Raw genomic sequence first — 57,671 nt, forward strand, 5'->3', positions numbered from 1 at the left:
GTTCAATATGTAGATTTTTATGTGGATGGAAAAACATTGTTTCCTCAGTAGGCTCGGATGGTATTGAAATTATTCTATCTACAGTTAAAGGTAGTGAGAATTCTCTGATTCTTTTCATAAAGAGTTCTGAGTCAACATATGGAGATGTATGAAATACATTTCTTAAAGTATAGCAAGAATAGATATCTCTTTTGTCGGAAGTGAGATTTAACATATGGATGTAGCTAATAGATAAAGAGGCCAATGTTTGAATAAACATCGAATAATCGACAATTTTCATATCCTTAAATCCGACTTCATGAGCTAGCTTGCAAAAATCAAATGCATATTTATTTCTCTCTTGAGTCGCAATAAAACCTTTAAAATCAAATTGATTCAATGGAATGTCAAATCTTACTCTTCCTCCATGCCACCATCTTATAGTTAGTGATGCTAAGCTTGGATCATTATTCTCAATTTGACGTGCGATAAATCCATTCGCGGTGGTGTTTATAGCTTGCATTGGAGCGTGTACACCCAAAATATCGTTATTTGTATTCCTGACTATTTTTGAGAATTCATCAAAACTTAGGCTTTTTTCTGGTGCTAACTGTCCATCTGCAGGCTTAAAATAAATATGCACCCAAGGATTATCTGACTGGCTTTCTGGTAACTCTGGTATATTTTTTAAAAAATCTTTGATTTTATCTTGATGGTTTTTACCTCTTCGCCAAAGCTCATCAAGAATGTAACGATCAGTCTCCTCCTTTGGCTTAGATTGATCAGCCAGTCTTCTATAGATCCTTCCCGAAGCATGAATATGGGGTGTATTGTGACTCATCGGAATTCCGATAACCAGTATAGATTTTCCTTCCGCTAGGCCAATATCTTCAAGCGGTCCTTTGATTACCTTTTCTTCATACAAAACCTCTGGATTTACATGAGCTGCAGAAGCTTCTCGTATATCTCGTGATAATTTCTCTAGTTGTTCATTGGGAATACCTAAAAATTCTGAAGCAGTTCGGCTTCCATCAGGGGCCTCACTGATGCCAATAATTAACCATCCCCCATATTGATTAGCAAATGCTGAAAGATGTTTCGCGAAGTCTGTAATTTTCAACCCCTGGACTTTGTAATCAATGTACCATCCCTCAGAAACCTCTCTCAAAATAAGCAAATCATTAAAATCAATTTCTTCAATTTTATTTTTGAAAGGATAGTACGAATAATTAAGCAAGATTGACCTCTTGGTATGTTAGCAATTATCAATTGAGTTGTTTATAAGGAATAAATAGCACATTGTGACTTCGTCACTACTTTATCTATATTACTAGCGTATTTCATGCTATATGAATTTATTCTTTTGGGGTAGCTATTTTTCATACAGAAAGTAAGGACTCCCATACCTTTCATGGCCGCTATTTCACATATAATTCATATGCATATAGACAATTTCATTATGATGTAGGGAACATAATTGACCATGTGATCGCAGTATTTGTTCTTTCATGTGCTACAGATTACGCAGAAATTTGCCACGGCGAATTCTGATGCGGACGTGACCTTCGATGACATGGATGTCATCGTAGAGCCGCCATGGATGGCTTCACGGCGAGTCACGGGAACAGTTGAATTCGGCGTATCTGCGATTAGATCAATGTGCTTGGGCAATTCTTCTATTTTTGACCTAACCTTCCGTCATTTCAGCTCTACAAACAAAAACAGCCGCAAAAAATTTGCGGCTGTTTGCGATTAACACACTGTATTTGAACTGGGATTGAAAGCTTACATCAAACCACTCGCTAATCAGCAAGCATCGCCATGAGTGCGGGTAAAAACTCGTTATCTAGTGCGGCGATTTCGCTTTGTTCGATTAGTACTTGATTGAGAATGTCATGGCTGGTGAGGGGATTTGCGAGTACTACGCGAAACACCACGGTCGCTTGTCTAAAATAGCGGGCAGGGGAGATGCGGGTGCGGGAGACGAAGGATTTACCCTGTTCGCGCTGGTGCTTTTGAATAAACTGAGTGAGGCCATCGAGCAGCTCGTTAAAGCGGGCGAGTTTTACTGTGTCTGCTTGCTCACAGGCAAGCTGCATGGCGGCTTGGACACTGGCGGGGACGTAACGATAAGTCAGTAGACACAGTTCTGGTTCAGTGACCAGCTCAAAATCCTCATGGGCTTTGATTTGTTCGGCAAAATAGCGCGCTTTTTCAAGGCTGTTGTTGATTAAGATTTCATAACCATCGCGGCCGATGATCTGTAAGCAAGCGTGCACTAACATCGCCATGCCGGGGCGTGAACCTTCCAGCGTTTGGCTGCCTAAGTCCTTTGAACCTCGGCGCAGAATATATTCGGCGTGATGGGCAATGGCGTGGGCGAACTCTGGGTCTTTAAATAACACCATACCTGCGCCCATGGGCACATACATTTGTTTGTGGGCATCGATGGTAACTGAATCGGCAAGTTCGATACCTGCGAGTAAGTGGCGGTATTTATTGGATAATAAACTCGCACCGCCCCACGCTGCATCCACATGGAAATGACAATTTAACTCTTTTGCCAGCGCCGCTAACTCTGTCAGTGGGTCAACATTACCGGTTTCTGTGGTGCCTGCCACGCCAACAATCGCCAACACTTTGATGTTTTTACGGGCAAGTTCAAGGGCGGCTTGGCGCATTTTCGCGACATCGACCTTGTTATCGCTGCCCGTGGGAATGCTGATGATATTGTCTCGGCCGATACCAAGCAGATCGACGGCTTTGCCCAGCGAATAGTGACCGCGCTCCGAGACTAAAATCGCTAAATCGTCATAGCCATAGTGGCGCAGTGCCTTGAGTAAGCCTTCGCGGCTGACGCCTTTAAACTCGCCATCGGCCTTCAATAATTGGTTGCGGGCAATCCACAGGGCGGTGATGTTGGCAACCGTGCCGCCGGAGCAAAATGCCCCGAGGGAATGATTGGCGCTGTGCATCCAGCTTTGATAAAAATCCGCATCTTGGTCGTAAATCAAATGGTGCATCATGCCGAGCACTTGGCGCTCAAGCGGCGTAAAAGCCTTCGAGGTTTCGATTTTGACCAGATTTTGATTGAGCCCCACCATCATTTTCGACAGCGGCAACACAAAGTAGGGCAGTGCCGATGTCATGTGACCGATAAAACTTGGTGCCGCTGTGTGTACCGAATGCGCCACCAGATTTTGCATAATTTCGTCGGTGTAATCGGAAACAAAACGCGGCTGAGTTGGGATCTCAAAGGCTTGAAAATCGGTTTCAATTTCCGACAAAGGTTTTTCGAGCGCGGCGATACTGTCACCCAAAAAGCCTGCTAAATCCTCGGAGAGCTTTTGCTCGATAATACTCAGCGTTGATCCTGCATCTTCCGGTGCAGTAAAAATGCGCAGCAGACTTGCTTCGGATGCTGTGGCTTGGCGAGGGAGTTTCTGGGTCATGGGGCTTGCCGTCTATTAATTTTTATAGTGAAACCGCAAATTTGCTAGAAGAGTATAACGGACCAGTGACTTTCGACCAGTGACTCTCAAAATGTTCAATCAGCGGAATACCAAAAAGGGAGCTCACTTTACTGCAAGGCCTTTTAGGCATCAAGCACTAAAATTTTGTATTACCAAAGCGTTGCGGCCTAAATAAGCAAAGGCGCCGTTATGGCGCCTTTATGTTTAACTCGACGAGCCGCTCATTAAGCCTGAGCATGAGTCCTAAAATTCATGTTAGCCCTAAAAATTAGCGCTGGCCTAACATGAGTACCGCGCCGATATTTCGGGCGGTATTACTAAGGTTTAGCTTGGCATTGGCCAGCACATCATCGAGCGGACTTAAGTGCGGGATAATAGGGAAGATAGCCGCCATACCGTGATCCAATATGGCATTGGCGTTGTCACCTAAGCAGCCCGCGATACCGATAGTAGGAATACCCTGCAGTTTGGCTTGCTTTAACACGCCCATTGGGGTTTTACCAAACACGGTTTGACCATCGATGCGGCCTTCACCTGTGATCACTAAATCGGCGCCACGAATTTTGTCCGCAAGGCCAACGGTTTGCATCACAATCTCGACACCGGGTTTAAGCTCAGCATTTAAAAATGCCATCACGCCAAGGCCCATACCGCCCGCCGCGCCTGCACCCGCATGTTCACGCTGATCACTCATGCCACTTTGGGCAATCACATCGGCATAATGGGCGAGCGCGGTATCGAGCTGCTTAACCATCGCAGGCGTTGCGCCTTTTTGTGGACCAAAAATCGCCGAGGCACCACGCTCGCCGCACAGCGGATTATCAACATCACAGGCGACTTCGAAGGTGCATTGGCTCAGTAGTGGATGGGCGTTGGTCATATCGATTTGGGCAAGGTTCGCTAGCGCTGCGCCGCCAGAAGGCAAGGTTTTACCTTGGTTATCGAGCAATAAAATGTCCAGCGCTTGGGCCATACCCGCGCCGCCATCGTTGGTGGCACTGCCACCTAAGCCTAAAATGATGTGTTTTATCCCTCGATTAAGCGCATCACAAATCAGCTCGCCCGTGCCATAACTTGTGGTGAGTAGCGGATTACGTAGCTCCCTCGGCACATGGTGCAGACCTGAGGCCGAGGCCATTTCAATCACGGCAATCGCGCCAGTATTTGGAACCGTTGCCGAGCCATGGTTAGAGCGACTATCCGAGTCATTATCCGAGTCATTATTCGAGCCACTATTTGATAGATCACCAAGAATGCCATAGTGGGCTTGCACCCTATGCCCGAGTGGCCCCATGACCTCTAAGCTGACAATACTGCCGCCCGTGGTATCGACCATAGATTGCACTGTGCCTTCGCCGCCATCGGCAACGGGAATTTTGACTATGTCGCAGTCGGGTATCACTTGCCTTAAGCCTTGCTCGATGGCGTTGGCCACGTCGAGTGCGCTTAAGCTTTCTTTAAATGAGTCGGGGGCGATAACTATTTTCATTAAAAATCCTACAACTAAATGGGCGCGGTTTGCGCCCAATGGACATGCTTGAATCAAGGTTTAATCAAGGTTTAATCACTGTTCACTATCAGAGTAAGACTAAGCTGAGCACATACACAGTCAACATGGCGGTGACACCTTGAATAAGGGTTGCCATGGTTTGTGCTTTGTAAGCTTGTTTCACACTCATGCGGCTAAATTGGGTGACGACCCAGAAGAAGCTGTCATTGGCGTGGGAAACCGTCATCGCACCGGCACCAATCGCCATTACGGTTAACACGCGGCCCATATCACTGCCAAGACCAATATCGCCCAGCATAGGCGCGACTAAGGCCGAGGTTGCCACTAGGGCGACGGTGGACGAACCTTGCGCCGATTTAAGCGCCGCGGCGACGATAAAGGGCATAAAGATACCGATACCGAGTGCCGACAATGATGTGCCTAAAAAGTCACCGATAGGCGTGGCTTTTAAGACAGCACCAAAGGCACCGCCCGCACCTGTGATTAAAATAATCGGCGCGGCAGTGACTAACCCTTGGCTGATGCGCTCGCTAAATTCACTGATCTTATTCTCACCCTTTAATAACGACAGGGATAAGAATAGGCCAATCATCAGAGCGTTAACGGGCTGACCGAGGAACACTAGCGCGTCAAATAACCCTGCTTTACCTAAAGGCGCTGAAGGGAAGTTAGCGATAGAACCTAAACAAATTAATACGATAGGCACAAAAATCGGTGCGAAGGCTTTTAATGGGCTGGGCAGGGTGCCATAGCTTTTTTTCAGGGTTTCATAGTCGCTCGCTTCCGCTTTAAGCTCCTGTGCAACTTCACCATCTGGCTCAACATCGGCAAAACGGTTCGCCCATAACATGCCCGCTAATGCGGCAACGGCGGCCACAAAGAGACCCACGCCAATCACTAAGCCCAAGTTCGACTCTAAGCCTAAGTTACCCGCGGCGGCGATAGGCCCCGGTGTTGGCGGTACAAAGGTGTGAGTGGCATACAGACCCGTGGCTAAGGCAACGCTCATGGAGACGCTAGAGACCTTCATGCGGTTCGCCATCGATTGTTTTAGCGAGTTCAAGATCACAAAGCCCGAATCACAAAAGACTGGAATAGACACTAGGTAGCCGATGACCGACATAGTTAATGTCGGGAAGCGTTTACCTAATAGCTTGATCACCACATCCGCCATGGTAATGGCGGCGCCGCTTTTTTCTAGGATGATACCTATGATAGTCCCTAAGACGATCACAAGGCCGATATAACCTAAGATGCCGCCAAAACCTGTGGTGATGGTTTTAGCGATTTCTCCGCTCGGTAAGCCATAGGCGAACGCCGCGATAAAGGCGGCTAGAATTAAGGTTAAAAAGGGGTGGAGTTTAAATTTTGAGGTCGCGATAACAATAAATGCAATCACGCCGATAAGAATAAGCACTAAGTTCATATTATGTCCCGTTCAGTTCTTGGCTGAAGTTTTTGAGTAAGTTTTTTGACTTATATTGTAGGGCGCAGTGCTTATTTGGGCCTGAGTCCAAATGAGGGCTGCTTTAAGGTTATCCTATTTTAAGATCATCCTATTATTGTGCAGGCATGCTTGAATAGCTTTGGTTAAATCCACGGAATTACCGCGTTATGTTTCGCCATTTTTGTGCTCATGCACAAAAATGCTTAGGTGAATTCGAATGTAAGAGGGGGCATTTTGTCGATAAGGGGGGCTTGTCGGTAAGAGTTGGCAAATAGGGCTATTTGCCAACCTTAAATAGGAGGAACTTGGCTTAACTCGTCGTTTTATTGGCGACGAATAAAAGATTCGACATAGGCAGCGGTGCGAGCATTGAGTATCGGATCTGCAGACGCGGCAATGCCCTTAGGTAATAACAGCGGGTTGAAAATGCCTTTATCGCACTGTTGCACTTGGGGATCGCTATCTCGTTCACCGTTAATCACCACTTGGCCTACTAGTAAGCGCTGGCGAGTTTCAGGCCAAATCACGGTAGGGTCATTGATTTCATCGCCCGTTTCAGCCAATTGAATATAGAGATTCCATTGTGCTGGCTGGGTTTTAATGCGCTCGAGTAATTCCGCCTTTAAAAAATCGTCACCCAGATTAGCAAGTTCGCTGGCTGACAGTGCTGCCGTACCTGCGACGGGTTCAAAAATCCACTTTCCCGCAACCGTTTCACCTTGCTGAGCGCCACCTTTTTGGGTGCTAAACAGGAAGCTATTCACGCCGTAGTAGCGGCTGTTGGCAAAACTTGGGCTAGGAGGCAGCTGTTTGACATAGTCGAAAAAGGCTTTAGCGCTGGGTTGATTGTCGATAAGCCACTGTTTACCTGCTGCGCCTTGTTTCACTTTGGTCTGAAAGGTAAAAAAGTCTTCTAGATTACTGGCGAAGAAAACGGGGACGTTAGTGGTAACAAAGTTAAGGTTTTCTTTATCGCCATCTATTTTGAGTGACATAAAGCGCCCAGCGGTTTTATCGGAGATCTGTGGATTTGTGCCGCCGAGGGAGAAACGGGCAGTGACCTTAATGGCATCTTGATTAAAAAACGGAATCGCCAGTGTTTGTTGTAATTGCGGATCCGGTTTAAAACTGCCTGAGGTGCAAAATCCCTTAGTGTGATTACGCAGTTTCACTTTTTTACCCGCCTCGCGACTTGCCGCATCGGGCGTGCCATTAACGGCATCAACCAGCTCGGGAATGGTTTTCTCGGCCGCGACTAATGTGGGTGAAGTTAGTACTACGCCTGTGATGATGCAGGCTTTGGCGAGTAAAGTCAGTTTGAATGGTGTCATTGCAATTCCTTTCAATGGACAGGGTCGAGCGTTCGATATGTCGACGCAAAACTGTTATCAGAAACTATAGGAAAGGCAATACGGTATAAATCTTTCAATCGATCTGTTAATACATGCTTTATTGACTCAATTGCATAGGAAATAACATCCTTTACCTTGGGGGGGACGAAGTATCAAGCAGTTGCCCAAGATATAAACTCAATAATCCATGTAGGGATTGAATATCGGCATGGGTGATTTGCTGAATTTTATCGAGGCGATATCTCAGTGTGTTGCGATGTATAAACAGCGCATTCGCGCATTGCTGTGCATCGCCAAAGTGGGTGATATAGGCGGCTAAGGTTTTGCGTAACTGGCCGTTTTTATCGGCATTGGCGAGTTGCTGATAGGGGGTTGCGAGTGCCTGACCGCGCCAGTCATGTTTAAGTCCTGCAAGAAGTACTTGTAGAGAATAATCTTCGAACAGGTATTTATTACTCTCAGCATTGCGTTGTTTACCTAGTGCTAAGGTTTCCTGCGCGGTTTGATAGGAGCGCGCGATACCGCCTTTTTCGGGGAAGAAGTGGCCTAAGGCAATTTTAAAGTTTAAATCCATTTGGGCGGGTAAACGTTGTAACAGCTTATCGATACGCTGATTTTCAAGTTCAGGATCCCATTGTTTTCCATCTAAAAAAGCGGGCTTTAGGATCACCAATTGCGACATTGAGGTCATGGCAATCAAGTTACCACGATCCGGATTTTGCAATAGATGCAGCACTTGCTTGAGGGTTTCGCTGACTCTGGGGCTGCGTTCATCTACGGACTGACTGGATGCCTCTGCTAAGGACAAGGCCGATGAAATGGTGTCAGTCTTTAAATGTTGTTTCTGGGTGTGTTTCTCGCTGATCTCAATGATGGCCGCGACTCTTGGCAGGCTGATATCAATGTCGAGCTGTTTTGCCCAGCGGTGCAACTGTGCATCATCGGTTTCAGCTTTGATCAGTTGCAGAATAAATTCTTCCCGCTGGCGATTTTCCCACTGCAATTTATCCTGCAGGTTGGCTTGTTCGACAATCATTTCGGCGGTCATTTTAAGTAATTCGCCGTAATGGGTAAGCTGACTCGGATCGCCAGTAATGCCGACAACACCTATGATTTGTCCTTGATAATGCAAGGGTAAATTGATGCCAGGTTTAACGCCATGTAATCCAGAGGCCACTTCTTGGCTTATCTCCACATTGCGATTTTGGGCAATGGCCAGCAGCGCACCTTCGTGGGTCGAGCCAATACGTTTGGGATCGCCGGAGCCTAAAATTACTCCTTGGCCGTTCATCACATTGATATTGTGGCCGATAATTTTCATCGTGCGACTCACAATCTGTTTAGCGATGGCAGAATCAAGCAGATACATATAAGTGCCTAGTGGGGTTGAAGGTTTAACAGGGATGCAATACGCATTCTTAATCTGGGTAGCATATCGCGTTCAAACTCAGGATGCAGCTTAAGCCAAAGATTATTACGCGGGCTTGGGTGCGGCAAGACAAGATACTTAGGCCAATATTGCTGCCACTGCGCGCACGCTTGGGTCACTGTGATGGGCTTCAGTTTGGGGATGGTTTTTGCTTTGGCGCTGGACGATACATTTATGTGGGTTGTTTGAGGCTTAGTGAGCGGCGAAGTGAGGTTTATGGCCACGGACGATTCACGCGGTAGATGATAATCGATGGCATATTGGCCGAGGATCACGATTAACTCTATTTGGGGCATTAACGCAAGTAAGGCTTGATGCCAAGTGGCGGCGCATTCGGGGCGCGGTGGTTTATCACCCTGCTTTTTAGCGTTTTTTTCTATACTGCCCGGAAAACAAAATCCCATAGGGACAATGGCAAAAAGGGCTGGGTCGTAAAATTGCTCCCGCGTGACATTCAACCAAGTGCGCAGCCGTTCACCGCTGGCATCGTCAAATGGTATGCCTTTATGGTGGGTTTTCACGCCCGGAGCTTGGCCCGCAATCAAAATCCGCGCTTGGCTACTGGCCTGTAATATCGGCTTGGGCGCTAAGGGTAAATCGGCCTGACATAAAGTACAGGCGTTAATTTTCGTCAGCAGCGCTGCCATTGATGCAGAATTGGGCGGCGATACTGTTTCGCTTAGCGGTGATGACGCCGGCGCGTTAGTGCAATGTGTTTTAGTCAAAATTTGTCTTAGTCAGTGGTCAGTGGTTAGTGCCCGTGGTTAATGTCATCGCTGATTTATTTTCAATCAGGATTGGAACATCATCGCCGTTTGATATAGCCAGTAGCCAAAAAGACCGTACCCCAACAATAAGCCCAAGTAGCTTAATAACTTAGGCACTCTACTTGGGCTTGAAGCCAAACAGATGTGGGTTAGCACAATGGTAAAAAAGGCTAAGGGCGCAATGACATAACTCAAGGCTAGGATGAATAATGCCCCTAGGCTGATGATCCAATCGGCATTACGATTGGCGGGTTTATCGATTTGGCACAGTTGTAGTGGCAATAATATCAAACCAATCCCCACACAAATAATGCCTAAGTTCAAGGCGAAATCACTCCAACCTCTGTGATCATAGATGGCTAAGGCGACGGCAATCAGCGGTACGATTAAGGCGCTTAATACATGACCTTTGGCAAAGGCGGTACTACGATACTGACCCGCAAAAAAGAATAAACCCTGTAAAAATAAATTGATCAAGGTAAAGCCGCCGAGGCCGAGAATGATAAACAGGCTGGCGGTGCCGCCCGAGGGGTCGAACGCCAAGGCGGGTAAGGGCAATAGACTCAGCCCCAGTAGGGCGGGAAGAGACGACAAGCACTTAGATTGGCAGAGGGAAGAATAAATACGCATGGACTCAGAGGATTAACCAAAAGATTGAATTAAGATCCGCTAAAGTGAGCTAAAACTCAAGGAATAAGGTTTTTATGGGCAGACTTTTGCGCCAGAGTCTGATCTTATTCAAGATTTTTACTCATATCTGGGCTGATGTAATGATTTTACATCTGACTTTACATGTGACTGCTGCGGTTAAACAAAAGCCCGCAAGATGCGGGCTTTTGGATTGTCTATCATTGAGGATTAGAGCTTGTAGCTCATGCTTAACATGATCATCTGCGCTGTATAGTCATGGCTATTGCTGCCAAAGCCTACGACGTTCCAAATGCCATCAACGGCGATATCATTGGCAGCGTCATTGTCCTTATAGTTCTCAATTTTATAATCCAAGCGCAGCGCCATTTTCTCGGTGGCTTGATATTGAGCGTATAAGTTAATGTTGTGCACTTTGGCAAAATAATCACCATAGTCGCCTGTGATACCTTGTCTCACTTGGGTGTTACTGTTGGAGTCTGAATAGGTGTAATCCAGTCCCATGCGTAACTTGTTCTCAAGTAAGTTGTTGTAGCTAATGCCTGCGCCGACAACATCGACTTTATCTTCAATGAAGCCCATCCAGGTTGGGGTGCTGTAGTTGCTGCTTCCCGCCTGTTCAGATTCAATGATTTGATAGTTATAGAAGGCGGTTGCCAGTAAATCATCGGTGATCATATAGCTGATGTTGGCATCATAACTGGTGTCTTTTGACTCAGTTAAACCGATGACAGTATCTGTGTAGTCATCGAATGCGTAACGGGCACCGAAATCTAGAGTCAGGCTTTCGATAGGCGAGTGAGTGACTCGAGCTTCCACTTGGGTTCTGTCACGGTTCGCCAGATTGTACTTACGCAACAGGCTATTGGTTTCAGAGGATGTCCATTCAGAGGCTTGATATTGCGAGCCATCACGTTGACCGTAACTGCCCTTAACCCACATATCCCAAGTTTCGAAGCTGTTGACTCTAAAACGCACCCAAACCGTGTTCTCATCCGTGGTTTCACGGTCTTGATAATTACGTTCATCACGTTTGAAGTCATAGCCACCATCGAGTTTCATGCCGTTGGTAATACGATAATCTGCGGCCACTTTGAAGCGTTGGCTGGTGTTATCGTAAGGGGTATTGTAGGCCACCTTACCGTTGACATTGTTGATGCTGACTTGGGTCCACTCTTCAATCTGTGTATTGTTATCGCGGTCGTTATAGTCGTAGCTACCACTTAAGCGCAGTGAGTTGGTGACTTTGCTGACCACTTTTAAGTTTAAGCCGATAAGATCGACCTTGGCATCTAGGGCTTCAGTTGGCACTTGATAACCATAACCTGAAGTCACTAACGCTTGGTCTTGACTCATTTGTCCTGCAAGCACGCGAGCCGATAGCACATTGGTACTGTCGTTGTATTGGCCCATTAACGAGACAGTGTGTGACTGATTGTCTGGATCAAGGGCGATAGAGCCCGTGGTTTGCGCGCCAAAGGTTGGATTAAATGCACTGTCGAAATTTAACTGGTTGTACTCGTTCTTAAAAATCGAGCCATTGTAGTTAAGTGCAGTGAACCAGTTGTCGCCTTTAAGCTTGATACCCGCTTCAATGGAGTCAGTGGTGTAATCAACAGGCTCGGCTAACATCATAGATTGGTTGAAGAATCCACCTGATGCTTTTTTCAAGCCGGTTTTTTCTTCACGCAGGTAGCTCACATGTGTGCTCCACAGCGACTCGCCTTGATAATCAAAACCAAGCCCTGTGCGCTCACGTTTAAGCGACAGTTCTAAGGCGTTCAGGCTGTCCATCAGTAATGGCATTTGGCTGCTTGAACCCGCCGTCACCCAGTTGTCTGGCAGCGTTAAATTATCGCTGCCCACACCCGAGTAGGGCGTTAAGGCACTGTTGCTGTTGTAAGTGGCAATCTGGCGATAGTTCACATTGACATTGTACTGGCCTTGTTTGCCGGCATTGACCTCTAAACGGCCGCCATCCATGCCCAGTTGATAGGCTTCAACGCTGGCGCGATAGCCTTTTTCACCGCGAAAGGTGACATCAGCATCCAATTTCCCTGCGACTTCGTTTGACGTCCCAAAGGCATTCGCCGAGCGAATGTCCTCTTCACTGTTATAACCTACGCCGACACCCACAGTGCCCGATGTGCCCGTTTCAACAACGCAGCCTTTACAGCTCCATGCGGACATTTTGACTTTTTCGGTATTGGCATTGGCTAAGCCATACCCATCGGCCGCTATCGCAAAACCTGTGTTTGCCAGTAACGCCAGAGTGATCAAATTGAGTTTAAATTTCATTTTCTCGTCTCCTTAGCGCTGTAATAGCTTGCCAGATGGATGGTTTGAACCATGGACCTGACTGTGGCAATTTAAACAGCTTCTTCCACCCGTGAAGGCATTGTCGCCGACGTTTGAACCTAAACCAGTGTTACCTAAGTAAGCATTGCTGGCATGGCCATCGCTGGCGTGACATTGCTGACACAGCTGCGGTGCGCGGGTTTTCAACATGGCATCATTCACACTGCCGTGAGGATTGTGGCAAGTCACACAGTTCTCAGTAACGGGTGCATGTTCCCACAGTTTGGGGCCGCGTTTTTCGGCGTGGCAGGAGTAACAGGTTTCGTTAATGCTCGGCTTGTTTAGATCGGAATCTGTCATGCTGCCATGGGGATTATGGCAATCGCTACAGGTCATTTGAGCCCATTTTAGTGGGTGACTCGAGCGTTTGTTCATGTCTGCTTTTTGCTTAGTGTGGCAGCTAGTACAGACTTCCATTTCAGTGTTTTTTGATAACACAGGATCTTTTGCCACATGCACTTGGTGGCAAGAGGCACAAGCGACATCGGCATTGTCATGGTGACTGCCGTTCCAAGACACACGTTTGTCATCTTGGTGACAGCTCATACAGACACTGTTTTGTTTTTCAGCACTTAAGGTCGATTGCTTACCGAAAGTGATCATCGGCTCGTTGCCGCCTTTATTGTGTTGACCTAAAGGACCATGACAGGCTTCACATTGCAGGCCCGCCATTGGGCTTTTTGATGAATCAATGGCGCCGTGGACACCTTTGAACAGGTCCATCACTTTTTCAGATTTTTTATGGCACATCAAACAAGAATCGGCGCCTTTAGGGGAGTAGTTGCCTTCGGCAAACTTCTTATCTAAGGTGGCTTCGACTTGCTCTGGCGTCATTTTTTCATCCCATTTTGACGCATAAGCGTTTGGTGCGATGCATAAAGACATGACTGCTGACATTGCCATGGTGATGACAAGTGCCGGCAGTAGGTTTTTCATTTTTAGGCTGTTCTTCATAATAGGCTTCCCAATTTGTCCCAACAAATTTCAAGAAAGGGGGAGCGAACTCCCCCTGCTTGGGCAAATTACATTTTCACCTGAGTGTGATCTGTTGGTGTGGGTTTGTGACAGTAGAAACAGGTTTCTGACTGCGCCGCTTGGTTAGCTTGAACATAATCACCATTCACAATTGCGCCCATATTTTCTAAGCCGTGGCCAATGGATTCTGGCGCGTGGCATGAAGTACAAGTGGCTGTGATTGGCGTGGTGTATTTACCTGCAGAAGTGGCCAGTGCACCCTTCACTTTGAACGCGTCTAAGTTGAAGTCGTTGTGGCACTGAGTACATTCTTTGATAACGCCTTGCTCACCGTGAACTACGTGCAGTTTCATTTCGAAACCACCTTTGTTTGCACCAGATGCATAGGTACCATCTGGGGTATGACAGGCCACACAGGCATCCACACCGACAATTGGCTTACCGTTCGCATCTTTAGCATGTGAAACTTGTTCAGACATTACAAAGCCTGCATGGTGTCCTTTGTGGATTTCGAAGGTATCGCTGTGACAGCCTTGACAGGTACTGAAGTTAACAGAGTTAACATGGCGCATGCTTGGGGCGTTGCCTGATTTTGTGCCAAAGGCGAGCTCAGCTTTCATACTGGTTGTCACGCTATCAGCGGTACATGCGGTTAAGCTAGTACCAGTGCTACACATTTCCAGACCGATAAAGGTAAAGGCCGTATCTGTATCGCCAGCACCGAAAGGCAGGGCAGGTGTAGTGAATACCAGTTTACCGTCAACTAAGGTTACGTCAGCTTGCAGTGCGCCATCTTTGACTAAGTCTTTCGCAATTTTCGCCGCACCACTACCAGGGCTCTTGTTGTAACCCATAATTGGGAAGTTAGGGCCAACGTTAGTGACAGTTTCTAAACGTTTAATCTTGTCTTGAACCGTTGCCGCATCAATCGCGTTACCGTCTTTGTCTAAGATAGAGACAGTTAATACCGCAGTATCATCAGCTTGACCCACGAGAGTCGCTTGCATACCTAACTGAGCGATAACGGCTTTCTTGTCTGCAGTCTTGCTTGTGTGTAGCTCGGCAGTCCAGTCGCTGTTATGACAGGCGATACAGTTTGAGTTATCTAGCTGTTGTGAATGACCTTTGCCTGCGGCAAAATCCACTGTGCTATGACAGCTTCCACAGGTAGCGGCAGTTGGAATACGTGACCAATTACCCCAATCTGGCGTGGCATCGTTTGCAGCATGACAGCTTTGGCAGCTTTCCAATGAACCTAAAGTCAGGTCTTTGTGTTTAGCGTGAACGAGAACATTGAACTCTTTACCTACGCCAACTTTGCCTGCTGTGTGGCAAGTTGCACAGTAGTTAACATCTGAGTACGCGCCGCCGTGTTTCACATTAGCTAAATCTTGGTGACAGGTATTACAGCTTTCAGTGGCAACAATCTTGCGGCTGTATGTCGCTGCAGCACCGGTATCGGCCGTAAAGTCGACAAAGGCGTTACTGTTAGGGACTTGAGTACCATCGGGTAACGGCGTGTTATAAGCGCGGATTAATACCCGTTGAGCTAACTGATCGTTGTAGGTGATTTTAGCGTTAGCGGTCAAGTTCATGTTGAAGGTATAGCTGTAGTGACCGTTTTTCTTGTCAACAAAGGTCCCTGGGCATGTTGCTGCCACATCACAGGTTTCATCACCAAAGTATTGCCATTGTGAGGCATTACCGGCACCTGTCGCCCCTTGCGGGATCAACTGTGCTGCGGCGAAGCGCATCTTTTGGAGACCAACGACGGGTAAGTCATCTTCGTTAGTCACAGTAAACTCAACACTCGGTACACCGTTAGTGATAACAGATTTATCAAACGTGAAATTAAGGGTTTGAATCGCTGGAGCAGGTTCGCCACCAGGTTCACCGGGATTACCATCATTACCATCGCTGCCACCACAGCCAGTTAAGGCCATAGTGACTGCACTTGCTGCTAACAGCAGTGCGATTTTAGTTGTTTGTGCGTTCATCATTTTTTCCCTGCATAGGTTTGGCATTGCTTAAACGCTATGTTCTAGAGCCAACAGATTCTATGTCTGTGTTTTTGGTCACTAGAAGCGACTTAAGTGGATGCTGGAAATAGAATTCCCCAAGGAAAGGCTAACCTAACATGACCTTAAAATCTCCAAGGCCTTTGCTAATGTGTGACTTGGATCTTTCTATTTCTAAAGAGGTATTTAAAGCGAGAGGTAAAAACGATTTCAGATCAAAAAAACAGCGGATTTTTAAATGGCAAGAATATAAAGAGAGAGGTAAAAACCTCTCTCTTTAGTAACGATAAAACATTGCTCTGAATGAGAGCGTTATATCTGCTTAATTACCGTGAACTTTACTTAATTGAGCTGGGGTATGACAAGTTGCACAGCTTTCTGATGCACGAGTTTGCACATCGGCTGCACTGCTGCCATTTAAAATACCACCGTTAGTCTCAATGTGAGATTTTGTCGCATCAGTCAGATATTTTTGGTGACAGCTTAAACATGCGCCTGCATCTGAAGATACCCAAATATCGGCACCGTTATTATTGATATCACCGTAGCGCCATGTGCGATCAGGCTGACGTCCTAAGGTAATACCTGTAATGACGTTTGCTTTATCAACTGTATGGCATGTCGCACAATCGGTTTTTAGCACAGTGCCTGATTGTACACCCGCATATTTCAGGTAATGGCCTTCACGTTCGTGAGCTTTCCACGCAAAGCTAGTTGGGATCTTACCGCCAGGATAGTTGGCATCATTTTTCAAGGTTTTATCCGAAGTATGACAAGTTTGGCAATTTACACCGTTGTCATAGTGGTGGATTTCTTGATTGTGACAACCTTGACACTTAGTTGCATCAATAATGTCGCGACGTGTCGCTGCCTTGGCAGTGCTGTCCACTCCCGTATCTTTCCAAACGAAATGATATGGTGCTTGTTTAACCGCGACTTTACTTACACTGTCAGCAGTGCAATCTGTCATAGCTACGTCAGCAACGCCATAACCGCCATTGTTGAAGCACACTTCTAATGTTGACCACAGCTCGAATGTTTTACCATTTGCATCAGCGGGTAAACTGAACTTAGTGCCTGTTAATGAGTAGGTTTTATTCGCTTCATTATAGGTACCTTCACTTAAAGCGATACGACGATTGCTATAAGAGGCATCAGCATAGCTTGGGTAATCTTTATCAGAATCCCATGCTACGACAACGCGTGAGCTTTGATTTACGAAGGCTTTATCAATGGCATTGCCCTCTTTGTCAACAACTTGGACATCAAAAGTGATTTTGCCCGTGTCATTCACGCCGACATTAGTGAACTTAATGCCCATGGCTTTAGTTTCTGTGTAAGCTTTCAGCACATCACCATGACGTTTAGCTGCACTACCTGTGCCGTTGTATGGTTCAGTTGCATTATGACAAGCGACACAATCACTGCTGCTGTGGTGAGCTGATGGTTTTTCTGTGTGGCAACCAATACAGGCTTGATTGCTTAAGTCGGCTTTAAATAGATCGGCATTCGCTGGTGCACCCGCTCCTTCAACGTGACAGGCTGCGCAATCCGCTGCAGGTTTTAATGGGAAACCGACCTTGCCGTAGTCAATCACTTTGCCACCATAACCAACAATCTTATAAGGGGCAGGTACTTCAGCGCCTGTCTCATCGAAGGTATGACGCTCGCCACCTTTGTGGATAGCATGGATCATGTAAGTGAATTCAATGCTATTACCTGACTCAGGATCGCCAGAGGTTGCCGTATGACAAGAAGCACAGTTTTCAATATCAACTCTACGGCCACCGTGTAACGCTAAACTTTCTGGCTGGTGACAGGTATAACAGGCTGTTATTGAAACAACGTTGCGGGTTTGAATACCTTCAGTTTTGCCTGTAGAAGGTTGCCAATCAAAATGGGCGTTGGCAGCAAGCTGTGGTAATTCAAGTTCTAATGTTGCCCGTTGAGTCGCTTCAGCACTGTAAGTAATCGCTAAGGGTTCAGTGACATTGGCGATATTGGCTTGATAGGTATAGCTATAGTTACCATCGCCATGATCCACTAAACAGGTATCACACTTGGCAGCGGCTTCAACGTTGGCTTGAAATTGAGCTGATGGATTGAGGTTATCCACGCCAGAAGGCGCTGTGCCAGGTTCTTTTTTGGCATTAATGTAGGCTTGCCATTGGTAACCGCGGTCGGCGGGTTTGGCTGGATCATCCGTTGCTTCAGTCACATGTGTGAGCTGTGCAATACCAAAACGTATGTCGTGAGTTTTATTTAAGCCTAGTACTGCAACGCCATTCGCATTTTCTAATGTGAAATCGACCGTAACCTTACCTGCATCGATAGTGGCATTAGTAAAACTTGCTTTCAGTGTAGGCGTTGTATCGATATTGACACCAACAACACCCGGTTTACCGTCTTCACCATCTTTACCGTCACTACCACCGCAACCGGCGAGTAGTAGAGAGAGTAAACCGGCACCCAACATCGCTTTTGTTGCGGCATTGAAATTGAACCGTTTCATCATGATATTTCCCTGCAATAGTTGTAATCATCATCAAATGCTTGGTAGATAAGAATAAATCTCATTACCCGCATAGGATGTGTGGAATTAGTTTTCCATCTGTAAGGCTAACTAAGTCACTGGTATTAATCAGTCACTTTAGGTGGGTAATGTGACTGAGATCTGACTATTTCTTTAGGAGTAGATGACTGCATAGTATGAGTTCCTTTTATATCTGCAGTTGCTGGCCTTTTTAGGTCAGCATCATAGGTTTAGTTTATGGGATGCACTTTTAACACGTCCGCGACGCCGCCTTGTCCATGACAGAAAGCACAGGTTTCAGTTCCTGCAGTTGCATCGGCTTTTGTGCCTGCAAAAACAGCACCTTGCTGAGCCATGTGGTTATGAGTGCTGGTAGCTGAATGGCAGTTGCTACACACAGCGGCAATCGGGCTGGTAAAAGTGCCGTTATCGAGGGCAAGGGGTTGTACCGCTGAATTTAAAGGAAGGGCGACGGTAGATATGCCCGCAGAATCGTTAACATGGCATTGGGTGCAGTTACCGATTTTTCCTGGGTAGTTTAGGTTTTCAAAACCAGTGAATTGGCTGGTGTGAATACCGTGGATCAGCTGCTTAAAGTCAAACGATGTGGTGGAAGGATTGGCTGCCGTCGCATCGGCCAGCATATTGGCGTTATGACATAGCTGACATTGACCACCGAGATCGTTGCGTGAGCCGTGGATATTAAGCTTTTGATCGCCATGGCAATTGCCGCAGCTTGTATTACTAACAACAGTGCGACGACCCGTACTGCTTAATGCTGCCGTATCAAAATAACTGTGGCTGGCTTTAATCACTAACACTTCCGCCAGTTCTGTCGTGCAATCAACGAGTACCTTGTCTTTGGCGTAGACTCGGCCTTGGATCGCGAGTCCGCCATGATCCGCTTCAGTGCCCGCAGGCACGGTAAGGCCCGCTATTGTATAGGTATAAATGCCATTTGAGCCTGACTCGGGGGTGGATTCCGGCAGCTTGATTGAGCGGGCAGAGCGGGTCGCGTAATCAAAACTGGTTCCCCAGTTGGCATATACCCTTAAATCATTGATGAATTTTAACTTATCGGCACTGTCGCTGTAGACGCTACCAGTAGCTGGGTTCATCAAGTTAACCGCGACTGTGACTGTACCATTGGCATCCATACTGGCGCTGGTAATGCTTGGGCTAAATTGCATCAGTGCCGCAGTTTTGTCTTCATCACTGTGAACGCTTGCGGTCCAGTCGGCATTATGGCACGCCACGCAGTTACTGTTGTCGGCCTGCGCTGGGTGTCCTTCGCCTGCGGGAAAATTAATTTGTGTATGACAGGCGCCACAGGCTTGCATGGTTGGGACTCTGTGCCAATTTTGCTGCTCAGCTAACTCAGCCTTATCGACATGACAGGTTTGGCAGTCACTGATGGGTTGCGGGAAACCGGTTAGATGTTTGCTGTGGACCATTTGCGGGAAAATATCCGCAGGGTTACTGACTTTTTTGCTGTTATGGCAAGTGACGCAGGTTTCGATTTGATTATATTTACTGCCATGGAAAGCAAGATCGCTGTGGCAACTATTACAGGTTTCTATTGTGACTAAGTTACGGGTGTAAGCGACATTATCCCCAGAAGATTGCCAGTCATAATGTTGATTGGTAATAGGCAAGGGCGTGTTATCGGCAAGTTTATCGCCGCCGATTTTGACCACCATTCTTTGGGTCGCTTCGGGCATAAACGTCACCCCATTCATGCCATTAAACGGTGCGCTGAAGATGTAGCTGTAGTGACCGTTTTTATGATCTGTGAGACTGCCAGGGCAAGTTGCCGCGCAGGTTTCGGCGGTAAAATGCTGCCATTCACTGCTATTACCCGCACCTGTATAACCTTGCGGCAGAAGCTGCGCCGCAATAAACGTCGCCGATGGGACACCAATCACGGCTTCATCATCTTGATTGCTCACTTGAAAATCCACTTGAGCAATACCATCTATCATTTGAACTTTATCGACCGTGACCTTTAGGCTAGTGATGGTTAACGCGGGCGGTTTTGCGGGTTCACCGGGATTGCCATCTTGGCCGTTATCACCGCCACAGGCGCTTAATAGCGAGACTAAGGCCAGCATCAGACTGAATTTCGAGCTCATTTTTGCAAACTTGTTCATATTTCTATCCTTGGAATGCGCTGTCAGTGTCTAAGTTACATTTGGTAGCTTAAGGTCAAGCCTAAATAGTGAGCGTTGTAGTCGTGGCTCATATCCCCAAAGCTGAGTACGTTGGGAAGCGTGTCCCAATTTGTGCCTTGGTTTTGCCAGTTAGCATCTTGATACTTCTCGAATAACCAATCGACGCGTAGCGACATACTGTCGGCAAACTTATATTTGGCGTAGGCATTAATATTGTGTTTGCGGGCATAAAAATCGCCATAGGGACTGGTGATGCCGTAGACGACCTCGGTATCACTCTGTCCATCGGAATAGCTGTAGTCCAAGCCAATGTCGAGGTGATTATCGAACAGGTTTTGATAACTAAAACCTGCCCCAATTAAAGTCGATTTTTCCTCGGCAGTGCTGTACCAATCGGGCGTTGAAAAGTGGTTGCTGCCTGCTTGATCTGAGTCGCGCCAATCTTGGTTAACAAAGGCACTGAAATGAAGATCGTCACTCAGCGCATATTGGGCCGATACGTCATAACCTAGGTAGGACACTTGAGTAAGACCCACTTGGGTGTGGTGAAAATCGTCATCGACACTGTGCAAGCTGGCGCCCAGCGAGAGGCCGATATCAGTTTGATAATCAGTGTGTAAGGTGACTTTTTGCCTTTTTCTGTCGGCAAGGTAGGATTTACGTAGCCAAGGATTGCTTTGGCTTTGAGTGGTCGTGACGGGATCGTATTCACTGCCATCGCGCTCTAGTGCTTCTCCTTTTAACCATGCTGACCAAGCAGGGGAATAGCGATAGCTCAGTTTGGCAAACACGCCTGACTCATCGACGGATTGGCGATCGAGTTCAGTGTAATCGTTTTCGTTACGGCTGTAGCCTGCTTCGGCATAGGCGGCTGAAGTAAAACGGTATTTGCCTTTAAGTTCGAGTTTTTTGGTTCGCTTATCATAAAGGCTATTTTGAGCAGAGCCTTGGTTAATACTGTCGGTGATGATTTGTGGGAAGTCTAATTTGGCCGTTTTGTTATCTCTGTCTTGATAGTTGTAGCTTGCCTGTACACTTAAATCTTGGGTGATCCGGCCCGAATATTTAAGGATCATTTCAATAATATCCACTTGGCCATCTAAGGTATCCGCAGGCAGGACAGGTGACGGGCCATTGATGGTGGCTGGAATAAAAGTGTCATCTTGGGTCATACGGCTAAAGCCTGCGTGCATTAGCACATTCTGACCATTCGCTCCCCCAGAGGCTTCTGCGGCAACGCGATAGGCTTTACTGTCGGGGTCGACTGCATTTTGACCTAAGTATGCCGCGCCAAAGGTGGGCGTGTAGGCGGATTGCCATTGCATGGCTTGGTGATCATTTTTATATTGGCTGACTTGGCTATTGATGCCAGCCTGCCAGCCCGTGCCATTAAAATAGACTCTGGCATCGATTTCATCGGTACTGTCATCAATCGGTTGGGCGAGCATAACGCTATTGGTGAGTATATTGGCGCTGGTCTTTTTGGCGCCGCTGCGGTCTTCATGCTGATAGTTTAGCGAGGCTTTGTAGTGACTGTTATTGTCACCTTCAGGTGATATTTTGCCCGCGTAGTAACCACCGATCATAAAGCGATCACGTTGAATACTTAAATCTTGGCCAACAAGGCTGCTCTGTAGCATAGGCATAGATTGTGTTGTGCCACCTGTTATCCAGTTATCGGGCAACAACATCTTATCTTGCGATGAGGTATAAGGGCTTTTGAGTTGATTATGGTTATAGTTAGCTAAGCCTCTATAACCTAAGTTGATTTGATAGTTCCCTGGCCTTCCTGTTGTGAGCTTGGCTGAGCCCGCATCAAAACCTAACTTATCCGCGATCAATTGAGTTTGATAACCCGACTGTGTTTTGTACACCATATCCGCACCGACTGCGCCAACGAACCCATCGTTATCTGTCCCAGTGCGGTTACCGAAACGGCTGTCCTCGCCATCGTTGTAAGCGAGGGTGGCACTGACATCACCACTATGCCCTGACTTAGATTGGCATTGTTTGCAGCTCCATGCTTCTGTTTTTATGCCACTTCGATTCGCCTGTTGTAGCTCATAACCTTCGGCATGTGCCTGAGATAAAACACCGCTTATCACCCATGCGAGTAACGTGAGTGAGAAGCAAGCACTAGGGTGAGATAGTTTAGCTGTTGGCATGATCGTTCCCTTGTTATCTCTGTAGCAATTTGCCAGAAGGATGGTTAGAACCATGCACTTGTCCGTGGCAATTCATACAGGAATTACCTGAAGTGAAGGCATTGGTTTGATTGCCAAAGTAGGCATTGCTGCTATGGCCATCCGAGGCGTGGCATTGTTGACAAAGCTGCGGCGGCTTACTGATCAGCATGGCGTCGTTTACGCTGCCATGGGGGTTGTGACAATTCGCGCAGTTGTCGGTGACGGGGGCATGTTCCCATAATTTAGGACCACGTTTTTCGGCGTGGCAGCTATAGCAATTTTCGTTGACGCTCATTTGTTTCAAGCTTGAATCGTTCAAACTGCCGTGGGGATTATGGCAGTCACTGCACACCATCTGTTGCCACTGTAATGGATGGGCCGAGCGTTTGTGCATATCGGCTTTTTGCTGGGTATGGCATTGGGTACAAATGGCGACTTCATTGGCTTTATCGCTGATAGGATCTTTGGCAACATGAACTTGATGGCAACTTGCGCAAGCCACATCGGCGTTATCGTGGTGATTGCCTTTCCACGCGATACGTTGGCTGTCATTGTGGCAGCTCATACAAACACTGTTTTGCTTTTGCGCGGGAACAGGAGAATTTGCACCAAAGGTGATCATTGGCTCTTTGCCACCTTTGTTATGATTCCCTAACGGGCCGTGGCAGGCTTCACACTGCAAATCGGCCATGGGCGAAGCTTTCACATTGGGATTACCATGAACCCCATCAAAAATGGCCATGACCACGGCACTTTTTTTGTGGCACATCAGGCAAGTGTCAGCCCCTTTGGCAGAATACTTACCTTCGGCGAATTTTTTGTCTAATGTCGCGACAACGTCCTCTGGTTTTTTGTCATCCCAAGGCGTCGCCGAGACAGAAATACTCACGATTGATAACAAAACACATAGCATTAGCTATGCTTTTGAACTTTAGCCTTATTTCCATGTTCATCTTTTCCCGAGTGCATTTATATTTGTTATTTTTACGCTTTCGACATTGCTAATTTAGCTTATTAAAGCTGATTAATATTAGAACAAATATGTGACACTCGCTTAACATCTGAGGGTCTTTTCACTGTAAAGAGGGATGATTTTACTGGTGATATAGAGGAAGCGTGACCTTGATCACGTTTGCTTTGGTAAGGGTTTTGTTCACAGCTTTTTGACTTCTGTCGATCGCATCATTCTCTTGTGCGCTTAGGTATGGATTTTTATTTTCAGTTGGCCGTTTATTCATTGGTATTTTTGTCACATAATACCCAACACAATTGAAAACTATTATCGTTACCAGTCAAAAATCTTGATCTAGGTAAAGTTATTAGGGTCATAGCTCAGTTACAATGGGCGCAGTTTTTCGAGCTGAACCTGTTGCAAGGTGGAATACGTAATGAAGTTAAGCGAACTCAGGCCCGGTGATCGCGGTATTATTTCTGAAGTGGGGCGTTTAGTGTTACCACAAACCGTGAAGCGTAAGTTGTTATCCATGGGGATCACGCCGAATACGCGTTTTTCATTGATCCGATACGCACCTATGGGCTCTGGTCTCGAACTGGATATTCGTGGTAGTAAACTTTGTATGCGCAGAGATTTGGCAGACATCATTGAGGTGGAAAAGGCGAATGACTAAGCAGTTTCATTGCGTCACAGTCGGTAACCCGAATGCGGGTAAATCGACGCTCTTTAACGCGCTAACCGGCGCGAATCAACAAGTCGGTAACTGGTCTGGTGTGACGGTCGAGAAAAAGACTGGTCATTTCACCTTAAACGGTGCCGATGTCTATCTGACCGATTTACCGGGTATTTACGATCTTCTGCCTGCGGGCAATAGTTGCGATTGTTCACTCGATGAGCAAATTGCGCAGCAATATCTCGCCGAGCAACGTGTCGACGGCATTATCAATTTAGTCGATGCCACTAACATCGAACGTCATTTATATCTCACCGCCCAATTGCGTGAACTCGCGATCCCTATGGTGGTCGTGCTGAATAAAATTGATTCTGCAGTTAAACGCGGTATCAAAGTCGATTTAAAGAAAATGAGCAAAGAGCTGGGCTGCCCTGTGATTGGTGTGTGCTCACGCGATCCTGCCGATGTAGAAAAAGTGCAAGCGCAGGTACTCGATTTACTGCAAGGCCGAGTCTCTGAAGCACCATTAGTACTGCATTACGATGAACAAATTGAAGCGGGCGTGCAGTTGCTTTGTAGCAAAGACACGCAATTAAGCCGTGGCCGTGCTTTGGCTATGCTTGGCAATGGTTCAGGTTGTGGCAGTTGCCAAAATGCTGAGTTGCAGGATGAAGTAAATACCTGTACCCAGATTATCTCTTCGCAGGGCCATGATATTGAAGTGATGGTGGCTACCACGCGCTTTAATTTCGTTGAGAAAGTGTTTCAAGGTTCAGTGAAAGAGTCGGGATTCCTCACTCTCAGTGATAAATTAGATAAACTCGTATTGCATCCCGTGCTTGGCATTCCTGTGTTCTTGTTCGTGATGTATTTGATGTTTATGTTCAGCATCAATATTGGCAGCGCTTTTATCGATTTCTTCGATGTGTTTGCGGGTGCGTTGTTTGTCGACCACTTTGGCGCATTCTTGACGAACATGGGCTCTCCGGCTTGGTTGGTCACTATTCTCGCTGGTGGTGTTGGCCAAGGTATTCAAACCGTGACCACGTTTATTCCGGTGATCGCTGCTTTATTCCTCGGTTTGTCAGTCCTTGAAAGCTCTGGCTACATGGCCCGCGCTGCATTTGTAGTTGATGGGTTAATGCGCCGTATCGGTCTGCCCGGTAAAGCTTTCGTGCCTATGATTGTCGGTTTTGGTTGTTCTGTGCCAGCGATTATGGCGACGCGGACCTTAGGCAGTGAACGTGAGCGTATTGTCACGGGTATGATGGCGCCATTTATGTCTTGCGGTGCACGTTTGCCAGTGTATGCGTTATTTGCCGCGGCTTTCTTTCCCGATTCTGGACAGAATTTAGTCTTCTTGCTTTACGTTATTGGTATCTTTGCCGCTATCGGTACGGGTTTATTACTCAGAAGCACCCTGTTGCCCGGCACCAGCAGTGCTGTGGTGATGGAACTGCCAAGCTATGAGATGCCCAAATTTAAAGCTGTTATGGTCCGCACTGGCAAACGCACTAAGAGCTTTATTTTAGGTGCGGGGAAAACGATTGTGCTGGTGGTAACCTTATTGAACTTTATCAATGCTATAGGTGTTGATGGCACCTTCGGCCATGAAGATAGCCAAGCATCTTTGCTGAGTGTTGCGAGCCAAAAAATCACGCCAGTCTTCTCACCTATGGGTATAGAGCAGGATAACTGGCCAGCAACTGTGGGTATTATCACGGGTATTTTTGCCAAAGAAGCGGTTGTTGGTACCTTAAACAGTTTGTACAGCACTGCCGCGCCCGCTGATGAAGAGCTTACGCCATTGAGTGAAAGCTTTAATGCGGCTCTGGCGACGATTCCTGCAAACTTGTTTGGAATTGATCTGGAAGATCCGCTAAAACTGTCGGTTGGTGATTTGACTAATAAAGAAGCGATAGCGGAAGAGCAAGGCGTGGCAACATCGACCTTCGGTGCCCTGCAAGCTGGTTTCAGTGGCAAAATTGCGGCGTTCTCTTACTTGCTGTTTATCTTGTTGTATACCCCTTGTGTCGCGGCGATGGGCGCCTTAGTGCATGAGTTTGGTTCCCGTTGGGCGACGTTTGCGGCTACGTGGACTTTCTCTCTGGCCTATGGTTCTGCGACTGTGGTCTATCAAGCGGCAACCTTTACGCAGCATCCTGTGCAATCGAGTCTGTGGATTGGTTTCTTCCTGTTTGCGTTAGTGGCCTTTTATCAATGGCTGAAACGTAAGGGCAGAAGAACTCAGCAGATCATTCCAGGGATCCGCATCATCACAGAGTAAGATTTACTGAGTCAGTATGACTGAGTAATAAATGTCAGCTTAGTTAGGTCAAAGATAAAAGCAGCTTTCATGGCTGCTTTTATTGTTTTACTATCGCGGTTATAACCCAGCCGGTCAAAAACCATAGTTTTTAGCACTAGGCATTGTAACTAGTAGTGATCTGTAGGATCATGCTGGTTTTCTTAAAATTGCCATTGTTCGCAAAGAGGAATTCCATGAGTCATGTGGACACTGAAGTACGTCCGAGTAACTTTATTCGTAATATCATAGATGAAGATTTACAAAGCGGTAAGCACACGAGTGTACAGACTCGTTTCCCGCCGGAACCGAATGGCTATCTTCATATTGGTCATGCTAAATCTATCTGCTTAAATTTTGGGATAGCGCGAGACTATAACGGTCTGTGTAATTTACGTTTTGACGATACTAATCCTGAAAAAGAAGACATTGATTATGTTAATTCTATTCAGGCGGATGTGCGTTGGCTTGGATTCCAGTGGGATGGCGATGTACGCTATTCATCAAACTATTTTGATCAGTTACATCAATATGCAGTTGAACTGATCAATAAAGGTTTGGCTTATGTGTGTTTCTTGAATGCTGATGAAACTCGCGAATACCGTGGCACGTTAAAAGAGCCAGGTAAAAACAGTCCTTTCCGCGACACATCAGTCGAAGAAAACCTCGCCTTATTCGCTAAGATGCGCGACGGTGGTTTTAAAGAAGGTGAGTGTGCGCTGCGTGCCAAAATTGATATGGCGTCGCCATTCATGTGTATGCGCGATCCTATCATCTACCGTATTCGTTTTGCCCATCACCACCAAACGGGTGACAAGTGGTGCATTTACCCAATGTACGACTTTACCCATTGTATCTCTGATGCGTTAGAACATATTACCCACTCTTTATGTACTTTAGAGTTCCAAGACAACCGTCGTTTATACGACTGGGTGTTGGATAATTTGAATGATTTTCAAGCGCCGAATCGTACTCGTCAATACGAGTTTTCACGCTTAAATCTCGAATATACCTTGATGTCTAAGCGTAAGCTAAACGACCTTGTGACCCGTAAACTCGTGTCAGGTTGGGACGACCCACGTATGCCAACGATTGCTGGCCTGCGTCGCCGTGGTTACACGCCTGCGTCAATTCGCGAGTTCTGCCAACGTATCGGCGTGACTAAACAAGAGAATATGATTGAAGTCGGCATGTTAGATGCGTGTATTCGTGAAGAATTGAACGAACATGCACCGCGTGCGATGGCTGTATTACGTCCATTGAAAGTGATCATCGAAAACTATGCTGAAGGTGAACTTGAGTATATTCAAGCGGCCGCTCATCCAAATGATGAGAGCATGGGGACACGTGAATTAGCCTTTGGCCGTGAAATATTGATTGATGTGGCTGACTTTAGAGAAGAAGCCAACAAACAATACAAACGCTTGGTAGCAGGTAAGGAAGTGCGTTTACGTAATGCCTATGTGATTAAAGCTGAGCGTTGTGACAAAGACAGCGAAGGCAATATCACGACGGTTTACTGCACTTATGATCCTGAAACCTTAGGTAAAAATCCTGCTGATGGCCGTAAAGTTAAAGGTGTGATCCATTGGGTTGAGGCATCTACTGCTAAACCAGCTGAATTCCGTCTCTATCAGCGTTTATTTACCGATCCTAATCCTGCTGCGGCAGAGACTGTGGACGAAGTATTAAACCCTGAATCCTTAGTGGTAGTGCACGGTTTTGCTGAAGCAAGCCTAGTGAATGCGCCAGCAGAAAAAGCTTATCAGTTTGAGCGCGAAGGTTATTTCTGTGCAGACAGCAAAGATTCGTCAGCGGATAATTTAGTGTTTAACTTAACTGTAGCGCTGCGTGATTCTTTCGAATGATTTAATAGAATTAGCTTGATTGAATTGGTTTGATGGAATGAGTCAAACAGTTCAACTCAATTAAGCTAAGTTGAATTAAGCTAAGTTGTTCTGATCATTAAGCAGACCCAAAAAAAGAAGGCCTTTTAGGCCTTCTTTTTTATTTTATGGATTAGCGATAAAGCTATTGGCTGGTGTGAGTGACAGTTAATTCAACTGGTTATTGATACATAGGACCAAAACCTAGGCTCCATAAGATTACGCTGGTTGCCATTAGCCCTACTAACAACACTAAACCAGCGGTCACCATAGAGCTGGCATAGATAAAGCCTTTCTCTTCAGGGATATTCATAATAATCGGCACACCCGCGTACAGTAAGTAGACTGAGTAAGCCAGACCAATCAATCCCACTATCATGATAAACCACAGCACTGGATACAAGGCGGCTAAACCGACCATAAACAATGGTGTAGCTGTGTAGGACGCGAGTTCTAACGCTTGGGTGTAGGTTGGGTTTGCATCGAAGGTTTTTGCCATCCAATAGGCCAAATAGGCGAGGGCGAATACGCCCGCAATTAGGCCTAAATACATGCCAGCTGACATAAACATGGCGCTTTGAGGTGTGAGGTAAATAGGATCGCCAGCGCCTGGATTCCAGCCAATATAAGCCGTAGCAATATAACTGCAAATCGCAGGAATTAAGGCGATCAGCACCACATGACTTAAGCTACTTTTTAGTGCCTCATGGTTTTTCTCAATTGTGTGCCACTCTTGTTTAGGATGAGTGTATAGCCCCATTAAGTGATTCAGTATCATTATAATTATCCTTGTTCAGCATTGATGAATGGCTCGCCAAACGTCAGACGAGCTGATAACAGCTCCACAATCGAGGTTAAAATGGTGTCCTGTTCCTTTAACTGACGATTGGTGACACATACAGAAGTGAGAGGCTGTGTGATCAGGATCTCAGTTCTTTAGAGTGTAGATTATTTATTGAACAAAAAGTTCAGCGCGTCAAGTTTACTGAAGCCTAATGCTATAGCTTATGAGTAAATATGCGTAAAATAGCGCGATATTCAGAATGAGATTGAGTGAGTCCATGCAGCAACTTCTTGCCCCCATCCACGCGTTTCTTCGCTGTGAAACACCGCAAACTTGGATTGATGTCGCGATTAAATCAGATTCCTTGGATGAGTTGCTGATCGATCACTGTAACTGTGAGTTAAAAGCGGCTCAGACAGCGATATTTTTACTACGAAAATATGCGTTAGATAAAGACAGTGGTCGAGCTCTGTTGGCGTGGGCTAAACCCTATGAAGAGTTTATCTATTCCCAAGACCACGATGTGGTGAGTTTTCTGGCGCGCGATGTGAAAAAGAATGAACTGGTGGCCGAACTGATGCCTAAGCCAAACTTTAAATTTGCCGCCAATTTAGTGTCACCTTTAATCCGTTTGATTAAAGAAGAGTTTCATCATTTTGAACAAGTATTGGAATTGATGCACAAACGCGGTATCGAATACCGTAATATTCGCGCAGGCCGATATGCCAAGGGCATGATGAGTTATGTGACCACCCATGAGAAAGATATCCTGCGGGATAAGTTGATTGTGGGGGCCTATATTGAGGCGCGTTCGTGCGAGCGTTTTGCTAAGTTGGCGCCCTATTTAGACGGTGAGCTGGGTAAGTTTTATGTGTCACTGCTGCGCTCTGAAGCTCGACATTATCAAGATTATCTTGCGTTAGCTCAGTTAGTTTCACCTGAAGATATTCGCGAGCGTGTAACGTATTTTGGCGAGTTAGAGGCTGAGTTGATTCTGGCGCAGGATGATGAGTTTCGTTTCCACAGTGGGTCGCCGCTAGCAAATTGATTTGAAACTAGCTTCTCTTTAAAAGTCGATGAATTAAGTCGATATGGCTAAAACGATTAACGGTTCGCTCGAACCGTTAATATGAAGCGTCTTTAAACTCAAACAAGGTCAATAAAAAGCAAGCTAACTTAAGTTGTCTGCTCGAAGGGTAACGATTGTAAATTAATCCCTTTGGCGCTGACACTCAGCACACTGCCTTGCTCATACCAGTCACCAACCACAATACGTTGACAGCCATTGGCAAGTTGATGAATGGCGGGTCTGTGGGTATGACCGTGGATCATATGTTTGGTGTGGGTCTTGGCAAATAACGCATCGACCGCATTGGGCTCCACATCCATGATGGTATAGCTTTTTTGCTGATTGCTGCTTTTGCTATTGCTGCGAATTTTATCGGCAATACCCTGACGGGTTTTCTTTGATAAACAACCATATAGCCAACGCGCCAGTGACAAACTGCGCAGTTTTCGAAAGCGTTGGTAGGCCTTATCCAAAGTACACAAGCTGTCGCCGTGTAAGATAACCGTGTCTACGCCGTATAAATTCAGGCACGTCACTTCGGGTAAGATTTGCATTCCTGCGGCGCGTGCATACTGCTTGCCTAACATAAAGTCACGGTTGCCGTGGATGAAATACACCGGCAGTTTTTGCGATACTTGCTTGAGTTTTTCGGCGAGTTCAAGGGCAAAAGGCAAGGCAATATCATCGCCAACCCAGACTTCAAACAAATCACCTAGGATATAAAGGGCGTCGGCATCATCGAGTTCAGTGTCGAGGAAGCGAGTGAACGCTTGGGTGATATCAAGACGATCTGCACTCAGGTGCAGATCGCCTATAAATAAAGTTCGCATTCGCAGGGATTATGCCGCAACGCTGACTTTTTCAATCACTACAGCTTCTAATGGTACATCTTGATGCATACCACGGTTACCTGTACTAACTGCTTTGATTTTTTCGATAATATCCATGCCTTCAACAACTTCGCCGAATACGCAGTAGCCCCAGCCCTGTGAGGTTTCTGATTTAAAATCGAGGAAAGTGTTGTCGTTCACGTTAATGAAGAACTGTGCAGTGGCTGAATGTGGATCAGAAGTACGTGCCATAGCGACAGTACCAGTACGGTTTGATAAACCGTTATTGGCTTCGTTTTTAACTGGCTCGTTACAACGTTTTTGGCTCATGTCTTCGTTGAAGCCACCACCTTGGATCATGAAACCGTCAATCACACGGTGGAAGATAGTGCCGTCGAAGAAACCTTCGTCAACATATTTCATAAAGTTTGCTACTGTTAACGGCGCTTTTTCAGCGTTCAGTTGCAGTTTAATGTCGCCCAAATTGGTGTGTATTGTGATCATGTTTTCATACTCTCTGTAAATAGTGGCGCGATTCTAACTTATCTCGGATTGCGCGCAAAGTGCAGTATTCAAAACCTGTCAGGCCGTGGTAGACTGACTCCTTGATTTTACACCTGAATGTATCATTGAAGAGAATATCGATGTTGAAGATTTACAACAGTATTACCCGCCAAAAACAGGAATTTAAGCCGATTACTCCCGGAAAAATCGGGATGTACGTGTGTGGTGTGACCATATACGATCTCTGTCATATTGGTCATGGCCGTACTTTTGTTTCCTTTGACATGATAGTGCGCTACCTGCGTTACGCGGGTTATGAAGTGAATTTTCAGCGCAATATTACCGATGTTGATGACAAAATCATCAAGCGCGCTAACGAGAATAACGAAAGCTGTGAAGCCTTAACCGAGCGTTTGATCGGTGAAATGCATCAAGACTTCGATGCCTTGAATATGTTGCGCCCCGATTTTGAACCGCGCGCAACCCTGCACATTGCCGAGATCATCGACATGGTTGAGTTATTACTCGCCCGTGGCCATGCTTATGTGGCGAGCGATGGTGATGTGCTTTTCAGCGTGGCTTCCTATCCTGATTACGGCCGTTTATCGGGTCAGAATTTAGATCAACTTCAAGCCGGTGCTCGGGTAGAAGTGGACGAAACCAAACAAAATCCAATGGATTTTGTGTTGTGGAAAATGTCTAAACCTGGCGAACCAACGTGGGAATCACCATGGGGACCGGGTCGTCCTGGCTGGCATATCGAATGTTCTGCCATGAACAGCAAACATTTAGGTCTGCATTTTGATATTCATGGCGGCGGCTCTGACTTACAGTTCCCGCACCATGAGAACGAAATCGCCCAGTCTTGCTGTGCCCATGACACGCCATACGTAAACTATTGGATGCACACGGGCATGGTGATGGTTGACCGTGAAAAAATGTCTAAGTCGTTAGGCAACTTCTTCACTATTCGCGATGTGCTTGGTCACTATGATGCTGAAACTGTGCGTTATTTCCTGTTATCGGGCCACTATCGTAGCCAACTGAACTATTCAGAAGATAACTTGAAACAAGCTCGCTCAGCCTTAGAGCGTTTGTATACCGCTATTAAAGATGTCGACTTGACTGTCGCAGCGGCGCAAGCAGAAGAGTTCATTGCTAAGTTTAAAGCGGCGATGGACGATGACTTTAATACACCAGAAGCCTACTCAGTCCTGTTTGACATGGTGCGTGACATTAATCGCTTAAAACTGACCGATATGGCACAGGCATCGGCATTAGCGGTCACCTTAAAGCAGTTAGCGGATGTGCTAGGCTTATTAAGCCAAGAGCCTGAAGCTTTCTTCCAAGGCGGCGGTAGTGATGATGAAGTGGCTGAAATTGAAGCTTTAATTGTTGAACGTAACCGTGCTCGTACTGAAAAGGACTGGGCTGCGGCGGATGTGGCGCGTAACCGTTTGAATGAGTTAGGCGTTGAACTCGAAGATGGCCCAAGTGGTACCACTTGGCGTAAGAAATAAGCTTATTCGCTATATTCTTAATTCAAGAAAATCTTCAGCAAATAAAAAACCTGCATTATGCAGGTTTTTTTATGCTTGCTAGAAGCTAGAAGCTAGAAGCTAGAAGCTAGAAGCTAGAAGCTAGTCGTGATATTGCTCGGCAGCGTATAAGGTATTTTCCAATAGACTCGCAATTGTCATCGGGCCAACACCGCCTGGGACTGGAGTGATAAAACTGGCATTTTGCGCGGCGACTTCATATTGCACATCGCCGACTAAGGTGCCGTTATCTAAACGGTTAATACCCACATCTATTACAATCGCGCCGGGCTTGATCCACTCACCAGGAATGAAGCCGGGTTTACCGACAGCGACAACAACGAGATCCGCGAGACGGATTTTTTGCTCAAGATTCTTAGTGAAGCGGTGGCAAGTGGTGGTGGTGCAGCCAGCAAGCAGTAACTCTAAGGTCATAGGGCGGCCGACAATATTAGACGCGCCAACCACAACAGCATCTAAACCATAGGTATCGACACCAGTGGATTTGATGAGTGTCATAATGCCCATCGGCGTGCAAGAGCGCAGCACAGGAATACGCTGCGCTAAACGGCCAACGTTATACGGGTGAAATCCATCGACATCTTTATCTGGACGAATACGTTCGATGACTTTTGAATCTTCGATATGGGCAGGTAATGGCAGTTGCACTAAAATGCCATCGATGGTCGGATCATCATTCAGACTATCAATAAGGCTCAGCAACTCATCTTCACTGCAACTTGTTTCTAAATCGTATGAACGAGAAATAAATCCAACTTCCTCACAGGCCTTACGTTTGCTTCCAACATAAACCTGTGATGCCGGATCGGCTCCCACTAATACTACGGCTAAACCCGGAATGCGCTGTCCAGCCTCTTTGCGGGCGGTGACTTTTTCGCTGAGCTTAGTGCGGATGGATTGAGCAATCGCCTTGCCGTCGATTATTTGGGCTGTCATGGGTGTAGGATATCCTTTATATGGGCGATGGTGAAAACAGTAGTTAACACAGAGATTGGCAATCGCGGCTATTTTAACAGGGCACAGCTACTGTGTCATGGTTAAAGCCGTCGCCAAATGGATAAAAAAAACCGGATTAGCCTGATAATTCAGCACCTAGAGTCAATCAATAAAAAAATCGTTGACGGTTGTAAAGTGAGGGGATAAGATGCGCTCCGTTCTCAGGCAGATGTGTTCATCTAGCACTGAAAATGTTATGTAAGACCTTCGGTGATTAACACAGTCCAATAGCGTATCCAGATTTTGGATGAGAGCGGACCAGAGGGGAGCCTCTGAGTTGATACCAAGTAAAATGTAAGACCTTCGGTGATTAGCGCAGTCTGATAGTGCATCCAGATTTTGGATGAGAGCAGACCAGAGGGGAACCTCTGAATTGATACCAAGTAAAATGTAAGACCTTCGGTGATTAGCGCAGTCCGGTAGCGCATCTGGTTTGGGACCAGAGGGTCAGAGGTTCGAATCCTCTATCACCGACCACTTTATTATCGTTTGCTTCAATGAATTCAAAGATAATTTGGACTCAAATAGGCGAGTGATAGGGTTAGTATAAATGCTTTCCAAATCGGTTAGGATACAGAAAATTCTGTAAACCATGCGCCCGTAGCTCAGTTGGATAGAGCACCCGCCTTCTAAGCGGGTGGTCGCAGGTTCGAATCCTGCCGGGCGTACCAGTTTCAGTGGTGATTGTAGCTCAGTTGGTAGAGTCCCGGATTGTGATTCCGGTTGTCGTGGGTTCGAGCCCCATCAGTCACCCCATTTTTAGTACTTTGAGTACAAATTAAAAAAAGCGACCTTGTGTCGCTTTTTTTATACCCCAGATTCGGCTGTTGAGGCTCGACTCTGCAGAAAACGGTGGCTATAATGTCGCGTCTTGATAGATATCAACTATGAGCGACCTGTGCCTAAAGCCAGTTGTGGTGGGCATTGTAGTCAAATTTAATGATCAAGAAACGAATACCTGAATAGTTGATGAATCGGCTATTACAAAGGACGTTAGACAAATTTCGAGGTAAAACAATGCAAGTTTCTGTTGAAGCAACCCAAGGCCTAGAGCGTCGCCTGACCATTTCTGTTCCTGCTGAACAAATTGAAAAGCTGGTTAAAGACAGTTTACAACGTGAAGCTAAGCGTGCTCGTATCCCAGGTTTCCGTCCTGGTAAAGTGCCTGTTACTGTTATAAACAAACGTTACGGCGCAGCGATTCGTCAAGACATCATGGGTGAAGTGATGCAACGTAACTTCATCGAAGCAATTATTGCTGAGAAGTTAAACCCAGCGGGTGCACCGACTTTTGTTCCTGGTTCTACTGATGGCGAAAAATTCGAATTTATCGCTACCTTTGAAATCTATCCAGAAGTTGAGCTGAAAGGCTTAGATGCAATCGAAGTAGAACAGCCAAAAGCTGAAGTGACTGACGCTGACGTTGACACTATGATTGAAACCTTACGTAAACAACACGCGACTTTCGCTGCTGTTGAGCGTGAAGCTGCTGATGGCGACAAAGTGAAAATGAACTTTGTTGGCTCAGTTGACGGTGAAGAATTTGAAGGCGGCAAAGCTGATGATTTCGAACTGCAATTAGGTAGCGGCCGTATGATCCCTGGTTTTGAAGCAGGTATCTTAGGTCACAAAGCGGGCGAAGAATTTGTTATCGACGTGAACTTCCCAGAAGAATATCACGCTGAAAACCTGAAAGGTAAAGCCGCTAAGTTCGCGATTACGCTGACTGAAGTTCAAGCTGCTAACCTGCCAGAAGTAAACGATGAGTTTGCTGCTCTGTTCGGTATCAGCGAAGGTGGCTTAGAAGCCCTTAAAGCTGAAATCCGTAAAAACATGAACCGTGAACTTGAGCAAGCGTTAAAAGCTAACGTGAAAGAGCAAGTGATCAATGGTCTGTTAGCTAACAACGATATCACTTTGCCAAAAGCATTGATCGATGGCGAAGTTAACGTTTTGCGTCAACAAGCCATGCAACGTTTTGGCGGCCAATCGGCTAACATGCCAGAACTGCCAGCTGAATTGTTCACTGAACAAGCTGCACGTCGTGTTAAAATCGGTCTGCTATTAGGCGAAGTCATCAAGACTAACGAACTGAAAGCGGAAGATGAACGCGTACAAGGCTTGATCGCTTCTATGGCTTCAGCCTACGAAGATCCAAGTGAAGTAGTTGCTTATTACAACAGCAACAAAGAGCTGATGCAAAACATGCGCAACGTTGCTTTAGAAGAGCAAGCGGTTGAAGCACTGTTGAAATCTGCCAAAGTGACCGAAAAACAAGTCGCTTTTGAAGAATTTATGAACAAGGCTACCGGTCGCGCATAAGCTAAGCTTGACTTGATTAGCTGTTCGCCATTTATAATGGCTCGTATGAGGCTCCTCATGCGAGCCATTTTTATTTAGGGAAGTGAATAATGCATAATGCGTCAGACATACAAAGTGCTTTAGTGCCTATGGTGATCGAACAGACTGCTAAGGGTGAACGCTCATACGATATTTATTCTCGTTTGTTGAAAGAGCGGATTATCTTTTTGGTAGGTCAAGTTGAAGAACACATGGCAAACCTTATCGTGGCGCAATTATTATTCTTAGAATCAGAAAGCCCAGATAAAGATATCTTTTTATACATTAACTCCCCAGGTGGCTCTGTCACCGCAGGCATGGCGATTTATGATACCATGCAGTTTATCAAACCGAATGTTAGCACTGTCTGCATCGGCCAAGCCGCTAGTATGGGCGCTTTCTTGTTAGCCGGTGGTGAGAAGGGTAAGCGTCACTGTTTACCAAACTCTCGCGTGATGATCCATCAACCGCTGGGTGGTTTCCAAGGTCAAGCATCAGATATTGCTATTCATGCCAAAGAAATCTTAGGCATTAAAAATAAGCTTAACCAAATGTTAGCCGAGCATACTGGCCAACCGCTCGAAGTCGTTGAACGTGATACAGACCGTGACAACTTCATGAGTGCGACTCAAGCCGTCGAATATGGCTTAGTTGACTCTGTGATGACGAAACGCGGCTGATTTTTGCTTTTGACTGAGCTATGCTCTGTAAAAGTTAAGCAAATTTAAGACAGGCAGTAGAGCAGACTGCAAATGAGGTAATTAATGGGCGATAACAAAAATAATGGTGACAGCGGTAAATTGCTGTACTGCTCTTTTTGCGGAAAGAGCCAGCATGAAGTCAGAAAACTCATTGCTGGCCCATCAGTGTATGTATGCGACGAATGTGTTGAGTTATGTAACGACATCATTCGCGAAGAGATTAAAGAAATCTCTCCGAAGCGTGATAGCGATAAATTACCAACACCACATGAATTACGTGCACATTTAGACGATTATGTGATTGGCCAAGACAGAGCCAAAAAAGTGCTATCAGTGGCTGTGTATAACCACTATAAGCGCTTAAAAAATGCATCGCCTAAGGACGGAGTCGAGCTGGGTAAGAGTAATATTTTGCTGATTGGCCCAACGGGCAGCGGTAAAACCCTACTGGCTGAAACCCTTGCGCGCTCACTCAATGTACCTTTCACTATGGCCGATGCCACAACACTGACTGAAGCGGGTTATGTGGGTGAAGACGTTGAAAACATCATTCAAAAGTTGCTGCAAAAGTGCGACTACGATGTTGAGAAAGCGCAGCGTGGTATCGTTTATATCGATGAAATCGATAAAATTAGCCGTAAGTCAGACAATCCATCAATCACCCGTGACGTATCGGGTGAGGGTGTACAGCAAGCGCTGCTTAAGCTGATTGAAGGTACTGTTGCCGCGGTTCCACCACAAGGTGGCCGTAAGCATCCACAGCAAGAATTCTTACAAGTCGATACTTCTAAGATCCTGTTTATCTGTGGTGGTGCGTTTGCTGGGCTTGAGAAAGTGATTGAGCAACGTGCGCACGTTGGCTCGGGGATTGGTTTTGGTGCACAGGTGAAAGGCGAGAAAGAGAAAGCGACGATCTCTGAAACCTTATCGCAAGTAGAGCCTGGCGATTTAGTCAAATACGGTTTAATCCCTGAGTTTATTGGTCGTCTACCAGTGGTTGCGACTCTGACTGAGCTGGATGAAGAAGCTTTAGTACAAATTCTATCTCAACCTAAAAATGCCCTAACTAAGCAATACAGTGCGTTATTTGAGATGGAAGGGGTTGAGCTTGAGTTCCGCGAAGATGCGCTTAAAGCGATTGCTCACAAAGCCATGTCTCGCAAGACAGGTGCCCGTGGCCTACGCTCCATCGTTGAAAGTATTCTGCTGGATACTATGTACGATATCCCATCCGTTGACGGTGTGGTGAAGGCCGTTGTGGATGAATCAGTAGTGAAAGGGGAGTCTGCCCCAATCTTGATTTACGAGCACAATGAGGCCCAAGTGGCATCAGGCGAACAATAATTGTACTGATCGCTAATAAACTGAAAAACAAGGAGTCCAATGGACTCCTTTTTTCGTATTAGCCATTGAAACTCCATAAAGCGTCCCAATATACTCCAGTATTAATCCATTTCACCAAAACGGAATCGAACTATGACCCAAGAGCGTGAAGCGCATATCGAACTCCCCGTGCTGCCACTGCGAGATGTGGTGGTCTATCCTCATATGGTAATTCCGTTATTTGTCGGACGAGAAAAATCTATTCGATGTCTCGAAACGGCAATGGCGCAGGATAAGCAAATTATTTTAGTGGCGCAGCGTGATGCCGAGCTCGATGAACCATCAAAGGATGACATCTTCGAAGTGGGTACGGTTGCCTCTATTTTACAGTTACTTAAGCTGCCAGACGGCACAGTCAAAGTGCTGGTTGAAGGCGGTCGTCGCGCCCGTATTACCCGTTATACCCAAGAAACAGAATTTTTTGTGGCTAAGGCTGAGTATCTGGAATCAGAACCGCTGGAAGACAAAGAAGAAGAAGTGTTAGTGCGCAGTGCTATTGGTCAGTTTGAAGGTTATATCAAGCTGAACAAGAAGATCCCGCCAGAAGTCTTGACCTCTTTATCGGGTATCGATGAAGCGGCGCGTCTGGCAGATACTATGGCCGCTCACATGCCACTTAAGCTTGAAGACAAACAATCTGTGCTTGAGATGGTCAACGTTGGCGAGCGTCTGGAATATTTAATGGCGATGATGGAATCGGAGATCGACCTATTGCAGGTTGAGAAACGTATCCGTACCCGCGTTAAAAAGCAGATGGAAAAAAGCCAGCGCGAGTACTATCTGAACGAACAAATGAAAGCCATCCAGAAAGAACTGGGTGACTTAGACGAAGGACATGATGAGTTTGAAGCCTTAAATCGTAAGATTGAAGAGGCTAACATGCCAAGCGATGCGAAGGAAAAAGCCTTAGCCGAGCTTAACAAACTACGCATGATGTCGCCAATGTCCGCCGAAGCGACGGTGGTTCGCAGTTATGTCGATTGGATGACGGCTGTGCCTTGGAGCCAACGCTCTAAAATCAAACGTGATTTAGCCAAAGCCCAAGAAGTACTCGACACCGATCATTTTGGCCTTGAAAAAGTCAAAGAACGTATCTTGGAATATTTGGCAGTCCAAAGCCGAGTGCGTCAGCTTAAAGGGCCAATTCTGTGTCTCGTTGGACCTCCAGGTGTGGGTAAAACTTCCTTGGGTCAATCGATCGCTAAGGCGACTGGTCGTAAGTATGTCCGTGTTGCCTTAGGCGGTGTGCGTGATGAAGCGGAAATCCGTGGTCATCGCCGTACTTATATTGGTTCTATGCCAGGTAAAGTCATTCAAAAGATGGCTAAAGTGGGCGTAAAAAACCCATTATTCTTGCTGGATGAAATCGACAAGATGAGTTCAGATATGCGCGGCGATCCGGCTTCTGCTTTATTAGAAGTCCTCGATCCTGAGCAAAATGCGACCTTTAACGATCATTACCTCGAAGTCGATTACGACTTATCCGATGTGATGTTTGTGGCAACGTCTAACTCTATGGACATTCCTGGGCCATTGCTTGACCGTATGGAAGTCATTCGTTTGTCGGGTTATACCGAAGACGAGAAGCTGAATATTGCTAAGCAACATTTGCTGAATAAGCAAATTGAGCGCAATGGTTTAAAAGCGACTGAAATCCATGTGGATGACAGCGCGATTGTTGGCATTATTCGTTACTACACCCGTGAAGCGGGCGTGCGAGCGCTTGAGCGCGAATTGTCGAAGATTTGTCGTAAAGTTGTGAAAATGATTTTGCTCGATAAATCAGTTAAATCTGTCACTGTGAATCAAGATAACCTTAAGTCATTCCTTGGCGTGCAGCGCTTCGATTACGGCAAAGCCGAGTCGAAGAACCAAATCGGTCAAGTGACTGGCTTAGCGTGGACCCAAGTGGGTGGTGACTTACTGACGATAGAAGCCACATCGGTACCTGGTAAAGGTAAGTTAACTTACACAGGATCGCTTGGCGATGTAATGCAAGAGTCGATTCAGGCTGCGATGACAGTGGTTCGTGCCCGTGCGGAACAATTAGGTATCAATGCAGATTTCTACGAGAAGCGTGATATCCACGTGCATGTGCCAGAAGGTGCAACACCCAAAGATGGTCCATCAGCCGGCGCAGCTATGTGTACCGCGTTAGTATCAAGCTTAACGGGGAACCCTGTGCGTGCCGACGTGGCCATGACAGGTGAAATTACCTTACGTGGTGAAGTGTTACCTATTGGCGGTTTGAAAGAAAAACTGCTGGCAGCACACCGCGGCGGCATAAAATTGGTACTTATACCAAAAGAAAACGAGCGTGATCTGGAAGAAATTCCTGCCAATGTGATTGCCGATTTAGAAATTCGTCCTGTGCGTTGGGTCGACGAAGTGTTAAAACTGGCCCTAGAAAGACCGGTTGAAGGCTTCGAAGTGGTTAAAAACTTGGCATAACGCAAGAAATTGCGCTATCACGTTAAAAAAAATGAAAAAAGGGGCTTAACAAAGCGCAGACCTGTGGTAGCCTAGGTCTGTGGAGAGCCAGCTGCTCCAAGCCCTTGGCGCAACTGGCTTTGAGCTGTATCCAGTTTTAATTCTTTGGTTTTCGAACTCAGCTTGAACTTTGAATTCAAGCTTGTTATAAAAGCCTCCGCAGACCGCTCTAGAGACGGATTTGGTTGCGGCGCAAAAAAATTACATTCAAGGGGATGACATGAACAAATCTGAACTAATCGAGAAAATCGCATCTGGTGCTGACATTTCTAAAGCCGCTGCTGGCCGTGCACTGGATTCTTTTATCGCTGCTGTGACTGAAGGTCTGAAAGAAGGCGATAAAATTTCTCTTGTTGGTTTTGGTACTTTTGAAGTGCGTGAACGCGCTGAGCGTACTGGTCGCAACCCACAAACGGGTGAAGAAATCAAAATCGCAGCAGCTAAAATTCCAGCATTCAAAGCTGGTAAAGCACTGAAAGACGCTGTTAATTAATCATTAATATCGTAGCCTTTGTAAGGCATTCGTAATGACAAGCACTGTTTATCAGTGCTTTTTACGAATTGAAAGTAATGGAATATGAAGCTTAATTTCTACCATTACTCGGGGTTTTAGAATTTACCTGTGGTAGCGTCTGAATATTCCCCATAAATTACAGAAAGGCGCATCCTGATGCGCCTTTTTATTTTGTTAATCGCAACAAGCGAGAAATCTGATGTTAGAAAAGATCCGCGATGGTTCGCAAGGCGTGATTGCTAAAGGCATTCTCGTACTTGTGATTTTATCTTTTGCATTTGCAGGAGTCAGCAGTTACTTAGGTTCTACAACTGATGTGCCTGCGGCAGAAGTGAACGGCGACAAGATCACGAAAGCCGAGCTTGAACAGGCTTACCAAAGCGAGCGCTCTCGTATGGAGCAACAGCTAGGTGAGATGTTTGCTGCGTTATCTGCTGACGAAAAATATCTACAAAGCATTAAGCAGAGCGTATTAGAGCGCTTAGTTGCTGACAAATTGATAGATCAAGCGGCTACGGCAATGGGTTTGCGAGTATCTGACGAACAGATTATTGCAGCTGTTAAAACTGAACCCGCATTCCAAACTGATGGCAAATTTGATAACGACCGTTATCAAGCGATTCTACGTCAGTTAGGTTATCAACCACAGGCGTTTAGAGACATGATGCGTGTCGATATGACCCGTCGTCAGTTAACAGCTGCGCTAGTTGGTACTGAATTTGTGTTAGCAGGTGAAGCTAAGCAATTAGCTGAGTTACAAGGTCAAACCCGCGATGTGCGTTATTTAGTGGTTGATTCTGCGCCATTCTTAGCGACAGCGGTTGTGACTGACGAGCAAGTGAAAAACTATTACGACGCAAACCAAGGGCAGTTTATGAGCCCTGAAATGGTGAGCTTAGAATATGTTGAACTGAATGCGGCTGATTTTGCTAAAAATAACCCAGTTTCTGACGAAGAAGCGCAAGCTTATTACGAAGAACATAAAGCGCAATACGTGTCTAACGAGAAGCGTCTTGCGGCGCACATTCTGGTTATGCCTGGTAGCGATGAAGCGGCTGCAAAAGCCAAGGCTGAAGATTTAGCTAAGCAATTAGACAGCGGTGCTGATTTTGCTGATCTGGCTAAAGCGAACTCAGACGATACCTTGAGTGCAGAGCAGGGCGGTAAACTGGATTGGTTTGAACCAGGTGTGATGGACCCCGCTTTTGATGCTGCCTTATTTGCATTGAACAAAGGCCAACATTCTGCTGTGGTTAAAACTGACTTTGGTTTCCACATTATCAAGCTATTAGATGTGCAACCTGGTGTGACTGTGCCGTTTGCTGATGTGAAAGCTAAGATAGTGGCTCAATTGCAAGATAAGAAAGCGGTTGACCAGTTCTATAGCTTACAAAGTAAATTAGCGGATACCAGCTATGAAGTGCCAGATACACTATCTGAAACCGCAAAAGCTGTTGGCGTTGATGTTAAGACTACAGCACTGTTTTCTCGCGATAATGCACCTGCTGAGCTAAACAAGCCTGACTTAGTTAAAGCAGCCTTCTCTGAAACTGTTATGCTGAAAGGGTTAAACAGTGAAGTGATTGAGCTTGAACCTAACCACGTGGTGGTGGTTCGTGTGAAAGAACATCACGATGCTGGCACTTTAGCCTTAGCGGAAGTGAAAGCCAATATCACAGAACGTTTGAAGCAAGACCAAGCAAACGAAGCTGCCCGTGCGAAAGCACAAGAGCTGATGGCCCAAGTTAAAGCGGGTGCAACGGATCTTGGCTTAGTTGCTAAAGTGAAACTAGGCCGCGGCGCGCAAGATGTTGATGCAGCTATTGTAGGTAAAGCGTTCCAAATGCCAACACCGAGCACAACTCCTGTTGTCGATACCGTTGGTTTAGCAAATGGTTATGCCGTGGTTGCACTGGATAAAGTCAACGCTGCAGAAGGCGTGAGTGATGAGCTGGTTAATGCGCTTAAACAACGTCTGAACGCACAATACAGCGAAGCAGATTACCGTGGCTTGATAGATTCACTTAAAGCCAATGCCAAGGTACTTTACCCTGTAGAAGAATAATTTCTGTGAGGATAGCGCGTTAACCTGGCTATCTTACTGGTAAACTTCGATTAAAAAGGCCAAGTGATCCCACTTGGCCTTTTTGTTTTTCAATGCGCTTAAGTGTGTCGATGAGATTGAAGGGTATCTGTCACAGCAGGCAGCCCGTTAGATTTAATCTTTTATTACATCAAGCGCGACGTTACCGTCGGGCTAGTCATCAACGCCTATCATGACGCTGCTGGCTTTGATGAGTGCATAAGCCGAATCACCCACTTTAAGCCCTAGGCGCTCACAGGATGCTTTCGTCACTACAGAGGTCAATACGACACCTGGTGCAAGTTCGATCGTCACTTCATTGTTTACCGCGCCCATTTCTATGGATTTGATCGTGCCGCTGAGCGTATTTCTTGCGCTAATTTTCATCGTCTTTCCTTATTGAGGGAGTGATTGGTGGAAACTAGTGTAGCGCATCTTAGTTTGGGGTTGTAAATAAAAACGCCACTAAAAAGTGGCGTTTAATGTTGTGATAAACCGTGACTCGCTATCGCAGAATTAGAGCTCGATAACGTCAAATTCAACGTATGGGTTAACGTCGGCATCGTAATCAATACCTTCGATACCAAAGCCGAATAATTTAATAAATTCAGCTTTGTATTCACGGTAATCCGTTAATTCTGACAAGTTTTCTGTGGTCACTTGTGGCCACAAATTACGGCAGTGTTGCTGAATATCTTCACGCAGTTCCCAATCGTCTAAACGGATGCGGTTGTCGCTGTCAGTTTCTGGCTTAGCACCATCGGCGCGGAATAGACGCTCGCTGAACATGCGGTAGATTTGCTCCATACAACCTTCATGGAGCCCTTCCTGACGCATTTTCTTGAATACCATAGCGATATACAAAGGCATAACTGGAATAGCCGAACTCGCTTGAGTCACAACGCTCTTCAGTACCGCAACGTTAGCGCTGCCGCCAGTGACTGACAATTGCTCATTTAAGGCTTTTGCTGCACGGTCTAAATCCATCTTGGCTTTGCCAAGGGCGCCGTGCCAGTAGATTGGCCACGTCAGTTCAGTACCGATGTAGCTATAGGCTATGGTTTTGCAGTTATCCGCTAATACACCGGCTTCAGATAAGGCTTTGATCCACAGTTCCCAATCTTCGCCGCCCATAACCGTTACTGTATCGGCAATTTCTTGCTCAGTTGCTGGCTCAACGGTGGCTTCAATGATGCAGTCTTTATTGGTATCAACCGCAGTCGCTGTGTAAGTTTCACCGATTGGTTTTAGCGCAGAACGAATAAGTTCACCAGAATCGGGCAGTTTGCGCACAGGTGATGCCAGTGAGTAAACGACCATGTCGATTTCACCGAGATCTTGCTTAATAAGTTCGATCACTTTTTGTTTTGCTTCATGGCTAAAGGCATCGCAGTTAATGCTCTTAGAATATAGGCCTTCAGCTTTAGCAAATTTGTCGAAAGCGGCAGAGTTGTACCAACCCGCAGTACCTGGTTTCGTTTCAGTACCTGGCTTTTCGAAGAACACGCCAATCGTTGCGGCATCACTACCGAAAGCGGCGGCAATACGTGAAGACAGACCGTAACCGCTTGATGAGCCAACCACTAATACCTTTTTCGGGCCGTTAGCGATTTTACCTTTAGCTTTGGTTAGCGTGATTTGTTCTTGAACGTTGGCTTCACAACCGACTGGGTGTGTAGTGGTACAAATGAATCCACGAATTTTTGGTTTGATAATCATGTTTAAGCTTCTTCTATCAAAATGACCAATAGGATAAATATTTCGGCGGGTAAATGGCACCTATTTTTAGCCAATTCACCTGATTATTTAAGTGGTTGGAGCAGTTTAACGTTTGTGGACAAACAGACTCTGCTCCTGGATCAACCTCTGGGTATATTCATGTTGCGGCGAGTTAAATATCTGTTCTGTAGGCGCTTTCTCGACCATAACACCTTTGTGCAGCACCATGATTTTATCGCTAACATGGCGAATAATATTGAGATTATGGGATACGAAGATATAAGACAAGCCGAGGTCTTTTTGCAGTTTCAGCAGCAAATTGAGAATTTGTGAGCGTACTGAAAGGTCAAGCGCGGTCAAAGCTTCATCGGCAATGATAATTTTAGGGTTAAGCATTAAGGCTCGCGCTACCGCAACGCGCTGTTTCTGGCCTTCGGAAATCATGTGCGGATAAAACTCTGCATGCTCAGGTAATAACCCCACTTTGCGCAGCGTATCGACCACTTGGGTGTGTCGTGATTGCGCCGACATTTGGGTATTAAACCGCAGCGGCTCATCGAGCAATTGACCTATTGTCAAACGCGGGTTCAGTGAGGTATTGGGATCTTGGAAAATCATCCGAATTAAGCGGCATCTTTGTTTAATATCGCGGCTGTCTAAGGCTTCACCTTCGAAAAAAATCTCGCCGCCGCTGCGGGGCTCTGCACCGACCAAAATGCGGGCTAAGGTACTTTTACCAGACCCTGCTTCACCTACTATGGCTAAGGTTTCGCCGCGCTGGAGCTCGAAGGATACGGGCGCTAATGCATCGTTATATTGGCGGGAAAAGCCTCGATAACCGGTATCGTATCTTTTATAAAGATCGTTAACTTTAAGCAGTGGGGTCGTCATTATGGGTTTCGCCGTGATAAGGGAAATGACAGGCAAAATAGCGGTCTTTAATATGACTTAAATTTGGCTGATTAACGCATTTTTTCTGGGCTTCAGGGCAGCGAGGTCCTAAACGGCACCCGATTGGCAAATGCTGCAAGGCGGGCGCAGACCCAGGAAGGGTGGGCATAATTGCCTTGTGACCACCGGAGCCTGAATAGTCGGGCATGTTGTCAAGCAGCGCCTTAGTGTAAGGATGATAAGGCTGCTTAATCACTTCGTCTGTCGGCCCTGATTCCATAACCTGACCGCAATAGAGCACGGATAAGTGATCGCACCATTGGGCCAAGGTCTCAAGCTCGTGGCTGATCAATAGAATCGATACATTTTGTAATTGATTTAATTGAGATAATAATCTGAATATCTGCGCTTGAGTGCTGAGTTCCATCGAGCTTGTGGGCTCATCGGCAATCAAGAGGCGAGGCTGGTTAGCAACCGCCATCGCAATCATCACCTTTTGGCATTCGCCTTCGGATAACTCCCAGGCGTAGCTAGACATGACCTGCCGCGGATTCTTGATCCCGACTTTATGTAGCCATTTTTGCGCCGTCAGCCGCGCATGTCGACGTTTTTGCCAAAAATAGGCATTGGGATTCTTAGGCATAGCTTGCATCAGTTGGCTACCGACGGTTTGCGCCGGATCTAAACTGCCCGATGGATCTTGGAAGATCATAGCCATATCTGAACCCATCAGATTGCGACGCTCTTTTGAGCTCATAGCCATCAGGTTATTGCCATCCCACATCATGCGATCGGCTGTGATGGTCCAGTTGGGACCAGGGATCCCAAGAATCGCTCTGGCTAACAAACTTCGCCCCGAGCCTGATTCACCGACAAGACCATGAATTTCACCCGCATTGAGGGTTAAGCTGACTTTTTCGAGCGCCCGCACTCTACCGTGGGGCGTATCGAGTTCAATCGTGAGATTTCGTACGTCGAGTAAAGGCATAAGTTAGTTTCTGATGGGCGCAAGCGCCGACCGTAAGCCATCGCCAACCAAGTTAATGGAAAGCACACTGAAAAGAATCGCTAAGCCCGGGATAGTCACAGCCCAAGGCGCCGTTAATAAATTATCCATACCTTGGGCGACCATAGCGCCCCATTCTGGGCTCGGTGCCTGTGCGCCCAAGCTCAAAAAACCGAGGGCGGCGATATCCAAAATGGCGGCCGAAATGGCAAGTGTGGTTTGAATGATCACCACTTCCCACACGTTTGGCATGATGACATACCAAAAAATTTGCATCGAGTTCGCGCCATCTAAACGCGCGGCTGTGACGTATTCTTTTTGTAACTCTTCATGCACTGACTGGTGTATCGAGCGCACAAATTGCGGGGTTAACGCTATCCCGACGGCCCAGAACACATTTTCAAGCCCTGGCCCCATTACAGCCACCACTAAAATGGCCATTAATAATGAAGGAATTGATAGCAGCGCATCGAGTAAGTGCCCGAGAATACTGGATTTTAACCCCCGCATCATGCCCGACAGTGAGCCTATAATAAAGCCTGTGAATAACGCGGTGACAACAATGAGCAACGCCATACCAAAGGTCAAGTGCGCGCCGTGTAATAATCGGCTGAAGATATCGCGGCCTAAATCGTCAGTCCCTAAAAAGTGTGCCACTGTGCCAGAAGGGTCCCATGAGGGGGGTAATAACAAGGCTCTGGGATCTTGTGCCTCTGGTGGGAAGGGCGCAATCATAGGGCCAAATAGCGTTAGTAAGAGCAGGAAAGCAATCGTCCATAGACCCGCTAAGGCGAAAGGATTAGCCGAAAAGTTAAGCCAAACCCGCATAGTCGGGGAGGCAATTTGATCTTCTTGATAAATTTTAACTGGTGGCATAAAGGTCTTTTCTGCTCAGTGGATTAAAGACTGTGTGCAGCACTTCAATCAAGATACTTAGGAAGATAATCAATAGGGCTACGGCCAGAATACCACCTTGGATGACAGTGTAGTCCCGTTGGTAAATCCCTGAAACCAGCCAAGAACCCACGCCAGGCCATGAGAAAATCATTTCGACCACTATGGCATAACTGGCAAATGAGCCAAGCATCAGTCCTAAATGTTTAAGCACAGGGATCAAGGCATTGGGTAGTGCATGGCGCAGTATAATTGTACTTGTATGCATGCCTCTGGCTTCGGCGGCGCGGATAAAAGTTTGATTCATTACATTCATCATCGCCGAACGAGTGCTGCGAACCACCACAGTAAAAGGTAACACGGCGAGTGTCGTGGCAGGCAAAATGATGTGCAGCAGCGCATCTTTAAATGCCGACATGCCGTATTCAGACTCTGATAACAGGGTATCTACTAGCATAAAGCCAGTGACGGGTTTGATTTCATATAACAAATTGATTTGTCCGGAAATCGGTAACCAACCGAGATCGACACCAAACCAGAGTGAAAGATACAGACCTAACCAGAATACGGGCACAGAGTAGCCAGTCAGCGTGATCGCCATAATGGTATTCTGGGTGAGTTTATGTTGGCTCTGGGAGGCAAGCACACCTAAGGGAACGCCAAAGCAAATTGCAATAATGGCTGCCATTACAGCGAGTTCAAAAGAGGCGGGCAGAACGGCACTGAGTTCTTCGGCCACTTCTTGATGTGACGTGACTGAAATACCTAAATTACCGCTAAGCCTTTGTTGCAGGTAAGCGATAAATTGCCACGCTTGGTTTTTATCTAATTTGTAGTCCTGCTCGATTTGAACCAGTTGACTCGCCGTCGGTGTATGTATGCCAGTGAGTGCGTGGGTGCGATCCACCGGAAATAAGCCGGTGGCGTAAAATAAGACACCTACCATGACTAACGAAGTGGCCAGAAACAAATTGAGGCGGCGCAGTAGGTATTTAAACATTAATTCGCCTCCTCTTGTGCTTGGCTAGTGTGGGCGAAGGAAATACCGCCAAAAGGCGTGAGTTGCATATCCTTGATATCACTACGAGTTAACGCCACACGTTTGGCATGGGCTAGGCTCAACATAGGTACTTGTTCGGCCAAAAAGGCTTCTGCTTGCTGATAAATCACTTTACGTTCGCCCTGATCTGACACTTCCCTTGCACTATCTAAGATGGCATCAAACTCAGGGTTACACCAGCGCGAACGATTGTTGTTCGACTGCATCGCAGCGCAGCTTAGCAGTGGAGTAAAGAAGTTATCGGGATCGCTGTTGTCGGCATTCCAGCCAATCAGCACAGAATCATAGTCGTCGCGGCTGAGCCGCTGACTAAACACGCTCCAGTCGTAACTGACGATGTTCACTTTTACGCCTACGTTGGCCAGATCTGATTGTATTAATTCGGCCGTTTTTAATGCATTGGGATTATAGGCGCGGGCGACTGGCATGGCCCAAATATCGATGCTGAGATTTTTAATGCCTGCTTCTTTTAACAGGTCGCGCGCTTTTTGCGGATTGTAATCCACAAGCCCTTTGTTATTGGCATAGGCCCAAGATGCTGGCGGCAGAACCCCCGTGGCTTCAATGGCAGTATTTTGATAAACCGCCCGCAGGATATTTTGTTTATCGACCGCATAGGCGAGGGCGCGGCGAACACGGACATCATCTAGTGGTGGTTTCTGGGTGTTAAAGGCCCAAAATGCGACGTTGAGTCCAGGTTGTGACTCAATATTTAATTCTTCATGTTGCTTGATGACCGGTAGCTCACCCGCTTTGGGCAGCGCAGACACACTGCAATCGCCTGCGATCAGTTTCGCGAGTCTTACGGTACTTTTTGGCGTGATATCAAATACCAGCATATCAATTTTTGCGGGTTCGCCCCAAAAGTCAGGATGACGGTGATAGCGAATATATTCGTTTTTCGCGTACTGAACTAAAGTGAACGGCCCTGTACCTATGGCAAAGTGGTCGACGTTTTCAGGATGACCCAATGCTAACTGCTGCTGCGCATACTCATCGGATAGGATCACCGCAAAGTCGGTGGCTAAATTCGACAGAAAAGACGCGTCTTTGCGGGTCAAATAAAAGACCACTTCATGATCGTTTATCTTTTCTATCCCTTTGACCTGCTCAGAAAAGCCAATACTTTGGAAGAAGGGATAACCCGTGCGGGAGACAAAATGATAAGGATGATGGGTATCGATAATACGCTTAAAGGAGAACAACACATCGTCGGCATTAAAGGGGCGTGTTGGGGTAAACCGCTTCGAATGCTGGAACTGCACGTTTTCCCTGAGGGTGAAGCGATAGCTTAAGCCATCATCAGACATGGCCCAACTCGTCGCCAAGGCAGGGACAAGCTTGCCAGACTGGGTATCATAATCCACTAAGCGACTATAAATTTGGTGCGAGGTGGCATCGATTGTCGTGCCAGATGTCACCAATTGTGGATTAAAAGACTCAGGATTCCCTTCGGAGCAATACACCAAACCGGAGGGGAGTCGTTGGGGGCCACACGCGACCAACAACCAACTCATGCAAGAAACTGCAGTTGTTAGGCACAGGCGTCTAATTAGCACACTCATTTATAAATCATTATTTTATCGACTATGAACGGCTATTTTAGCAGTGCATCTCCCCCATGGGCAATCTGCTTATGCTTTATCAAGTAAATTGTATTTTTTAAGGATGCCACGCAGTTGGTGGTAGCTTAATCCGAGCATGTCGGCGGTTTTCTTTTGGTTGTATTGGCTGCTTGAGAGTGCTTGCTGGATAAGATCCATCTCAAACTTCTCAGTTTGCTCTTTAAAATCCAGCGGAAAATTAAAGCTATTCACTGAAGACTCAGTATTGGCAGGGACTTCAGCCTCAAGTATCGGCGCAGATTGCGGCGTACCGACAACGCTTGTTGGCGCGACTGAGCTGATTTGACGTTCGCGGGTCTTGATGCGCGTTTTAGGCCGATACGGTGAAGCAAAGGGATCGAGGGTGATATGGTCGATGGGCCGATTTTCACCACCATTTCGGTAAACGCTGCGCTCGACCACGTTTTTAAGTTCACGGATATTGCCCGGCCAGTCGTGGGTCATTAATTGCTCGACCGCATGGGCGCTGAATCCGCTGAATAGCTGCAGCTTTAATTGGCGCGCCATGCCAACGGCGAAGTATTCCGCCAGTGTCATAATATCTTCTGGGCGGCAACGCAGCGGCGGCAGCGTAATTACATCGAAGGCAAGCCTATCGAGTAAGTCGGCACGAAATTCGCCTGCCTCCGCAAGCGAAGGTAAATCTTCGTTGGCGGCGCAGATTAAACGAACATCACTTTGCACGGTTTTACTGCCGCCGACTCGTTCAAATTCGCCATATTCAATGACGCGCAGGAGTTTTTCTTGGATAAGTCCTGAGGTATTGGCTAATTCGTCGAGGAATAAGGTGCCGCCGTCGGCGCGCTCAAAGCGACCTTCGTGTTTACCTTTAGCACCAGTAAAGGCACCTGACTCATGGCCAAACAATTCGCTCTCGAGTAAATTTTCACTCAAAGATGAACAGTTTAGCTTAATAAAACTTTGATCCCAGCGCTTAGACAGATAATGTAAGCGTTCGGCAATTAGCTCTTTACCTGTGCCACGTTCACCAATAATCAGTACGGGTTTAGACAGAGGCGCAATTTGCGACACATGTTCTAACACTTCGAGTAGGGCGTTGGATTGACCGATAAGGTTGTCTTGCTGAAATTTATTATCCACGATATTTTTTAGTCTTTCGCGCTAAAATTTGGTGAAAATGATAATAAGTGGCTTGAAGTGTAAAAGGAAGTAAAAGTTAAAATTTTGTTTAAGTCATTGTATTTAAATGAGAAGCAAAAGTTGGCACGGTTAGTGTATTACCTTATACGAGACCAACATCAATTTGAGGATAGGATTATGGGAATTTTCTCTCGTTTCGCCGATATCATTAACTCTAATATCAGCGCATTGCTGGATAAAGCCGAAGACCCAGAAAAAATGGTTCGACTGATTATCCAAGAAATGGAAGACACACTCGTTGAAGTGCGTTCTACCTCAGCTAAAGTGTTAGCTGAAAAGAAAGAGCTGCAACGCCGTATCAACCGCGTGTTAGAGCAAGTGCAAGATTGGCAAGATAAGGCTGAACTGGCACTGTCCAAAGACCGTGAAGACTTAGCGAAAGCCGCTTTAGTTGAAAAACAAAAAGCGACCGGTTTAGCAGACACGCTGAATCAAGAATTAGCCGTTATCGATGAACATATCGCACGCTTGAAAGATGAAGTGGGCATGTTGCAGGAAAAGCTGCTCGATGCAAAAGCGCGCCAAAAGACCATTATTCTGCGCACTCAAACCGCGTCATCACGCTTAGAAGTGAAAAAGCAGTTAGATTCAAGCAAGATCGACAACGCTATGCTTAAGTTTGAGCAATATGAGCGCCGTGTCGAAGGCTTAGAAGCCCAAGTTGAATCTTACGATCTTGGCAGCAAAAAGACCTTAGCCGATGAGTTTGCGGCGCTAGAAGCGGAAGATTCTGTGAATGCAGAGCTGGCAGCGCTAAAAGCCAAGGTAAAAGCTAAAGCGCCAACTAAGTCAAAAGAATAACAATTCAGAGGTGAGTTATGGATATGGACGTACTGATGGCGCCGATTATTATTTTCATGGTGATAGTCGCGCCAATATGGTTAGTTCTTCATTATCGCAGTAAGCGACAAGTGAGCCAGGGACTCACTGAGGAAGAGTTTTCACAACTCAATGACTTGATATCCAAGGCCGATAAAATGGCGGCGCGTATCGAGACCTTAGAGGCCATTCTGGATACAGAATCGCCCGAATGGAGGGGGAAACATGAGAGGATCTAATGGCCGTACTTTGTACCGCATTCCCCAGTCAGGCAAAATAGCGGGTGTATGTGCAGGGATTGCCGAGTACTTTGCGATTGAAACTTGGTTAGTGCGAGTACTGGCGGTGTCTATCTTCTTACTCGGCGGCTCAGGTGTTGTGTTTATCATCTATGTCGCTTTATGGGTGATTTTAGACATCAAGCCGCAAAAGCATTACGATAGAGACGATATCGAGGTGAAGAAGAAGCCGTGGCAGTCGGGAGAACCCGCAAAGCAAGCGCTGAGCGACGTGAGTCGTCAATTTCGAAGTCTGGAAGTTAGGCTACAAAATTTAGAACGTCACGTCACCTCTGACAACTTTGATTTAAAAAGACAAATCAATAGTTTGTAACCCTTCTAAAGGGCGGCCATGTCCGCCCTTGTTGCTTAATCTCTGTTTCACTCCAGTGTATAGTCAACATCACTTGACATAAGTTAACATCATTCGACATAAGGGAAGTCTCTATGGGAATGCTTGATGCCTCGCTCCATAAATTAACCCAAAAGGGCCAATCCCTGTTACATCGTACCGCGGACCGGCATTTACGTTTGGCCGTGACTGGGCTTTCTGGTGCGGGAAAAACCGCGTTTATCACAGGGTTAGTCAATCAGTTACTTAATTCTGGACCAGTCTCAACCTTACCCCACGCCCGCAACAACAGCGCTTTGCCACTGTGGCAGGTGAGCCGCGATCAGCGTTTGCTCGGGGTTAAGCGTGCCATGCAACCGGATCTGGAAATCGCCAGTTTTGATTATCAAGGCGCCATGTTAGCGCTCACTTCTGATCCTGCTACATGGCCTGCCTCCACTCGCACTATTTCTGAATTACGTTTGGCAATTAAATATCGACCGCAAAAGGGCTTATTGGCCAAGTTTTCTGATACCGCCACACTGTATTTGGACATAGTTGATTATCCTGGCGAATGGCTACTCGATTTACCTATGCTGCGCCAAGACTTCGTTACTTGGTGCCGTGCTCAACAAGTTCGCATCGAGAATCTTAAAAGCTCACCCTTGTATGCTGAGTTTGAACAATCATTGATGTCATTGGATTTAGCCGCCAGCGCCGATGAGCAGCAATTAAAGCGGATTGCCGATCAATATCAGTTATTACTCAATGATTTAGTGCACGTGCAAGGTTATTACCAAGCGCAGCCTGGACGCATGTTATTGCCGGGTGAATGGCAGGGCGCTCCCTTATTGGCTTTTTTCCCCCTGTTATTGGTTAATGATGAAAAGTTCGCAGCGCTTTCGCAAAGCGATAAACACAGTGGATTCCATGTACTTGAAAAACGTTATCAAGAATACGTGGCTAAAGTGGTTAAGCCTTTCTATAAAAATCACTTTGCCGGTTTTGATCGGCAACTCGTGTTAGTTGACTGCTTTAGTGCGTTGAATCGTGGTAAAAAGCAATTTGAGGATATGGGCGCGGCGCTCAATGCCATTATGGAAAGCTTTCAGTTTGGCCAATCGAGTTATTTACGGCGTTTATTTGCTCCCCGCATCGACCGTTTATTGTTTGCCGCGAGCAAGGTTGACCATGTGACTCGTGATCAGCAGAGCCATGTTTTGTCCCTGCTGACAGATATGTTGAAACACAGCCAGCATTTTGCCAGTTTCGATGGTTGTAAAGTGGAGACGATGGCGATTAGCGCCATCAAGGCGACTCGCCATGGCATGGTAACGACCCAGGAGGGTGAGGTCGAAGTCGTGCAGGGGACGGGACTCAATGGTAAAGCCCTGACCTTGTTTCCAGGCGAAGTGCCCACTCGCTTACCTGAGCCTGATTTTTGGCGTGACCAAGGGTTTAACTTTGTCGGTTTTGCACCGCCGAGCAATGTCAATGTTGACCCATCTCAAGTGCACTTTGACCATATTCGTCTCGATCATATGCTGCAGTACTTACTGGGAGATAAGTTGGAATGACGCTAAAGCTATCGGATAACGCTAATGAGCAGGCTTCTAATTCTTCTGCGAACTCATTTGCACACTCAGTTGAAAATAAGCCGCTGAAAAAGCAGCAGCTGTTTGACCCACAAGTCGTGGCGCTTAAACCCAGTAAAGAGGACCTCAAAGGGGCGAAAGCTTTTGATCCGCATACACCAGTGCAAGAAGTGGCTGCCGATATTGAGGAATTGATGGATGAAACGCTGTCATCCCATCCTAAAATGATCGATGCTAAATCGGTATCGCCTCAACTTGTAAAATCACGCCGTTGGTCTTGGCTCGCTCGTCTGGCGGTAACGAGTTTATTGCTGCTCGTAGTGGTTCAAACGGGATTAGGATTGAGGGATGCTTGGCTTGAGAGCCCTTGGTTGTTCAGTTTTTATGGTGTGGTGCTTGGGGTCGTCAGTGCGTGGGCATTGGCGGGGGCGTTTAGTGAGTACCGCAAACTGAAGCGACTCAAACAGGTTGCCGATACCCAAGAAACAGGCGCTAGGCTTGCGCAGAGCATGCAAATGGGTGAGGCAGATAGTTTTATCGATAACATAGTGTGCCACTATGGCGACAGCCAAGGTTTGCAGCAACTTCGCAGTTCATTAAAAGATGAACATAATGATGCCGAGAAAGTCTTGTTATTTGAGGACTTAGTGCTGACGGAGCGGGATGAACTGGCCAAAAAAGTCGTGCGACGTTATGCGGCTGAGTCGGCAGTGTTACTGGCGGCCAGTCCGTTAGCTGTGCTCGATATGGCAATCATCCTTTGGCGTAATCAACGTATGCTGCGTGATGTCGCCCGCTGTTATGGCATTGAACTGGGTTATTGGAGCCGGATTAAACTTATCCGCAGTATCATCATCAATATTATTTATGCGGGCACCAGTGAGTTAGTTACTGATTTAGGAACACAGCTGTTATCGGTTGAAATGACAGGTAAATTGTCTGCTCGCTTGGCGCAAGGTTTAGGGGGCGGCATGCTAACTGCGCGCCTTGGATATCAAGCCATGGCGCTGTGTCGGCCGATTGTGTTTAGGGAAGAGCAAAGGCCTAAATTGTCTAAAGTGCATCAGGAATTGTTGATCGAACTGAAGCAGTTTTCAGGCAAGCTGTTTACCAAGGAAGGCCGCGACGCATTAAAAGGCCAGTTCGCCGATGTTGATGACAAAGTACCTCTGTCAGCTAAAGATAAATCTAAAGAGTAGATATTATTTAATATCAAATAATTAACCGATTTAAATCGGCCGAAAGTAGATGCGCTAATTGACTTGTTCCTTAGCGCATTTTTTTATGATTTTTTGCAGGTACCGAGTATGACCAAGTGCGGCTGAAAAGTGCTATGTAACAAGTTAATTACACTTGGCGCGCTGCTATTTTCACCACACTACTGGCTTAAGTGCTTGGCCGCGTTATGGTAGGGCTTATTCGATAGGGCTAATGTTTCATTAACTTATCTATTGGATTGTCCATAATGCGGGCATTGAGTGTTCCATACCAATAATCAATCAAGAACGGGAACCGCTCAAGGCCAATTACAAGGAGCTAGGTATGCAAGATGAGTCAGGCAAGATGTGGAAAGCGGCAACACAGGTTATTCATGGCGGCCATGAGCGTGAGGCCTTTGGCGCCTTAGTGACGCCGCTATATCAAAGTGCAACTTTTGTGTTTGAGTCTGCACAGCAAGGCGGTGAGCGATTTGCGGGTAATGAGCCGGGGTATATTTACACGCGCTTAGGGAATCCGACAACCGCCGAGCTTGAACGTAAAATGGCGATTTTAGAAGGGGCAGAAGCCGCCGCTGCAACCGCATCTGGTATGGGCGCAGTATCCGCCGCATTACTGGCTAACTTGCAGATGGGCGATCACTTAGTGGCATCTAATGCCGTATACGGCTGTACTTATGCGCTAATGACGACTCAGTTCGCTCGCTTTGGTATTGAAGTATCCCTAGTGGACTTTTCATCGGAAGCAGAAATAGAAGCGGCGATTCAATCCAATACTAAGGTCATTTTCTGTGAAACCCCAGTGAATCCCCATTTACAGGTATTTGATTTAGCGGCAATTGCGACTATTGCTAAACGCCACCAGTTGGTCAGTATTGTCGATAATACCTTTATGACTCCATTACTACAGCGGCCGCTGGATTTTGGTATCGACTTGGTGATCCACAGTGCGACTAAATATCTCAATGGTCATGGTGATGTGATTGCGGGGATAGTGTGTGGCAGTGAAGAGCAGCTCTATAAAGTGAAGTATGAAATCTTAAAAGATATTGGCGCTGTGATATCGCCACACGATGCTTGGCTGATCTTGCGTGGCCTTAAAACCTTAGATGTGCGCTTACAGCGCCATTGCGATAGTGCCCAGCGCGTGGCCGAAT

General features: G+C 46.5%; 43 protein-coding genes, 3 tRNA genes and 1 pseudogene (1 of these 47 running past the window's edge). 20 read left to right on the plus strand and 27 right to left on the minus strand.

From position 1 onward, the window contains the following. The 15 genes and pseudogenes from K5Q99_RS06310 to K5Q99_RS06380 form a co-directional block, all read right to left on the minus strand. A partial coding sequence (locus tag K5Q99_RS06310; RefSeq protein WP_220776373.1) for an AlbA family DNA-binding domain-containing protein occupies window positions 1–1,216 on the minus strand: 1,216 nt, incomplete at its 3' end. A 565-nt stretch (window positions 1,217–1,781) separates the two neighbouring features. After that, window positions 1,782–3,431, minus strand: coding sequence for a pyridoxal-dependent aspartate 1-decarboxylase PanP (panP, locus tag K5Q99_RS06315; protein ID WP_220776374.1), 1,650 nt, complete (start codon window positions 3,429–3,431; stop codon window positions 1,782–1,784). 289 nt (window positions 3,432–3,720) lie between these two features. Then, complete coding sequence (locus tag K5Q99_RS06320; RefSeq protein ID WP_220776375.1) at window positions 3,721–4,941, minus strand: glycerate kinase; 1,221 nt, start codon at window positions 4,939–4,941, stop codon at window positions 3,721–3,723. Window positions 4,942–5,029: 88 nt separating this feature from the next. Then, on the minus strand, window positions 5,030–6,388 hold the full coding sequence (locus K5Q99_RS06325; RefSeq protein ID WP_220776376.1) for a GntP family permease: 1,359 nt from the start codon (window positions 6,386–6,388) through the stop codon (window positions 5,030–5,032). A 344-nt stretch (window positions 6,389–6,732) separates the two neighbouring features. Continuing rightward, the gene (locus K5Q99_RS06330; protein WP_220776377.1) at window positions 6,733–7,740 is read right to left on the minus strand and encodes a catalase family peroxidase; all 1,008 of its coding nucleotides are present in this window, start codon (window positions 7,738–7,740) and stop codon (window positions 6,733–6,735) included. Between the two features lie 151 nt (window positions 7,741–7,891). Beyond that, window positions 7,892–9,130, minus strand: coding sequence for a sugar diacid recognition domain-containing protein (locus tag K5Q99_RS06335; protein WP_220776378.1), 1,239 nt, complete (start codon window positions 9,128–9,130; stop codon window positions 7,892–7,894). Window positions 9,131–9,138: 8 nt separating this feature from the next. Beyond that, window positions 9,139–9,837, minus strand: coding sequence for a uracil-DNA glycosylase family protein (locus K5Q99_RS06340; RefSeq protein ID WP_220776403.1), 699 nt, complete (start codon window positions 9,835–9,837; stop codon window positions 9,139–9,141). Window positions 9,838–9,981: 144 nt separating this feature from the next. Beyond that, window positions 9,982–10,587, minus strand: a complete 606-nt coding sequence (locus K5Q99_RS06345) for a Sec62 family protein translocation protein (RefSeq protein WP_220776379.1) — start codon at window positions 10,585–10,587, stop codon at window positions 9,982–9,984. Window positions 10,588–10,815: 228 nt separating this feature from the next. Then, window positions 10,816–12,903, minus strand: a complete 2,088-nt coding sequence (locus K5Q99_RS06350) for an MtrB/PioB family decaheme-associated outer membrane protein (protein WP_220776380.1) — start codon at window positions 12,901–12,903, stop codon at window positions 10,816–10,818. A 12-nt stretch (window positions 12,904–12,915) separates the two neighbouring features. Then, on the minus strand, window positions 12,916–13,917 hold the full coding sequence (gene mtrA, locus K5Q99_RS06355) for a decaheme c-type cytochrome MtrA (protein WP_012588040.1): 1,002 nt from the start codon (window positions 13,915–13,917) through the stop codon (window positions 12,916–12,918). 68 nt (window positions 13,918–13,985) lie between these two features. Then, a complete protein-coding gene (locus K5Q99_RS06360) occupies window positions 13,986–15,938 on the minus strand; it encodes an OmcA/MtrC family decaheme c-type cytochrome (protein ID WP_220776381.1) in 1,953 nt (650 codons plus the stop codon). 340 nt (window positions 15,939–16,278) lie between these two features. Then, complete coding sequence (locus tag K5Q99_RS06365) at window positions 16,279–18,471, minus strand: OmcA/MtrC family decaheme c-type cytochrome (protein WP_106650131.1); 2,193 nt, start codon at window positions 18,469–18,471, stop codon at window positions 16,279–16,281. 248 nt (window positions 18,472–18,719) lie between these two features. Next, window positions 18,720–20,639, minus strand: coding sequence for an OmcA/MtrC family decaheme c-type cytochrome (locus tag K5Q99_RS06370; RefSeq protein ID WP_220776382.1), 1,920 nt, complete (start codon window positions 20,637–20,639; stop codon window positions 18,720–18,722). Between the two features lie 35 nt (window positions 20,640–20,674). Further along, on the minus strand, window positions 20,675–22,825 hold the full coding sequence (locus K5Q99_RS06375) for an MtrB/PioB family decaheme-associated outer membrane protein (protein WP_220776383.1): 2,151 nt from the start codon (window positions 22,823–22,825) through the stop codon (window positions 20,675–20,677). A gap of 13 nt (window positions 22,826–22,838) precedes the next feature. Further along, window positions 22,839–23,799, minus strand: a pseudogene (locus tag K5Q99_RS06380) (DmsE family decaheme c-type cytochrome). Window positions 23,800–24,234: 435 nt separating this feature from the next. Here K5Q99_RS06380 and K5Q99_RS06385 point away from each other — a divergent pair. From K5Q99_RS06385 to glnS, 3 genes are all read left to right on the plus strand, one after another. Continuing rightward, window positions 24,235–24,474 carry a FeoA family protein gene (locus K5Q99_RS06385; RefSeq protein ID WP_220776385.1) on the plus strand — a complete coding sequence of 80 codons (240 nt, stop codon included), beginning with the start codon at window positions 24,235–24,237 and terminating at the stop codon, window positions 24,472–24,474. Further along, complete coding sequence (gene feoB / locus K5Q99_RS06390) at window positions 24,467–26,761, plus strand: Fe(2+) transporter permease subunit FeoB (protein WP_220776386.1); 2,295 nt, start codon at window positions 24,467–24,469, stop codon at window positions 26,759–26,761. Before K5Q99_RS06385 ends, feoB begins: the two co-directional genes overlap by 8 nt. A 215-nt stretch (window positions 26,762–26,976) precedes the next feature. Further along, complete coding sequence (gene glnS, locus K5Q99_RS06395) at window positions 26,977–28,647, plus strand: glutamine--tRNA ligase (protein ID WP_106650136.1); 1,671 nt, start codon at window positions 26,977–26,979, stop codon at window positions 28,645–28,647. Between the two features lie 199 nt (window positions 28,648–28,846). On the opposite strand, the gene K5Q99_RS06400 is transcribed toward glnS, so the two are convergent. Continuing rightward, a complete protein-coding gene (locus K5Q99_RS06400) occupies window positions 28,847–29,443 on the minus strand; it encodes a Yip1 family protein (RefSeq protein WP_006081117.1) in 597 nt (198 codons plus the stop codon). A gap of 283 nt (window positions 29,444–29,726) precedes the next feature. Here K5Q99_RS06400 and miaE point away from each other — a divergent pair, with 283 nt between their 5' ends. Beyond that, window positions 29,727–30,497 (plus strand): tRNA isopentenyl-2-thiomethyl-A-37 hydroxylase MiaE, encoded by a 771-nt coding sequence (gene miaE, locus K5Q99_RS06405; RefSeq protein ID WP_106650137.1) that lies wholly within the window; start codon window positions 29,727–29,729, stop codon window positions 30,495–30,497. Between the two features lie 128 nt (window positions 30,498–30,625). On the opposite strand, the gene K5Q99_RS06410 is transcribed toward miaE, so the two are convergent. Next, the gene (locus tag K5Q99_RS06410; RefSeq protein WP_106650138.1) at window positions 30,626–31,348 is read right to left on the minus strand and encodes a UDP-2,3-diacylglucosamine diphosphatase; all 723 of its coding nucleotides are present in this window, start codon (window positions 31,346–31,348) and stop codon (window positions 30,626–30,628) included. A gap of 9 nt (window positions 31,349–31,357) precedes the next feature. Next, a complete protein-coding gene (locus K5Q99_RS06415; RefSeq protein ID WP_220776387.1) occupies window positions 31,358–31,852 on the minus strand; it encodes a peptidylprolyl isomerase in 495 nt (164 codons plus the stop codon). Window positions 31,853–31,992: 140 nt separating this feature from the next. Between K5Q99_RS06415 and cysS the strand changes: the two genes are divergently transcribed. Next, entirely contained in the window at window positions 31,993–33,372 is a 1,380-nt protein-coding gene (gene cysS / locus K5Q99_RS06420; RefSeq protein WP_220776388.1) for a cysteine--tRNA ligase, read from the plus strand. A 120-nt stretch (window positions 33,373–33,492) separates the two neighbouring features. On the opposite strand, the gene folD is transcribed toward cysS, so the two are convergent. After that, window positions 33,493–34,347 (minus strand): bifunctional methylenetetrahydrofolate dehydrogenase/methenyltetrahydrofolate cyclohydrolase FolD, encoded by an 855-nt coding sequence (gene folD, locus K5Q99_RS06425; protein WP_106650141.1) that lies wholly within the window; start codon window positions 34,345–34,347, stop codon window positions 33,493–33,495. Between the two features lie 460 nt (window positions 34,348–34,807). Between folD and K5Q99_RS06430 the strand changes: the two genes are divergently transcribed. The 9 genes from K5Q99_RS06430 to K5Q99_RS06470 all read left to right on the plus strand — a co-directional run bounded on the left by K5Q99_RS06430 (window position 34,808) and on the right by K5Q99_RS06470 (window position 43,900). Further along, window positions 34,808–34,884, plus strand: a tRNA-Pro gene (locus K5Q99_RS06430). A 117-nt stretch (window positions 34,885–35,001) separates the two neighbouring features. Beyond that, a tRNA-Arg gene (locus K5Q99_RS06435) sits at window positions 35,002–35,078 on the plus strand. 9 nt (window positions 35,079–35,087) lie between these two features. Then, a tRNA-His gene (locus tag K5Q99_RS06440) sits at window positions 35,088–35,163 on the plus strand. Window positions 35,164–35,424: 261 nt separating this feature from the next. Next, on the plus strand, window positions 35,425–36,729 hold the full coding sequence (gene tig / locus K5Q99_RS06445; RefSeq protein ID WP_220776389.1) for a trigger factor: 1,305 nt from the start codon (window positions 35,425–35,427) through the stop codon (window positions 36,727–36,729). Between the two features lie 89 nt (window positions 36,730–36,818). Continuing rightward, window positions 36,819–37,427, plus strand: a complete 609-nt coding sequence (gene clpP, locus K5Q99_RS06450; RefSeq protein ID WP_006081124.1) for an ATP-dependent Clp endopeptidase proteolytic subunit ClpP — start codon at window positions 36,819–36,821, stop codon at window positions 37,425–37,427. Between the two features lie 84 nt (window positions 37,428–37,511). Continuing rightward, a complete protein-coding gene (clpX, locus tag K5Q99_RS06455) occupies window positions 37,512–38,792 on the plus strand; it encodes an ATP-dependent protease ATP-binding subunit ClpX (protein ID WP_106650143.1) in 1,281 nt (426 codons plus the stop codon). A gap of 132 nt (window positions 38,793–38,924) precedes the next feature. After that, window positions 38,925–41,282, plus strand: coding sequence for an endopeptidase La (gene lon, locus K5Q99_RS06460; RefSeq protein ID WP_220776390.1), 2,358 nt, complete (start codon window positions 38,925–38,927; stop codon window positions 41,280–41,282). 244 nt (window positions 41,283–41,526) lie between these two features. Then, window positions 41,527–41,814, plus strand: a complete 288-nt coding sequence (hupB, locus tag K5Q99_RS06465) for a nucleoid-associated protein HU-beta (RefSeq protein ID WP_255211589.1) — start codon at window positions 41,527–41,529, stop codon at window positions 41,812–41,814. Between the two features lie 220 nt (window positions 41,815–42,034). Next, complete coding sequence (locus K5Q99_RS06470; protein ID WP_220776391.1) at window positions 42,035–43,900, plus strand: SurA N-terminal domain-containing protein; 1,866 nt, start codon at window positions 42,035–42,037, stop codon at window positions 43,898–43,900. A gap of 192 nt (window positions 43,901–44,092) precedes the next feature. Here K5Q99_RS06470 and K5Q99_RS06475 read toward each other — a convergent pair whose 3' ends face one another. The 8 genes from K5Q99_RS06475 to pspF all read right to left on the minus strand — a co-directional run bounded on the left by K5Q99_RS06475 (window position 44,093) and on the right by pspF (window position 52,214). After that, on the minus strand, window positions 44,093–44,305 hold the full coding sequence (locus tag K5Q99_RS06475; RefSeq protein WP_006085368.1) for a TOBE domain-containing protein: 213 nt from the start codon (window positions 44,303–44,305) through the stop codon (window positions 44,093–44,095). Window positions 44,306–44,434: 129 nt separating this feature from the next. Beyond that, window positions 44,435–45,637 (minus strand): enoyl-ACP reductase FabV, encoded by a 1,203-nt coding sequence (gene fabV, locus K5Q99_RS06480; protein ID WP_220776392.1) that lies wholly within the window; start codon window positions 45,635–45,637, stop codon window positions 44,435–44,437. 105 nt (window positions 45,638–45,742) lie between these two features. Next, the gene (locus tag K5Q99_RS06485; protein WP_106650147.1) at window positions 45,743–46,528 is read right to left on the minus strand and encodes a peptide ABC transporter ATP-binding protein; all 786 of its coding nucleotides are present in this window, start codon (window positions 46,526–46,528) and stop codon (window positions 45,743–45,745) included. Then, window positions 46,509–47,516 carry a peptide ABC transporter ATP-binding protein gene (locus tag K5Q99_RS06490; RefSeq protein ID WP_006081132.1) on the minus strand — a complete coding sequence of 336 codons (1,008 nt, stop codon included), beginning with the start codon at window positions 47,514–47,516 and terminating at the stop codon, window positions 46,509–46,511. Before K5Q99_RS06490 ends, K5Q99_RS06485 begins: the two co-directional genes overlap by 20 nt. A gap of 3 nt (window positions 47,517–47,519) precedes the next feature. Continuing rightward, window positions 47,520–48,410, minus strand: a complete 891-nt coding sequence (locus tag K5Q99_RS06495) for an ABC transporter permease subunit (protein WP_006081133.1) — start codon at window positions 48,408–48,410, stop codon at window positions 47,520–47,522. After that, a complete protein-coding gene (locus K5Q99_RS06500) occupies window positions 48,397–49,428 on the minus strand; it encodes an ABC transporter permease (RefSeq protein ID WP_106650148.1) in 1,032 nt (343 codons plus the stop codon). The genes K5Q99_RS06495 and K5Q99_RS06500 overlap by 14 nt, the downstream gene beginning before the upstream one ends. Continuing rightward, window positions 49,428–51,053, minus strand: a complete 1,626-nt coding sequence (gene sapA / locus K5Q99_RS06505; RefSeq protein ID WP_220776393.1) for an ABC transporter substrate-binding protein SapA — start codon at window positions 51,051–51,053, stop codon at window positions 49,428–49,430. The genes K5Q99_RS06500 and sapA overlap by 1 nt, the downstream gene beginning before the upstream one ends. 69 nt (window positions 51,054–51,122) lie before the next feature. Next, window positions 51,123–52,214, minus strand: coding sequence for a phage shock protein operon transcriptional activator (gene pspF, locus K5Q99_RS06510; protein WP_106650150.1), 1,092 nt, complete (start codon window positions 52,212–52,214; stop codon window positions 51,123–51,125). 177 nt (window positions 52,215–52,391) lie between these two features. Between pspF and pspA the strand changes: the two genes are divergently transcribed. From pspA to megL, 6 genes are all read left to right on the plus strand, one after another. Then, the gene (pspA, locus tag K5Q99_RS06515; protein WP_220592584.1) at window positions 52,392–53,075 is read left to right on the plus strand and encodes a phage shock protein PspA; all 684 of its coding nucleotides are present in this window, start codon (window positions 52,392–52,394) and stop codon (window positions 53,073–53,075) included. 17 nt (window positions 53,076–53,092) lie between these two features. Continuing rightward, a complete protein-coding gene (pspB, locus tag K5Q99_RS06520) occupies window positions 53,093–53,332 on the plus strand; it encodes an envelope stress response membrane protein PspB (RefSeq protein WP_006081138.1) in 240 nt (79 codons plus the stop codon). Next, window positions 53,319–53,705 (plus strand): envelope stress response membrane protein PspC, encoded by a 387-nt coding sequence (pspC, locus tag K5Q99_RS06525; RefSeq protein WP_006081139.1) that lies wholly within the window; start codon window positions 53,319–53,321, stop codon window positions 53,703–53,705. Before pspB ends, pspC begins: the two co-directional genes overlap by 14 nt. 113 nt (window positions 53,706–53,818) lie before the next feature. Beyond that, the gene (locus K5Q99_RS06530) at window positions 53,819–55,279 is read left to right on the plus strand and encodes a YcjX family GTP-binding protein (protein ID WP_220776394.1); all 1,461 of its coding nucleotides are present in this window, start codon (window positions 53,819–53,821) and stop codon (window positions 55,277–55,279) included. Next, window positions 55,276–56,496, plus strand: a complete 1,221-nt coding sequence (locus K5Q99_RS06535) for a TIGR01620 family protein (protein WP_220776395.1) — start codon at window positions 55,276–55,278, stop codon at window positions 56,494–56,496. The genes K5Q99_RS06530 and K5Q99_RS06535 overlap by 4 nt, the downstream gene beginning before the upstream one ends. Window positions 56,497–56,839: 343 nt before the next feature. After that, window positions 56,840–57,671: the 5' portion of a methionine gamma-lyase gene (gene megL, locus K5Q99_RS06540; protein WP_220776396.1), read on the plus strand. The gene runs 362 nt beyond the window's last position; the window shows 832 of its 1,194 coding nt (coding positions 1–832); it begins with the start codon at window positions 56,840–56,842; its stop codon lies beyond the right edge, outside the window.

The organism is Shewanella hafniensis (assembly GCF_019655335.1).
GTDB lineage: Bacteria > Pseudomonadota > Gammaproteobacteria > Enterobacterales > Shewanellaceae > Shewanella > Shewanella hafniensis.

Bases quoted from the DNA above. Each gene is read 5' to 3' on its own strand.
- K5Q99_RS06360 (WP_220776381.1), bottom strand. From the start codon at position 15,938: ATGATGAACGCACAAACAACTAAAATCGCACTGCTGTTAGCAGCAAGT.
- cysS (WP_220776388.1), top strand. From the start codon at position 31,993: ATGTTGAAGATTTACAACAGTATTACCCGCCAAAAACAGGAATTTAAG.
- miaE (WP_106650137.1), top strand. From the start codon at position 29,727: ATGCAGCAACTTCTTGCCCCCATCCACGCGTTTCTTCGCTGTGAAACA.
- K5Q99_RS06535 (WP_220776395.1), top strand. From the start codon at position 55,276: ATGACGCTAAAGCTATCGGATAACGCTAATGAGCAGGCTTCTAATTCT.
- mtrA (WP_012588040.1), bottom strand. From the start codon at position 13,917: ATGAAGAACAGCCTAAAAATGAAAAACCTACTGCCGGCACTTGTCATC.
- K5Q99_RS06345 (WP_220776379.1), bottom strand. From the start codon at position 10,587: ATGCGTATTTATTCTTCCCTCTGCCAATCTAAGTGCTTGTCGTCTCTT.
- K5Q99_RS06330 (WP_220776377.1), bottom strand. From the start codon at position 7,740: ATGACACCATTCAAACTGACTTTACTCGCCAAAGCCTGCATCATCACA.
- K5Q99_RS06365 (WP_106650131.1), bottom strand. From the start codon at position 18,471: ATGATGAAACGGTTCAATTTCAATGCCGCAACAAAAGCGATGTTGGGT.
- K5Q99_RS06470 (WP_220776391.1), top strand. From the start codon at position 42,035: ATGTTAGAAAAGATCCGCGATGGTTCGCAAGGCGTGATTGCTAAAGGC.
- K5Q99_RS06375 (WP_220776383.1), bottom strand. From the start codon at position 22,825: ATGCCAACAGCTAAACTATCTCACCCTAGTGCTTGCTTCTCACTCACG.
- K5Q99_RS06340 (WP_220776403.1), bottom strand. From the start codon at position 9,837: ATGGCAGCGCTGCTGACGAAAATTAACGCCTGTACTTTATGTCAGGCC.
- K5Q99_RS06400 (WP_006081117.1), bottom strand. From the start codon at position 29,443: ATGATACTGAATCACTTAATGGGGCTATACACTCATCCTAAACAAGAG.
- K5Q99_RS06410 (WP_106650138.1), bottom strand. From the start codon at position 31,348: ATGCGAACTTTATTTATAGGCGATCTGCACCTGAGTGCAGATCGTCTT.
- glnS (WP_106650136.1), top strand. From the start codon at position 26,977: ATGAGTCATGTGGACACTGAAGTACGTCCGAGTAACTTTATTCGTAAT.
- lon (WP_220776390.1), top strand. From the start codon at position 38,925: ATGACCCAAGAGCGTGAAGCGCATATCGAACTCCCCGTGCTGCCACTG.
- pspC (WP_006081139.1), top strand. From the start codon at position 53,319: ATGAGAGGATCTAATGGCCGTACTTTGTACCGCATTCCCCAGTCAGGC.
- K5Q99_RS06490 (WP_006081132.1), bottom strand. From the start codon at position 47,516: ATGCCTTTACTCGACGTACGAAATCTCACGATTGAACTCGATACGCCC.
- clpP (WP_006081124.1), top strand. From the start codon at position 36,819: ATGCATAATGCGTCAGACATACAAAGTGCTTTAGTGCCTATGGTGATC.
- pspB (WP_006081138.1), top strand. From the start codon at position 53,093: ATGGATATGGACGTACTGATGGCGCCGATTATTATTTTCATGGTGATA.
- folD (WP_106650141.1), bottom strand. From the start codon at position 34,347: ATGACAGCCCAAATAATCGACGGCAAGGCGATTGCTCAATCCATCCGC.
- K5Q99_RS06495 (WP_006081133.1), bottom strand. From the start codon at position 48,410: ATGCCACCAGTTAAAATTTATCAAGAAGATCAAATTGCCTCCCCGACT.
- K5Q99_RS06475 (WP_006085368.1), bottom strand. From the start codon at position 44,305: ATGAAAATTAGCGCAAGAAATACGCTCAGCGGCACGATCAAATCCATA.
- K5Q99_RS06485 (WP_106650147.1), bottom strand. From the start codon at position 46,528: ATGACGACCCCACTGCTTAAAGTTAACGATCTTTATAAAAGATACGAT.
- panP (WP_220776374.1), bottom strand. From the start codon at position 3,431: ATGACCCAGAAACTCCCTCGCCAAGCCACAGCATCCGAAGCAAGTCTG.
- feoB (WP_220776386.1), top strand. From the start codon at position 24,467: ATGACTAAGCAGTTTCATTGCGTCACAGTCGGTAACCCGAATGCGGGT.
- tig (WP_220776389.1), top strand. From the start codon at position 35,425: ATGCAAGTTTCTGTTGAAGCAACCCAAGGCCTAGAGCGTCGCCTGACC.
- K5Q99_RS06370 (WP_220776382.1), bottom strand. From the start codon at position 20,639: ATGAACAAGTTTGCAAAAATGAGCTCGAAATTCAGTCTGATGCTGGCC.
- fabV (WP_220776392.1), bottom strand. From the start codon at position 45,637: ATGATTATCAAACCAAAAATTCGTGGATTCATTTGTACCACTACACAC.
- K5Q99_RS06415 (WP_220776387.1), bottom strand. From the start codon at position 31,852: ATGATCACAATACACACCAATTTGGGCGACATTAAACTGCAACTGAAC.
- K5Q99_RS06500 (WP_106650148.1), bottom strand. From the start codon at position 49,428: ATGTTTAAATACCTACTGCGCCGCCTCAATTTGTTTCTGGCCACTTCG.
- K5Q99_RS06385 (WP_220776385.1), top strand. From the start codon at position 24,235: ATGAAGTTAAGCGAACTCAGGCCCGGTGATCGCGGTATTATTTCTGAA.
- K5Q99_RS06335 (WP_220776378.1), bottom strand. From the start codon at position 9,130: ATGTATCTGCTTGATTCTGCCATCGCTAAACAGATTGTGAGTCGCACG.
- pspA (WP_220592584.1), top strand. From the start codon at position 52,392: ATGGGAATTTTCTCTCGTTTCGCCGATATCATTAACTCTAATATCAGC.
- clpX (WP_106650143.1), top strand. From the start codon at position 37,512: ATGGGCGATAACAAAAATAATGGTGACAGCGGTAAATTGCTGTACTGC.
- sapA (WP_220776393.1), bottom strand. From the start codon at position 51,053: ATGAGTGTGCTAATTAGACGCCTGTGCCTAACAACTGCAGTTTCTTGC.
- K5Q99_RS06325 (WP_220776376.1), bottom strand. From the start codon at position 6,388: ATGAACTTAGTGCTTATTCTTATCGGCGTGATTGCATTTATTGTTATC.
- K5Q99_RS06530 (WP_220776394.1), top strand. From the start codon at position 53,819: ATGGGAATGCTTGATGCCTCGCTCCATAAATTAACCCAAAAGGGCCAA.
- K5Q99_RS06350 (WP_220776380.1), bottom strand. From the start codon at position 12,903: ATGAAATTTAAACTCAATTTGATCACTCTGGCGTTACTGGCAAACACA.
- K5Q99_RS06320 (WP_220776375.1), bottom strand. From the start codon at position 4,941: ATGAAAATAGTTATCGCCCCCGACTCATTTAAAGAAAGCTTAAGCGCA.